At 61.0% G+C, this 57,671-nt stretch carries 42 protein-coding genes and 1 pseudogene (1 of these 43 running past the window's edge); 17 read left to right on the plus strand and 26 right to left on the minus strand.

Annotation, left to right across the window (positions count from 1 at the left end):
* Window positions 1-350: 350 nt before the first annotated feature.
* On the minus strand, window positions 351-1,445 hold the full coding sequence (locus tag FJ404_06730) for a pyridoxal phosphate-dependent aminotransferase family protein (protein ID MBM3822565.1): 1,095 nt from the start codon (window positions 1,443-1,445) through the stop codon (window positions 351-353).
* 1,034 nt (window positions 1,446-2,479) lie between these two features.
* Between FJ404_06730 and FJ404_06735 the strand changes: the two genes are divergently transcribed.
* Window positions 2,480-5,293 (plus strand): hypothetical protein, encoded by a 2,814-nt coding sequence (locus tag FJ404_06735; GenBank protein MBM3822566.1) that lies wholly within the window; start codon window positions 2,480-2,482, stop codon window positions 5,291-5,293.
* 801 nt (window positions 5,294-6,094) lie between these two features.
* Here the strand turns inward: FJ404_06735 and FJ404_06740 are convergent.
* From FJ404_06740 to FJ404_06760, 5 genes are all read right to left on the minus strand, one after another.
* Window positions 6,095-7,042, minus strand: a complete 948-nt coding sequence (locus FJ404_06740; protein MBM3822567.1) for a hypothetical protein — start codon at window positions 7,040-7,042, stop codon at window positions 6,095-6,097.
* A 218-nt stretch (window positions 7,043-7,260) separates the two neighbouring features.
* Window positions 7,261-8,367, minus strand: a complete 1,107-nt coding sequence (locus tag FJ404_06745; protein ID MBM3822568.1) for a dienelactone hydrolase — start codon at window positions 8,365-8,367, stop codon at window positions 7,261-7,263.
* Window positions 8,364-9,299 (minus strand): DUF1684 domain-containing protein, encoded by a 936-nt coding sequence (locus tag FJ404_06750; GenBank protein MBM3822569.1) that lies wholly within the window; start codon window positions 9,297-9,299, stop codon window positions 8,364-8,366. The genes FJ404_06745 and FJ404_06750 overlap by 4 nt, the downstream gene beginning before the upstream one ends.
* Window positions 9,275-10,549: a methyltransferase domain-containing protein gene (locus FJ404_06755; protein ID MBM3822570.1), complete on the minus strand. Its 1,275-nt coding sequence runs from the start codon at window positions 10,547-10,549 to the stop codon at window positions 9,275-9,277. Before FJ404_06755 ends, FJ404_06750 begins: the two co-directional genes overlap by 25 nt.
* A 550-nt stretch (window positions 10,550-11,099) precedes the next feature.
* The gene (locus FJ404_06760; protein MBM3822571.1) at window positions 11,100-15,056 is read right to left on the minus strand and encodes an RNA-binding protein; all 3,957 of its coding nucleotides are present in this window, start codon (window positions 15,054-15,056) and stop codon (window positions 11,100-11,102) included.
* Between the two features lie 60 nt (window positions 15,057-15,116).
* On the opposite strand from FJ404_06760, the gene FJ404_06765 reads away from it, so the two are divergent.
* The gene (locus FJ404_06765; GenBank protein MBM3822572.1) at window positions 15,117-17,024 is read left to right on the plus strand and encodes a hypothetical protein; all 1,908 of its coding nucleotides are present in this window, start codon (window positions 15,117-15,119) and stop codon (window positions 17,022-17,024) included.
* Window positions 17,025-17,293: 269 nt separating this feature from the next.
* On the opposite strand, the gene FJ404_06770 is transcribed toward FJ404_06765, so the two are convergent.
* The 3 genes from FJ404_06770 to FJ404_06780 form a co-directional block, all read right to left on the minus strand.
* On the minus strand, window positions 17,294-17,773 hold the full coding sequence (locus FJ404_06770; protein MBM3822573.1) for a hypothetical protein: 480 nt from the start codon (window positions 17,771-17,773) through the stop codon (window positions 17,294-17,296).
* Window positions 17,774-17,803: 30 nt separating this feature from the next.
* Window positions 17,804-18,019: a hypothetical protein gene (locus FJ404_06775; GenBank protein MBM3822574.1), complete on the minus strand. Its 216-nt coding sequence runs from the start codon at window positions 18,017-18,019 to the stop codon at window positions 17,804-17,806.
* Window positions 18,020-18,540: 521 nt separating this feature from the next.
* On the minus strand, window positions 18,541-20,619 hold the full coding sequence (locus tag FJ404_06780; GenBank protein ID MBM3822575.1) for a hypothetical protein: 2,079 nt from the start codon (window positions 20,617-20,619) through the stop codon (window positions 18,541-18,543).
* Between the two features lie 85 nt (window positions 20,620-20,704).
* Between FJ404_06780 and FJ404_06785 the strand changes: the two genes are divergently transcribed.
* Window positions 20,705-20,890 (plus strand): hypothetical protein, encoded by a 186-nt coding sequence (locus FJ404_06785; GenBank protein ID MBM3822576.1) that lies wholly within the window; start codon window positions 20,705-20,707, stop codon window positions 20,888-20,890.
* Between the two features lie 235 nt (window positions 20,891-21,125).
* Here the strand turns inward: FJ404_06785 and FJ404_06790 are convergent, their stop codons facing one another.
* The 3 genes from FJ404_06790 to FJ404_06800 are packed head-to-tail and all read right to left on the minus strand — an operon-like array spanning window position 21,126 to window position 24,538.
* Entirely contained in the window at window positions 21,126-22,121 is a 996-nt protein-coding gene (locus tag FJ404_06790) for a DUF3616 domain-containing protein (GenBank protein ID MBM3822577.1), read from the minus strand.
* Window positions 22,112-23,752 carry an NAD+ synthase gene (locus FJ404_06795; GenBank protein ID MBM3822578.1) on the minus strand — a complete coding sequence of 547 codons (1,641 nt, stop codon included), beginning with the start codon at window positions 23,750-23,752 and terminating at the stop codon, window positions 22,112-22,114. Before FJ404_06795 ends, FJ404_06790 begins: the two co-directional genes overlap by 10 nt.
* Window positions 23,753-23,779: 27 nt before the next feature.
* Window positions 23,780-24,538: a DUF192 domain-containing protein gene (locus FJ404_06800; GenBank protein MBM3822579.1), complete on the minus strand. Its 759-nt coding sequence runs from the start codon at window positions 24,536-24,538 to the stop codon at window positions 23,780-23,782.
* Between the two features lie 443 nt (window positions 24,539-24,981).
* Here FJ404_06800 and FJ404_06805 point away from each other — a divergent pair.
* A pseudogene (locus FJ404_06805) lies at window positions 24,982-25,943 on the plus strand (murein L,D-transpeptidase).
* Window positions 25,862-26,488, plus strand: coding sequence for a YaeQ family protein (locus FJ404_06810; GenBank protein ID MBM3822580.1), 627 nt, complete (start codon window positions 25,862-25,864; stop codon window positions 26,486-26,488). The pseudogene FJ404_06805 and the gene FJ404_06810 overlap by 82 nt, the downstream one beginning before the upstream one ends.
* Here the strand turns inward: FJ404_06810 and FJ404_06815 are convergent.
* A complete protein-coding gene (locus FJ404_06815; GenBank protein ID MBM3822581.1) occupies window positions 26,442-26,642 on the minus strand; it encodes a hypothetical protein in 201 nt (66 codons plus the stop codon). The two genes, FJ404_06810 and FJ404_06815, sit on opposite strands and share 47 nt — an antisense overlap.
* Window positions 26,643-26,715: 73 nt before the next feature.
* Between FJ404_06815 and gcvP the strand changes: the two genes are divergently transcribed.
* Complete coding sequence (gcvP, locus tag FJ404_06820; protein ID MBM3822582.1) at window positions 26,716-29,607, plus strand: aminomethyl-transferring glycine dehydrogenase; 2,892 nt, start codon at window positions 26,716-26,718, stop codon at window positions 29,605-29,607.
* Here gcvP and FJ404_06825 read toward each other — a convergent pair whose 3' ends face one another.
* A complete protein-coding gene (locus FJ404_06825; protein ID MBM3822583.1) occupies window positions 29,608-30,342 on the minus strand; it encodes a DUF1559 domain-containing protein in 735 nt (244 codons plus the stop codon). It abuts the gene before it with no gap.
* Window positions 30,343-30,544: 202 nt separating this feature from the next.
* Between FJ404_06825 and ppsA the strand changes: the two genes are divergently transcribed.
* The gene (ppsA, locus tag FJ404_06830; GenBank protein MBM3822584.1) at window positions 30,545-32,773 is read left to right on the plus strand and encodes a phosphoenolpyruvate synthase; all 2,229 of its coding nucleotides are present in this window, start codon (window positions 30,545-30,547) and stop codon (window positions 32,771-32,773) included.
* Here the strand turns inward: ppsA and FJ404_06835 are convergent.
* On the minus strand, window positions 32,718-34,349 hold the full coding sequence (locus FJ404_06835) for a permease DsdX (GenBank protein ID MBM3822585.1): 1,632 nt from the start codon (window positions 34,347-34,349) through the stop codon (window positions 32,718-32,720). The two genes, ppsA and FJ404_06835, sit on opposite strands and share 56 nt — an antisense overlap.
* Here FJ404_06835 and FJ404_06840 point away from each other — a divergent pair.
* The 3 genes from FJ404_06840 to FJ404_06850 all read left to right on the plus strand — a co-directional run bounded on the left by FJ404_06840 (window position 34,135) and on the right by FJ404_06850 (window position 36,826).
* The gene (locus tag FJ404_06840; GenBank protein MBM3822586.1) at window positions 34,135-34,884 is read left to right on the plus strand and encodes a DUF1080 domain-containing protein; all 750 of its coding nucleotides are present in this window, start codon (window positions 34,135-34,137) and stop codon (window positions 34,882-34,884) included. The genes FJ404_06835 and FJ404_06840 overlap by 215 nt on opposite strands.
* Window positions 34,857-35,687 (plus strand): DUF1080 domain-containing protein, encoded by an 831-nt coding sequence (locus FJ404_06845; protein MBM3822587.1) that lies wholly within the window; start codon window positions 34,857-34,859, stop codon window positions 35,685-35,687. The genes FJ404_06840 and FJ404_06845 overlap by 28 nt, the downstream gene beginning before the upstream one ends.
* 89 nt (window positions 35,688-35,776) lie before the next feature.
* Window positions 35,777-36,826 (plus strand): carbohydrate kinase family protein, encoded by a 1,050-nt coding sequence (locus FJ404_06850; GenBank protein MBM3822588.1) that lies wholly within the window; start codon window positions 35,777-35,779, stop codon window positions 36,824-36,826.
* Window positions 36,827-36,862: 36 nt separating this feature from the next.
* Here FJ404_06850 and FJ404_06855 read toward each other — a convergent pair whose 3' ends face one another.
* A complete protein-coding gene (locus FJ404_06855; GenBank protein MBM3822589.1) occupies window positions 36,863-37,201 on the minus strand; it encodes a hypothetical protein in 339 nt (112 codons plus the stop codon).
* Between FJ404_06855 and FJ404_06860 the strand changes: the two genes are divergently transcribed.
* Genes FJ404_06860 through FJ404_06870 form a run of 3 tightly spaced genes read left to right on the plus strand, consistent with a single transcriptional unit; the run spans window position 37,200 to window position 41,134 of the window.
* Window positions 37,200-37,793 (plus strand): molybdenum cofactor guanylyltransferase, encoded by a 594-nt coding sequence (locus FJ404_06860; protein MBM3822590.1) that lies wholly within the window; start codon window positions 37,200-37,202, stop codon window positions 37,791-37,793. The two genes, FJ404_06855 and FJ404_06860, sit on opposite strands and share 2 nt — an antisense overlap.
* Window positions 37,794-37,797: 4 nt before the next feature.
* Window positions 37,798-38,445 (plus strand): serine esterase, encoded by a 648-nt coding sequence (locus FJ404_06865; GenBank protein ID MBM3822591.1) that lies wholly within the window; start codon window positions 37,798-37,800, stop codon window positions 38,443-38,445.
* Between the two features lie 46 nt (window positions 38,446-38,491).
* Entirely contained in the window at window positions 38,492-41,134 is a 2,643-nt protein-coding gene (locus FJ404_06870; protein MBM3822592.1) for a DUF11 domain-containing protein, read from the plus strand.
* Between the two features lie 167 nt (window positions 41,135-41,301).
* Here the strand turns inward: FJ404_06870 and FJ404_06875 are convergent, their stop codons facing one another.
* The 10 genes from FJ404_06875 to FJ404_06920 all read right to left on the minus strand — a co-directional run bounded on the left by FJ404_06875 (window position 41,302) and on the right by FJ404_06920 (window position 55,153).
* Window positions 41,302-42,867 carry a hypothetical protein gene (locus FJ404_06875; GenBank protein MBM3822593.1) on the minus strand — a complete coding sequence of 522 codons (1,566 nt, stop codon included), beginning with the start codon at window positions 42,865-42,867 and terminating at the stop codon, window positions 41,302-41,304.
* Window positions 42,867-44,246: an ABC transporter permease gene (locus FJ404_06880; protein ID MBM3822594.1), complete on the minus strand. Its 1,380-nt coding sequence runs from the start codon at window positions 44,244-44,246 to the stop codon at window positions 42,867-42,869. Before FJ404_06880 ends, FJ404_06875 begins: the two co-directional genes overlap by 1 nt.
* A 14-nt stretch (window positions 44,247-44,260) precedes the next feature.
* Window positions 44,261-45,448: an ABC transporter ATP-binding protein gene (locus FJ404_06885; protein ID MBM3822595.1), complete on the minus strand. Its 1,188-nt coding sequence runs from the start codon at window positions 45,446-45,448 to the stop codon at window positions 44,261-44,263.
* A gap of 18 nt (window positions 45,449-45,466) precedes the next feature.
* Window positions 45,467-47,515, minus strand: a complete 2,049-nt coding sequence (cadA, locus tag FJ404_06890) for a cadmium-translocating P-type ATPase (GenBank protein MBM3822596.1) — start codon at window positions 47,513-47,515, stop codon at window positions 45,467-45,469.
* A 9-nt stretch (window positions 47,516-47,524) separates the two neighbouring features.
* Entirely contained in the window at window positions 47,525-48,733 is a 1,209-nt protein-coding gene (locus tag FJ404_06895; GenBank protein MBM3822597.1) for a protease modulator HflK, read from the minus strand.
* Window positions 48,730-49,641 (minus strand): protease modulator HflC, encoded by a 912-nt coding sequence (hflC, locus tag FJ404_06900; GenBank protein ID MBM3822598.1) that lies wholly within the window; start codon window positions 49,639-49,641, stop codon window positions 48,730-48,732. The genes FJ404_06895 and hflC overlap by 4 nt, the downstream gene beginning before the upstream one ends.
* 44 nt (window positions 49,642-49,685) lie before the next feature.
* Complete coding sequence (locus tag FJ404_06905; GenBank protein MBM3822599.1) at window positions 49,686-51,557, minus strand: protease modulator HflK; 1,872 nt, start codon at window positions 51,555-51,557, stop codon at window positions 49,686-49,688.
* A gap of 15 nt (window positions 51,558-51,572) precedes the next feature.
* Window positions 51,573-52,532, minus strand: coding sequence for a hypothetical protein (locus FJ404_06910; GenBank protein ID MBM3822600.1), 960 nt, complete (start codon window positions 52,530-52,532; stop codon window positions 51,573-51,575).
* A gap of 497 nt (window positions 52,533-53,029) precedes the next feature.
* Entirely contained in the window at window positions 53,030-53,404 is a 375-nt protein-coding gene (locus FJ404_06915; protein MBM3822601.1) for a hypothetical protein, read from the minus strand.
* Between the two features lie 879 nt (window positions 53,405-54,283).
* Window positions 54,284-55,153 carry a DeoR/GlpR transcriptional regulator gene (locus FJ404_06920; protein ID MBM3822602.1) on the minus strand — a complete coding sequence of 290 codons (870 nt, stop codon included), beginning with the start codon at window positions 55,151-55,153 and terminating at the stop codon, window positions 54,284-54,286.
* 83 nt (window positions 55,154-55,236) lie between these two features.
* Between FJ404_06920 and FJ404_06925 the strand changes: the two genes are divergently transcribed.
* From FJ404_06925 to FJ404_06940, 4 genes are all read left to right on the plus strand, one after another.
* On the plus strand, window positions 55,237-55,914 hold the full coding sequence (locus FJ404_06925; GenBank protein ID MBM3822603.1) for a phosphate propanoyltransferase: 678 nt from the start codon (window positions 55,237-55,239) through the stop codon (window positions 55,912-55,914).
* A gap of 53 nt (window positions 55,915-55,967) precedes the next feature.
* Window positions 55,968-56,258 (plus strand): BMC domain-containing protein, encoded by a 291-nt coding sequence (locus FJ404_06930; protein ID MBM3822604.1) that lies wholly within the window; start codon window positions 55,968-55,970, stop codon window positions 56,256-56,258.
* Between the two features lie 23 nt (window positions 56,259-56,281).
* Entirely contained in the window at window positions 56,282-56,560 is a 279-nt protein-coding gene (locus FJ404_06935) for a BMC domain-containing protein (GenBank protein MBM3822605.1), read from the plus strand.
* An 82-nt stretch (window positions 56,561-56,642) separates the two neighbouring features.
* Window positions 56,643-57,671: the 5' portion of an acetate kinase gene (locus tag FJ404_06940; protein ID MBM3822606.1), read on the plus strand. 162 nt of this gene lie beyond the right edge of the window; the window shows 1,029 of its 1,191 coding nt (coding positions 1-1,029); the start codon lies at window positions 56,643-56,645; the stop codon falls past the right edge of the window.

Here is a 57,671-nt window from a genome sequence, read left to right on the forward strand (position 1 = left end):
CACACAATGGTAATACCCGTTTTCCCGATCCTCCGGAACCTTCATCCTCGCCTGTCTCATGGGCAATCCATACTGAGTCAACAAATTGAAATCAAGCTTTTTCTATCAGAATGTCTGTCCCTATGTTTGGTAGGGGGGATTTTGAATTTTCGCTCCCGCGATTTTTTTCAAAAAACCCGCCAGTTGCGAAAGTCGGGTTAAGAGCCGCTTCTACCGCGTCAAGTCGTTGCCGATGGCGAAATGAGCCCCCCTCGGATCCTTGGGCCTGGGACTTCGTTCTTCGCTCGCGCGTTGACCCTGGCCAAAATCCCTTCTGAACAAGCGACGACTCTCTTGGGATCTTGGCAGAGTCAGCGTCCGGTTCCCGGTTGAAGGCATTCCGCGAGACGTTGGAACTCCGCGGCTTGATGTTCGGAGTTGATCGCGAAGCGAAAGTAGCCTGCGGAAGGACCGACCGGATAGCGGATGAAGGAGGGAAAGATGCCCGCGCGCAGGAGGCGGCGTGTCATGTCCTGAACATGGGAGGGCGAATCCGGAGTCCAACGTGTGACGGGAGTATGGGGAGAGTTGGAGAGAAACGCGTGGGGTTTGAGCGCGTCGTGGAAGCTTCTCATGTTCATCTGCAACCGGGCGAGGCGTCCGGGTTCATCCTCGAAGACCTGGATCGATTCCAACACGCCGGCCGGGGCGGCAAGCGGCAGGGGTGTGGAGCCCGCGTAGGCGGGTGAAGAGTCTCGGAGCGCTTGAATCACCTCGGGCGCGCCGGCGACCGCGCCGCCAGCCACACCCAGTGCTTTGGCCAAACTCAAAGTCAGGACGATTCGCGGATCTCGAAGCTGAAAATGCGAGAGGACTCCTCGTCCTTGGGGTCCGACCGCACCGATCCCGTGCGCGTCATCCACGATCAACCAGCCGTTTCGAGGTAGGTCGGCCAAGGCTTTATCGACGCGGGAGAAACCGGCGGTGGTGCCGTGGGTGCCTTCGAGTAGAACGACGGGCTTGGCTCGGCGCGGGAGGGAACGAATGGTTTTGGCCAGACTCTTTGAATCCATCTCTGAGGCTCGAAGAACGGGGAGGCCTGAGATGGCGGCGGCGTCGATGAGGCACGGATGAGTATCGTGATCGAGAACGGCGTGAGTGGCCTTCGTTCTCAGGGCTTGGATGGCGAACAGCGGCGCCAAATAACCGGAGTTGGCAAGAGCCACGGCCGGGAAGTGGAGAAAACGAGCCAGAGCTTTCTCCGTGGCGCGGTAGAGGGGATGTTCGCCGGTGGTGCGGCGGGAGGCGCCGGGTTGAGTGAGGCCGAGTTTCAGCGCGTTGCGCATGGAGGCCAGCACGCGTGGATGGCCGCTTAGTCCGAGGTAGTTGCAGCCACCAAAATAGACGAGGCTCCGCTTCCCGCGTCGGACGTGAGTGGAGTCGATGAAATCGAGGGGTGGAATCACGATGGGCTAGGTTGAGTCGCCGCCGATGGAGAGTGTTTCGGAGGGTAGATCGCTTTGGGCGCGGCGTCCAGACGCCGCAGATCGGTTGTGCGGGGGGGGGTGAGCATGCTTGAGGCTCGGATCCGCGGATGACATCGATTTCACGGATAGATCCGGGAATTCTCCCGTGGGTGCCGCTTCCAGGATTATCGAAGAAAACTTCCCAAGCCCACTCCCCAGAGGTGCATCCAGCCCGGATATTTCATACTGAGCTTGAACCCGCGAAAGTACGCCGCGTGAGGGCACGCGGCCTACAATCGCGCCTGCCTCTATGATTGTAGGCCCGGTGTGCTCACCGGGCGTCCCGAGCATGCAACATGCGGGCTGGAGGTTGTCGGTGACCGTGTTGTCTTGGTAACGCAGACAGCCTTGTCTGCTGTTTCGCAGGCTGCCCAGCCTGCGGGGCGACGAAGGGAACCCAGCGCGTGGAGTGCATGGAAGGGCGTCGTTCTTCACCCGCCGGGCCGACGGGCCGTCGGCGATACGGCAGGCTGGGCAGCCTGCGCCACACGACAGACAACTTCGGCATGCGCGGCCTCCCCAGCCCTGCAATCCAAGGTCATCCTGTTTTGATCTGTGAATCGGAAGTGAAGAAGCCTGTCGTCTGTTGTTCTCTTGGGTTTGACGTGTTTCTTGGTTCGATGGAATTGGCTTTTCCAGATCAGATTTGAAGTGTCGCTCATGGAGCGAATAGATTCTGTAATCATGGAGATTTGTCGCCAACCCGATCGCCCCTCGAATTCCTCCGGTCACCCCTCGGCCAAGACAAGCCGCCCAATCTCATTGCTGATTGTTGCGAAATACTGCTTGCCTCCGCCAATTTGATGCGCTTAGTGTCCGAACAAGCCTTATGGTGAAGCGTGCTCATCTCCCAATTGAGCAGTGTCGTCTTTTTTGCGGCAAATCAGTCGCAAAGAAGCGTCCTTTGTGCGCGGTTGGCTCCGTGCCGCAGCGTTCACCCGAGGTAAGTTGTAATCCTCACCCCAAACAAACCTATGCGTAAATCAGTTAAATCCTTGCTGATGCTAGGTGTTTTTGCCGGAGGTGCAGTGGCTTTGCAAGCCGCCCCTCCGTCATCACCACAGGGCATCGTCACGGCGAATACCTACCCGGGCAACGTCCGCCCAGCCATTATTGCGGGCGAAAAACCAGCCTCCGATGGGACACACTACCCTGGCATCGCCGAACTCCCCTACAACGGATATCCTGGGCCTTACTCTGGAGATCCTGCGACTCCCCCTCCGGGTGACGTCCGCAACAACTACACGATGCATCTCCGCTTCTATTACCACGCTCCCAAGGCGGGTAAATTGCAGTTCGCGATCGCATCCGACGACCCGGGCAACCTGTTCGTGGCCACCGACGCCAATCCCGCCAATAAAGTCCAGGTCGCCGTCGAGCCTCAGTGGAACGCGGTCCGCTCCTTCGGTGGTGGCGACCCCGCAGCTCCGACACGCCGCACCGTGACGGACGACGGCAAAGAACCTTCTCCTCGGCCCGGCAATATGTCGCAATTCTTCACGGTGACGGCCGGCCAGGTCCTCTACGTTGAAGCGGTTGCCAATGAAGGCGGTGGTGGCGACAACCTCGCCGTTGCAGCCCGTTACAGCACCGATCCTGAATTCGCCGACGGCGACCAGCCGATTAGCGCAAACATCTCCTCGGTAGATCGCGCTGACGTCACAAAGGCCGCCATCACGGGTCTCGGATCCACTCCGGTGGGCTTCTCCGTCAACGTGATCAATGGCAGTGGAAACAACGGCACCAAGCTCGACAAGGCTTCCGTCAAAGTAGAGCTGGATGGTGCGGCTGTCGCGACCACCGTTGAGGATACCGCTGACGGCAGCAGGATCGTTTACAGCCATGCCACGGTCTTCGCCTCAGGTTCCAAGCATACGGTCAAGGTAAGCGCGAAAGACACAGGCGGTGCCAGCCTCCAATCGACCGCAGATTTCACCGTATCCAAGTATGGCTTGCTGAGCAAAGACCTCAAGGTGCCTGATAGCGCGGTCAAGAAAAATGAGCCCGGCTTCTTGTATCGCACGTTTCAAAACTCCGCCGATACGCGCAATACGAATGCCAAGAGCGAAGAGGCTATTGCCGGAACGTTGAAAAACGCTGACGGCCCACTCCCGAATCAAGCCGACCCCAACGCGCAAGGCAACGCCAAGGGCCCGGGCAAGAAGCTCGGTTCCGCCGACAATGCTTTGATCGAGTTCGAAATTGAAACGGTCATTAACTTGGATCAAGGCGGCGGCAGCAACGGCGCGTTCACTCCCGATGAGCAAATGCCAGGCATCCCCGGCATCGAAGGCAGCACCGACGGTATTGTCGCTGAAATCATCACTTTCATCGAATTCCCTCGCGGGCTGATCACGATGGGTGTCAATTCCGACGACGGCTTCAAGACCACCGCCGGCCTCAATCCGGCTGACTCGGCTACGGCCGTCCTCCTCGGTGAATTCAATGGCGGTCGTGGCGCGTCCGACACGATCTTCCAGTTCGTGGTGGAAGAAGCGGGCATCTACCAGATTCGCACGACCTGGGAAGAAGGCGGTGGTGGCGCGAACATCGAATGGTTCACCGTCAATGCCGGTACGAAGGTATTGGTCAACGGCGAAGGCGGTCTGAAAGCCTATCGCCGCGCCGACATCGTCGTTCCGGCGGCCTTGGTTGCCCGCTCCCCGGCGCCGAACGCCACTGGCCAGGAGCCTCGCCCCGACATCGTTGTTGCTTGGAATGACCCAGGTGGCGCGATTGATCAAGCCTCGATCAAAATGAAGGTTGATGGCAAAGACGCTTCGGTCACGGTGGCCAAGGCAGGCAATACCGTCACCGCGACTCACAAACCTTCCGCCGACTTCGGCTTCAGCAAAACCGTGAAGGTTGATCTGTCCTTCAAGAACGGCGGGCGTGACGTCACTACGTCCTGGAGTTTCTTCGTGAAGATCGACATGTCGGCGCCCGGCACGTTGTTCATCGAAACCGAAGATTTCGACTTCGATGGCGGCCAGACCATCACCGACCAGCCGATTGGTATGACCGGCAAATATCCCGGCGGTTCTTTCCGCGACAAGGGTGACGGACTCGACAACGCTCCTGGCAACAAGAGCTTCGGTGTCGATTACTTCGAAACTAGCGCCGGCAATGCCCAAGCCATCTATCGTCCTGGAACCGGTGTTGAAGCCGGCAAAGAAGACAGCCAGGTGACCGGTGGCGTCAGCCGCGGTTCTTTCGACGTGGAGAAGACCTTCGCGGTCGGCTGGAACGACGGTGGCGACTGGATGAACTACACTCGGACCTTCCCGAGCCCGGCCAAGAACTACAAGATCTATGGCCGTATCTCCTCGGGCGGTGCAGCGATCAACGCTGAACTGGCCCAGATCACCGCTGGCCAGGGCACGAAAGATCAGACCAAGAAAATCTTGGGTATCTTCCGTCCTGGTCGCGCGACCTCGGGCTGGGACGGCGCGGGAGCGTTTGAAACCTTCCCGCTCACTGCAGCCGACGGTTCCGGTACGCCGGTCATCGTCGAGCTTGGTGGCAAGACGACCCTCCGTTTCACCACCATCGACGGCAACAACGACCAGGACTTCCTGATCTTCCAACCCACGACGGAATCTCCGGGAGGCGGAGTACCGACGCTCGCGGGCAAGGCCGAAGGTGGCAAGCTCGTGATTACCTTCACCGGCACACTGCAATCTTCCGACAATGTGGAAGGCCCCTACGCAGATGTAGCAGGCGCAACAAGCCCTCGCACGGTTGATCCGACCGGCGCCGGCAAGTTCTATCGCGCCAAAGGCAACTAAGCCCTTCGCTCGAACGTTTCAGAGGAGGCCGGACGAAAGTCCGGCCTCCTTTTTTTTCGAGGGATGGACATGGATTGCCAGCAATTCTGGGGGTTCGACATATCGATCCGTGAGTATTTTCATGAATCAAAGCGAGTGGAATCAATCGGGCGATCAGGAGTGCCGTGCATCGCGAAGTGGTCTGTCGTGTGGCGCAGGCTGCCCAGCCTGCCGTATCGCGGACGGCCCGTCGGCCCGGCGGGTGAAGAACGAGGCCCTTCCATGTTCTCCACCCGCCTGGTTTCCTTCGTCGCCCCGCAGGCTGGGCAGCCTGCGATACAGCAGACAGGGCTGTCGCGGTGTATTTTATTTTCAGACGCGGTTCGCCAGGGCGAATGGGTCACGGAATGGGAGATGCGCTCGGCGACGGAATCCCGCCTTCAATCCCAAAGGGATTGTGTCCTCCAGCCCAAGGTTGCGAGGCACGAGCTACCTTGGGTTGTCGTTTGGAAATGGATTCAACCGCAACGCGGTTGTGGCTTGACCCCGCCAAACGGAAATAGGATTTGGTCACAACCCCGTTGGGGTTGGTTTCCATTGACGAAACGTGACCCAAGGTAGCTCGTTCCTCGCAACCTTGGGCTTTGGGATGGAATCCCGTTGGGATTCTTGAGGTGCTCGACATGTCTGTCCCTGAGTATTTTGTGTCTGTCCCTGAGTATTTTCGGTCCCTGAGTGTTTTCGGTCCTTGAGTGTTTTTGTGTGTCGTCGTGTCTTTCTCATCCAGGCTTTGGCAAATCTTCACCAGGTGCAACGGCCGATTTAGGGGTGTCGCCGGAGGATCATTTCCATTTTGCGTAATGCCTCGGGGCTGGCGGGTTTGTTGGCTCCTTGAATCAACATCACGAACTGATCGGCCAGGATCTCCTCGGGATGGATGATGTAGCGGGTGTTGCGCCCTATCTGCTCGAAATAGCCGGAGACCTGTTCAGGGCTCAACCGCACAGGCTGATCTTCGAGCATCTTCGCTTTCCACTGGCCGCCCGATTCGTCCATCACCCATAATTTGAAATCAAGATACTCGAAAAACCCCCAACCCCTGGCCCTGGAGTAGGTCTCCGTCCTGGCGATGAGTGAAGGCATGACCTTCACAGTAGTGCCCTGATGCTCCACCGCGATCCAATGCTCGATGACCGGCGCGTCAGGGTTCGTCATCTGGCGCGAACGGTAAGAGGGAGGCGGTTCCAGGGGCGCCGATTTTTTGAATCCAATCGCCCCATAGAGTTCGTCACGCATTTTCGGATTGGCCCGGCTCAGCACATGGAACAACTCGTGCAAGAGCAAACGTTCGAGCGCGCCGCGCGGGATGTTCAGCTTGGCGACCGGGAGAATCACCGACTCCCCGCGAGTGTAGGCGGCATGCGCTTCCTCCAAACCACTGCTCTTCACAAGGTGAATCTGCTTGGGAAAAGGAAGTTTCCACCGCGAGAGCGATCGCGCAATTTCCGCGGTGCTTTCGCGCATTCGATCCACCTCCGCGGTCGACCATTCCAAAGCTTGCGCCTCGATGAACGACAGCAATCGCGCCTCGTCCACGGGAGCATCCGAGTCGAGCCTGGCCGCCCGATCGAACGGACTCAATTGTCGGATGAACTCATCCCGTGTCCCGAGGATCTGAAGGCCCTTTTCACGGTCGGCCAGGACCCACCGAGAATCGCCCTGGATGATCCAATCCGAGGCGAGAACTTCGAGGGCGCCGACCAGTATCAAGAGCCATGCGACGCATGACTTTCCTCCCAGGCGTAAGACGCCGGCAGTTTGCCGGCCCAAAGTCGGCGCCAAGGACATGATGCTCCTTCTCGGTCGCAGCGAAGCACTTCGCGGCATGCATCGACACCATGCGCCAATCCGGTCTGCCCGTCGCTCCAATTCTCCACGAATTTTCGCCCGAGGCACGGAGTCCTTTGGGGCCAGCCCCAACGCCTTGTCTATTGTGGCAGAGCAACGTCCCGCACGTGGCGGTCCATCCACTCGAACATGCTCGTCCACATCACGGGGAGATAGACGTGGCCGGTCTTTTCATGAACCTCGCTGCGGAAGGAATTGGAGTTTCCGTAAAGGCTGTAGACACGAGCCACCCGTTTCTCGATTTCCCGAATGCCCTCGACCGGCGAGCCGGCGTCGGAATCCCCGTTCATGCAGAGCAACGGACGGGGTGCCGCGCAGGCCACCACAGCTTCGCTGTCAAAGTGGGCGAGCATACCCGGAACGAAGTAGTAGATGCCGTGATACTTCAGTCCCCCGGCCGCCGTGAGTTCCTGATAACGCGTCAAGCATGCCACTGCGACCCCGGCTTTCAATCTCTCGTCCAAGGCCATCAGCCACCAGGTGCGCGTTGCGCCCATGCTGATGCCGGTGACCCCGACGCGGCGGGCATCCACCTCGGGGCGGGAAACCAGATAATCGAGAGCCATCAACTCATCTCGCAGCATCATGCCCCACAAACTGCGGCCCCACCACAGTTGAAACTTCGAAGCGCTCATCTCACCCGGTCCACCCTTTTCCGCCTCGCCGCCCGGCCCCTGTCCATTGCGTTCGCCGAAACCATACGCGTCGATGCAGAGCACCGCGTATCCGCGCCGCGCCAGTGCTGGTGCAGGTGGCTCCGGCGTGTGATCGGCTCGAAAGATCTCCTCCTTGCCAATGGGGTATTCGCCTCCGTGCCAATGGCAATAAAGGATGGCGGGAACGGGTCCGGCTGCTTTCTCGGGCAGGACCAAATAGCCCGGGATTGTTGCGCCTGCCCCGTTGTCGAACTCGAATTTCTCGACGATATAGCCCGGGCGAACTTCCCTGGATATCGTCTTGACCTGCGGCTTCGCCGGGCGCGGCGGCAGGTTGCCCAGCAGTTTCCAGAGGGTTGCGCGAATCCCGGCCCGGCGAGTCTCCCAAGCCTCGACACTGGCGGGGATCTCCAGTTCGGGCACCGGGGGCGCGGCTTTCATCCATCTGTCCGCCGCCGCGGGGCGGGAATCTTGAGCGAAGGTATGCATGGCAAAACCAAGGGTCCACAGGAATGCGAGGCGGGTCGTCATGGAATGGTGTGAGAGGTGGATCGATGCCTTTTTTCTCCCGCGGGGATGGCGAAAGGAAGATCATTCTGAGCCGGTGGAATCTGGCACGTGGCGAAGGGCGTGAAGGCGCAGGGCGGATTATACGCGAAATTGAAATCGAGAACGACTTGCCCGTTCGTTCCTGGCAGCGCTGCATGCAGGTAGCGTCCGCCCGCATAGGTGGCGCCGCCGTTTGTGGCATCGCGAAACAGAATGAACAAGTCCCCCTCCTCGCGATCTTCCAGCGCGTCCAGTTCATAGTCGCGATTCTGCCAGCGGAAGCGAATTTTCCCCGGAGATCGTTCCAGCGTGGTTCCACCGGTCACCACGGCCATGGGCAGCATTTTGGGCAGTCGATGAGGAACGAAGATCCCTTCGACACGGAACTCGGGTTGATACTCAAAGTATTCCAATCCTTGAAACGCCCGGCGATTTGGATGGGTGGATTGGCGAACCCGCAAGGCCAGGCGTTCCCCTCGCGAAAGCACCGTCAGGCGCAATTCTCCGATGGCAACCACGGATGGTTTTCCTTCCTTGTCCGTGCGCAGCCAAGCCTCCGAGACGGAAGATCCATCGACGCTGGCAGCGACTCCCGGAAATGCCACGAAACGCACTTTCTCTCGAGTTCGGAAGAACGTGCCGATTCGACCCGGTGTCGCCTGACCCGCCAGCTTGATGAGCTGATCTGAATCCGAGCCGGCGGGGTTGTCGCCCTCTTGGAGCCAGTGCAATCCAACCAGGGTGATCCAGCCGTTGGTGCCCGCGACCGACTCCATCCGCTTCTGTTTCCAAACCGACCAGGCTGGGGGAGCCGCGCCCGCGTTGAGCAAGAGAACCGAGGCCGTCGCGATGAGCACACCCATACCGGCGGTTCGGCGAATCGTTTTCGCTAAAGTTTGCGCCAAAGAAAACATCGTTCACGGCCCTCACGCCCCTCGAAGGAGCGCGGCACCCAGTGACGGATCAGTTCAAAGTCCGGCGAGAAGCGCGCCAGCACTTCCTTCACAGTTGCCGCGTGGGGAGGACCCGCCTCATCCTCCGGTTGCAAGTAATGGATGGCCAGAAAATGACCTCCCGGTTCGAGCCAGGCTCGGACGGATTGCGCATAGGCAGTTCGCCGGGCGGGTGGGATCGCGCAGAAGAGCGTGTGCTCGAATAGCCAGTCGAATTTCGCCGGGGGCGGCGTGGAGAGGAAGTCTGCTTGCACGAATTCCAACCGTTCGCTTCGGTGCGTTCGAGATGCTTCCCTCACGGCGCTGGGAGCCAAATCAAATCCCGTGGCATGAAAACCCGCCTCCGCCCAGGCCCGTGCATCATGTCCTCGCCCGCACCCCGGCACGGCAACCCGTTGATCCGGGCGGAACGATGTCGCGTGGTCCTTCAGAAAATCGATCAGGCCGGGAGCCGGAGCGCCCTTGTCCCACCGGGTGTCCCCCGCTTGATAGAGTGATTCCCAATCGGTTTCCTTTTCCCAATGGGTTCCGGCGGCTGCCATTCTCGCCGCGGAGCAGCCTTCCAGCGACTCAACCGCCCATTCGGGAGAATGCGCCAGCAATTCCGCGAGCGTCTCGCCTCCCGTGGCCACGGCCACGCAACGCGCTCCGATATGATGGGCGCATTCAATATCGGCCCGGGTATCGCCAACGACAACGATTTCTCGACCCTCGAGGTTTGACCCGAATCTCCGGCGCAGCTTGTCGAGGGCAAGCACGGCAAGTTCGTTGCGAATCGGGTGTTCATCGCCGAAAACACCCAGTTCAAACTGCCCGTTCAGTCCATGCGCCTCGAGCTTGAGCGCGGCCCCCGCACGAATGTTGCCCGTCAGCAATCCAACGAGAGGTGGCTCGGGCAGGGTGCGCAAGCCGTCCAGCGCCTGAGCGATTCCCGGGCATGGCTGGCCCGCGCATCGGCGAAGCTCATCCCGCAAAAACTCAAGATAGGCGTCGAGAAATCGCTGGACCTCGGAGGAACCAGAGGGAAGCCCGTGTTTTTGAAAAAATTCGTGAACCAGCGAAGTATCCGTCCGTCCATGAAACTTCATGCCGTCGGTCCCGCGGGGAATGCCATAGACGAGCTCCGAGGTTTGCGCAAAGGCGCGCGTCCCCGCCCCTCCGGTGCGGATCAATGTTCCGTCGATGTCGAACAGAACTGCTTTCGTCGTCACGGGCACAGTCTGAAGCAAGCTCCGCGGCTTGTCGATGATCCGGCCTGGGACCAACCCAGCGGCTGTGCATCCTGAAGTTGTCTGTCGTGTGGCGCAGGCATCCCAGCCTGCCGTATCGCCGACGGCCCGTCGGCCCGGCGGGTGAAGAACGAGGCCCTTCCATGCTCTCCACGCGCCTGGTTTCCTTCGTCGCCCCGCAGGCTGGGCAGCCTGCGATACAGCAGACAGGGCTGTCTGCGTTACCACGACAACCCGGTCGCCGACAACTTCTGGATGCCCCGTCAGGGCCGCGGCGTTTACGCCGCCAAACGGAAATAGGATTTGGTCACAACCCCGTTGGGGTTGGTTTCCATTGGCGAATCGTGACCCAAGGTAGCTCGTTCCTCGCAACCTTGGGCTTTGGGACGGAATCCCGTTGGGATTCTTGAGGTGCTCGACATGTCGATCCCTTGAGTATTTTCACGAATCAAAGCGAGTGGACACCAATCGGGCGATCAGGAGCGCCGCGCATCCCGAAGCCGTGTCAGTCTGATTCACGAAGTCCAGGAAATCATGGCGTTCTCTCTTTTTGAGCCACGATGACTTGCCGTGCTCCCGCTTGAACCCGGACGGAGTGCATGGATCCGTCGGGCCAAGTCACTTCGATCCCGGCGGGTTCCAACCCTTTGGGCACCCCGAAGCTGAGGGCTGGACTCGACTGCGAAAGATACCCCGTACCCGCCTGCACTTCCGCCGTTTGCGTCGAGCCGTTGTTCAGCGTCATCCTGACTCGGGCTCCGATTGCGGTCGGGTTCCCGCGCCGCCCTTGGAGAATGACACGCAATGGACGGTGTTCGGAGTGTCCCGTGTGATTCAAGGTTCGGAGTTCTCCGTCGTTGAGGGCTATGAGCAGGTCCGGCCAGCCATCTTGATTCCAGTCCGTAGCGGACATGCCCTTGGCATCTTCCGGGATCACCAGTCCGCTCATCGCTGGAGGGACGGGGGTGAAGCGGCCGCCGCCCACGCCGCGCAGCACGATGCCCAGTCCTCCGGCCCTGCGGCCCGTCTCCGGCCTCGAAGAAAAGGAATTCTGGACCAGGCAAAGGTCCGTAATTCCATCGGCATCCAAATCGGTGGCAACGATGCCATAGGCCGGCGCGCTTTGCGCCAGGCGCGGAAAGGGAACGAATTTGAATCGTGCCTTGCCGTCGTTGATGAGTGCTCCCGATTCAGCGGTATTGACCTCCCATTTCCGCGCGGAGCGCAGCCGCTCGGGAGAAAAAAGCTCCGTGAGAGGGGCGTTGGCAAAACTTTGAAACGTAGGCGTCCTTTCCTGCAGGAAGGGGAACACCGCTGCCAGCGTGAAACGGTCGCGACGGGGAAAAAGCTGTCCCGACTCCCACTCGGCTTCGAGAATCTGCGGGATGGCTTCTTCTCCGAATTGGCCGAACAACAGGACGGCTGGCGACACGTTCGAAACCGGATAGGGCGTGTTCAAGCCTGCATTCGACACGCCAAAGTCAATGTCGCCGTCGCCGTCGAAATCGCGGGCCGCAATGCCATTCCACCATCCGAGCCGGGATTCCAAGCCCGCCTCCCGGGTGCGGTCCACGAGCCGTCCCCGATCGTTCTGGTAACATTGAACCGGACCCCATTCTTGCGCGATCATCAGATCGAGCCATCCATCCGCGTCGGTGTCGGACCAGACGGCGCCGGAAACCAAGCCGGTGTCCCGCAGGCCTGGGGCGGCGATTTCTGTCACGTCCGTGAAACGTCCCTGGTTATTCTGCCAAAGATGGCTTCGCGGAGTGGCGGGATACTTGCCCGGCACGCATCGGCCTCCGATGAAAAGATCGAGGTCGCCGTCACGATCGAAATCGGACGCGACGACGGCGCTGCCGGAATCACGTTCAACAGGCAGGACGCCCTCTTCAGCCTTTTTGAATCCGCCCCGGCCATCATTCCAATAGAGCCGATCCTGCAACACGGCATCACCCGGTTCGCACTCGACACCTCCCGACACCACGAACAGATCGAGGTCGCCGTCCGCGTCTGCGTCGAAGAACAGGGCGCCCATGTCCTCGCACTCGCGATCCTGTTCGAAACAATCCATGGATTGGCGCTCCCATCGTCCCTCCCGGCTGAGCAACCAAAGCGACCCGGCCTGTTGTGCCGCGCCGCCGAGATAGAAGTCTTCGTCACCGTCGCCATCCACGTCTCCCACCGCGATGCCAGGACCCAGTTGAGAAAGCTTCCAAGGAAGCAACGGTTCGCGGGCGAAATCCTCGAAGATTCTTTCACGGTGCCGGGCTCCCTCGGCCTGGCGGCTGGGTTGAAACCAAGGCGTTGTCGTGGGTGGGGATCCACTCGGAGTCAATCCCTCCGACTGGGTGAGCGAATACGATCGGTCCGCCGCCAGGCCCGCGAATGACTCGACCGAACCATCCGGCCATTGGACCTTCAGTTGTTCGACGGTGGACTCCGAACCGAGGCCGAAGTGAAGCAGGGGTTCGCTCGCGGACATGAAGCCGCTGCTTTGTCCAAGGCAGCGCACTTGACGTCCTGACTTCGTGACCACGCTGACCGTCGTGCCAATCCCGGCGGTGTTGCCCCCCAAAGCGCGAAGGCGAAGGACGATCCGGTGATTCCGAGTCTCATGGTTTTGGTAAACGGAAAGAGGCTCGCCAAAGTTCATCACCACGAGGTCCAGATCGCCGTCGCGGTCGAAATCCCCGGTGGCGGCTCCGAAGCTGGCGGTGAATTGATTCAAGCCCCACGGCGCGCCCGCGGGTTCAAAACGCAGATCACCCAAATTGCGGTAGGCCAGGTTTTCCTGCTTGAGCACCGGCATGGCACGCCATCCGGGGCTGTCCCGCTCCTTCATGCGACCCGCCAGGTCGTTGTGGAGGAAATCGCGCGACATGCCGTTGGCGACGAACAAATCGACCCAGCCGTCATTGTCGAAATCGGCCCACTTGGGCGACCACGTCCAATCGGTCGCGTCCAACCCGGTGAGTTGAGCGGTCTCGATCACATGCTCGAGACCGGTGCCCAGGTAAAGGGTGTTGCGGGCATACTGCTTGGGATGGGAAGCGAAAAAGAACCACCGTTCCTTTTCAGGATTATCGCCCGTGATGATGCGCCTTGCCCTTGTCCTGGCCGCCATGTCCGTGGCCATGAAATCGATGTGTCCATCGTTGTCGATATCCGCCGAATCAACTCCCATCGACGACCAGGGCGTGTGCGGCAAGACCGCTGCGGCCGTGTCGGTGAAGCTTCCGTCCTGGTTGTTGCGATAAAGGCGGTCTGGCCCGCGATAATCGTTGCTCACGTAAAGGTCCGGCCAGCCATCCTCGTTGTAATCCCACCATGCCGCCGCCAAGCCGATATCCTGGCCTCGAATTCCAGCCTGATCGGTCCGATTGGTGAATCGGCCCTTTCCTTCGTTGCGAAAAAGGAGATCGGCTTGTCCGGCGATCACGAGTTCAACGCGTCCCTGTCCCTTGTCCCAAACTTGAAACGATTCCCGAAAGGGAGGCGTGACTTCGACTTGGCCAGCACGGGATCGAAGAATGCCGCGGCGCTGGGCTTCTGCCGTGGACCGCGGGAGCCGGAATCCGGCACCGGTCGGAAGACGGTGCGTGACCAGGTAGGCGTCCAAATCACCATCCCGGTCATAATCGGCGAAGGCCATGCTCACGCTGGCGCCATGAAAATCGAGTCCATGGGTTCGCGCGGACTCCACGAACGATCCATTGCCTTGATTCACGAACAGCAAATTGGGTCCGTTCAAGACGCACACCTGCAGGTCCAAATCGCCATCCCCGTCAATATCCACAAACGTCGTTCCGCCGCACCAGCGGCCGGAAGCGCTCACCCCTGCCCGATCGGTCACGTCCTCGAACCGCCAGTTTCCGCGATTTCGGTAAAGCCGGTTCCCTTGATCGTAATGGGTGATGAAGAGATCCGGCCATCCGTCGAGATCGTAGTCACCCACCGCCACGCCCGCGCCCGCGCCTTGATCCTGGAGCAGTGCCAACGGCGCGTGATCCGGAAAACGATGAACGAGATCAATGCCGGTGTGGGAAGCGGGCATGGTTTCGAACAGGGAATTCGAACCGGAAGCCTTCCTTGATGGGAGGGGGGAGGAAACGATCGCGGTCTGAGCCGCACGCGATGAATCCGCCGCGCCCGCCTCCGGTCCGACGCCGGACACGAGCAGGACCATGGCTGCCGCCCCGGGAAATGAGAACGCGCTCCTGATGTGGATCCGTGGACGTGCTTGTTGAGTGAGGGCTGGTGCATCCAGAGGTTGTCGGTGACCGGGTTGTCGTGGTAACGCAGACAGCCCTGCCTGCTGTTTCGAAGGCTGCCCAGCCTGCGGGGCGACGAAGGGAACCAGGCGCGTGGAGAGCATGGAAGGGCCTCGTTCTCCACCCGCCGGGCCGACGGGCCGTCGGCGATACGGCAGGCTGGGCAGCCTGCGCCACACGACAGACAACTTCGGGATGCACGGGGTGAGGGCCATGACCGCATCTGTTTATTGACACACTGGGATCCGCTTGAATATTAAAGGCCGCGAATCCCAATGAAAAACCTTTTTGCCGCCTCTCTGGGCCTTGCTTTGGCTTTTCTGCCAGGCAAAGCGTATTCACAGGAGTTTGACATCACGACCTTCGATCCCACTTCGGCGGGACGATGGTCGGAACTTGGTCGAACGACACTGATGGTTCCGAAGGTCCCCAACGGATCCATCAAACTCGATAACGCGGTGACCTCCGGCGAGTACGGCGGTTTCACCGGGGTCCCCGTCACGCCCGGCGTCAATGCCTGGATCCTGGATTTTCCCGGTGACCGTGTCTGGACCAACCCTGCCGATTCCAGCTTCACGTTTTACCTCGCCCACGACGATGATTTCTTCTACGTCGGAATCCAGGCCAAAGATGACGTGATCAACAGCGACAATCCCAATACAGCGTTTTGGAACGACGACGCCATTGAGATCGTGGTGGACGCGTTGAACGACCGGTTCGACAATAACACCGACAGCTCCAAGGATCCCGTCGGAGGACATAATTACGTCAATTACCAGGGCCGATTTTCGGCCTGGAACGAAGCCACCAACGAGAAGGCCAGTGAAACTTGGGCCAGCGCGGTGCCGTGGAAATACGGGCCGAACGACGATGTCTTCGGCGTCGGCAAGGCCGTGACCGGTGGTTGGGACATGGAGGTGCGTTTCAAGAAGCGCATGTTCGAGGATGCCACCGCCAAGAACAAACTGGTGAACGGCTACACCATGGGCTTCAACATCGGCATGGACGATGACGACAAGCAAGGTCAAGGGACCAATGGCGACAAGTCGCGCTCCCAGGATTTGGAACTGCAATACTTTTGGGCCAACCGCCAGCGTGTCAAAGGCTACAACGCGGAATATCTGGCCTCGCTCACGCCGGAAGATAAAGCCGCCCAAGTCTGGCGGGCCGATGCCGAGAATTTTCCTCTCACGATCGACAGCGCCGGGCGCCTGTCGCACGGCGGAACGGGTGAAATCATCTTTGGATTCGACGCTGACAAGCGGTCCAGCGGCAAGGTTCTCTTTATTTGCTCCAACTCGGATTCGCCGATCAACGCGGATGGAGCGTTGATCGCGTTGTTGCGCGCCAAAGGCTACACGGTCACGCTGTACGAGTCGGGCGGCCAACCGGACGCCTTGCGCCAGGCCGCGGCCGGCCAGGACGTCGTTTTGATTTCCGAAAGCATTGGTTCGGGCACCGTCCTTGAGCCCATTGGGGATCCCCCCGTGCAGAAGTTTATCCTACGCGACACCGACATTCCCGTCATTTCCTACGAGGCGTTCATGTGGGATAACGCGGAGTGGGTGGAGCACCCGGACGGGTTTGCGAACGAATTCTCCTTCTTCGGCAACACGGGCCGCACCGAGGATACCCAGCCGGCCGAACTGAAGGACCCGGCGGATTCCGTTCACATTCGCAGCGCCAGCCATCCCATTGCCGGCGGTCTGACGGGCAAGGTCAAGGTGTTCAACACCCCCTACAGCCTCAATTACGGACGGCCCTCGGCGGATGCCGACGTCGTGGCCAGCAGCCTGGCCAACGGAACCTATCCGACCCTCTTCGTTTATGAGAAGGGTGACAAACTCGTGGACGGCAGCGTGGCACCCAACAAGCGCATCGGATTGTTTTTGGGACAGGCAGCCAGCTTGACTGCGAACTGGGGCCCTGAATTGCGTTATCTCACGGAAGCAGGAAAAACCCTGATCTTGAATTCCGTCGATTACGCCGTTGGGAAGAAGGAGCAGCCCAAGCCGACGCTCTCCCTTGCTCGCGATGGGAAGGACGTGGTGCTGACCTATGCGGGAGGCACCCTGCAAAGCGCAGGAGCCGTGGACGGCCCCTGGACCAATGAAACCGGCCCGAGCCCGTTGAAGGTTTCAGCAGCCGCGGGCGCGAAGTTCTACCGCGTCCGGGGCAACTGATCCGGGACGCGAACTCTCTGACCGTACAACGACTCAAGCGCGGACGTTTTCGTCCGCGCTTTTTCGTGCTCTATCGGACATCTCAACTGCTGTGGTGAGCAAAAGAACTCCGCCGGGCCGAAGTGCGGAACGGTGAGTAACTTGAGCATCAAGTTAGTCGGGAGGATTATGGGTGACATTTTCTCCAGGTCAAAATCCCGGCGCGGGAAAATCGGAATTCATTGTTGCGCAATTCCTTATCCCGCGAGCGAAGCCGGCTTGAATCGAGATTACCGGCCCAGCTCGACGCGATCGACCACGGTCTTTTGCAGTCGCGTCAGGTCGCGGTCCACGGGTGTCACCGCCGCCGCGTCCAGGGTCTTCATGCGGCAGGTGTTGGGCTCGATCCATTTCCAGAGTTCGGCGTGGCCGTCGGCAAAGGAGAGGACTCCGCCGCAATTGTGGCGGGAAGCGGGCGCGTTTTGCCAGTAAGGCGTAGTGTCGAAGCAGCGGACCGCAAAAAAGCCGTCGTCGATTGTGTACGGGTTCTCGTCAATGAAGACCAGGGCGCGGGAAGGTCCGGGGGCCTGAATGTCGCTGAATTTTTTGTGAGCTTTCACTCGATCCTGTTGCACCCAGTCGGCGTTGCCGTTCATGTGCCCGCTCATCGAGTAGCTGCGGACGCGCTTCACCTTGCGCGCGCCGGTCGGCGGCCAGGGTTGATCCGCTGGACAAATGTAGATGTCCAGGGAGGTGTTGTATTTGTACAAGGCCCCGTTGGTGATGATGGTGATGTTGGTCTAATCGGGCGCGCCGGAGATGGTAAAGCGTGCGTCGATCCATGAATTGGGACTGCCGAGCTCGTTGGGGATCAGTTTTCCATTGTTGTCACCCTCGTACATAATCCAACAAAGCTGAAGCTGCTTGAGGTTGCTCAGGCACTTGATGCCTTGGGCCTTGGTCTTCGCCTTGCTCAAGGCCGGCGAAAGGGTTTCAGCAGATTCATAACATTCCACTCGTCATCGTTGTCCGAATTCCCGCAGCGCTTGCGAGCGCGTCAAAAGCCAGCTTGTCGAACGTCATGGCCAGGTTTGGGAACGGTCCAGTTTCAACCCATTTCGTCGAAAGGCGCAAGCTCGCAAACAGCAGTTCTCATTTTGCCTGGAACAAGGTGGGGCGCGCACTCCGCTGCGCGCCGAGACCGGCTGTTTCCAAGAGCGGCGCGCAGCGGAGTGCTGCGCCCTACCCGTCAAATGAGAATTGCAAGCTCGCACAATGTACCTTTCCGACGCCCAGTGCATCCATAGGTTGTCGGTGATGCGCGCCCCACCGCCGGACCGCGCCGTTCACGGTGCTTCAGACCACGCCAACCCGATCGCGCCGAGTCTCGCCAACCGCGCAGCCTGCCAACGGTGCATTCGGCCCCTTGCGCCAAACCAGCCGCCTCGAACGCGCCATGCCCGCTTTCATCCACACCTTGATGCGGCGTAAACGCCGCGCTCCGACAACTTGCGGATACACCGTCCGGCGCGCACTCTCAGCGAAGGTGGTTTCGAACCCAGGCCGCCAGCATCGGATCGCTCGACTTCTGTTTCTGGAGATTGAGGGAGCGTCCTGCTCCCGCGGCGGTAAAGGCATCCTCGATCCAACCTGTATTCATTCCATCGCCCAGTCCGTGGACCAGCAATGGGCGAGGTGCAGCCAAGGCCGCCGCGCCTGCGAAGCCGCCAAACCGGTTCAATCCCGGCGCGAAATACTCCGGAGCCAGCAACGCCCGGTCGTCGGATGGGTTCAGTCCCGAGGCTTCAGCCATCGTGGCATCGGCGGCGGGCGCCGCAAGCAGGGTCCACCAACCCGCCGTCCCCAATCCACAGAGCACCGCCTGATGGCCTGAGGAGATTTGCCGCGCGGTCCGGCACGCGGTGACGAGGTCTTGAACTCGCTCCTGCATGTCCGTGCGGTTATAGACCGTGAAGTAATTCTTGAACGCATTACGCTTGGAGACCGCCCCAGCATCCCAGTTCTCGCCCGTTTGAAACACATCCACCAGCAGCACAGTTAATCCCTCGTTGAGAAAGGCCGAAGCAGCACCGCGCGGGAGGCCCAAGGTGTCGCGGAAAGCCCGGCGTCCATCGGGGTGAACCAAAACGACGGTGGTCTTGGTGCGAGGTTGCGCGGGCGCCAGCAAGGTGGCGGCGAGTCGATCCCCCGCCCCGGCCCGTCCAAACACCAGTTCCGTTTCACTGAATCCGCCCTGTTCGCGCCGGGTTCCCAATTCCACCAGGACTTTCACGTCGGAAGCGTCCAATTGAAGCGCGTGGCGCCAGTGGGGTTGCAAGACCGATTTCATTTTCGCGGAGCCCGCCGGGTCATGAGGACGCAGGGCCGCCAAGCTTCCTTTGGCGTAATTGACCCAGGAAGATGCGAGACCGGCTTCGTTCAGGGCATCGGACGGTGGTTTTCCACCACCCCAGACGAGCAGATCGGCATCGCGTTCTTTTCGAAACGGAGGTTCTGAAATGGGATCCGGACTCGGAGTGCTTTGAAGCCAGTGGTTGAACCAGCCATAGACCGTTTCCCGGGTTGTCCGGTTGTAATTGTGGGGAAAGTCGAAGCGGGCGTGGGCGAACGAATCGCGGGCGCCAAGCAGTCTGTAGATCGACTCGATGGCGGGCCCCTCGACCCAGGGCATGGCCTTGGTCCAGTCACCGGTTGCGGCGACGATGACTTGAGGGCGTGGAGCGGGAAGGGCGGCGATCTCCATGTTCGAATGTTTGACGCGCAGTCCTGGAGCGTTCTCGCAAAGGCAGCCGCCTTGCATGGAGTGAGACACCATCACGATGGGGGCCTGGGCGGCGAGGCGGTCATCGATGGCTCCCAGCATGAAAGTCTGGGTTCCCCCTCCCGATTCCCCGGTGCAGGCGAGTCGCTTGACATCGGAATCGGGCAAGGCGGCGAGGAAGTCGAGGGCTCTCACGCTGTTCCAGGTTTGCAATCCCATGAGACTGACGCTCCAAAGCTGGTTCGTCGGGTCTGAAGCGTAAGTATGCGGCACTTGTTGGGTGTCGTTGTAACCCGTCATGTCGTAGGAGAACGCGATCATACCCTGGCGGGCGAAGGAGATGCACCGTCCGGCGATGCTCCCGGTCTCCTCGTCCGCCATGCGCCCGTTCCTCCAATGGCCATGTGGATTCAAAATGGCTGGAAATGGACCCGCGCCCTTGCCCCGGGGGCGGTAGAGATTGCCCGCGAGGTAAAATCCCGGCCACGTCTTGATGGCGACTTTTTCGACGGTGTAGCCATCGCGTTCCACGCAGTCCGAGATGCGGAATTGGACCTGGCCACGTTCCGGCATGGGCCAAAGGCCGCAACTCACGAGAATGTTCTCGCGCAAGTCGGAGGCCATTTGGGTCCAGGCCGCCTTGTTGGCCACGGCTGGAAACACGCGGGGTGCGTTGAGATCCTTGACCGCCGCTGCCCTGAGATCCTTGGGAGGAAGCGTCTGTGCCTCTGCAGGAAGAATCCAGCAAGGCAAACAGACCGAAATCAGCGCGAGCAAGGTCGAGTGCGAAAGAACATTGGGCGAACGGGAGGGAGGGCAGAAACGAGGAGTCATAGGCGTGAAGCTGGGGTGGACAAGCTTTTGGCATGACTTCCCGAACGCTGCAAGCTTGCTGATCGGATGCACCCCGTGCATCCCGATGTTGTTGGTGATGCGCGCCGCAGTGCCGGGGCGCGGCGTTCACGCCGCCTCAGGGCCTGTCGTCAAAGGGGCAGGACAGTTTCAACGGGCAGGGGTGCCGCCAGGGCGAAGGCATTCACCCAGGGCGGGCCATGGATCGGGAGGAGATCGCCGCGGTCGATGGGCGCGAGCGGAAGCGCCGTGAGCGGCGCGCCCCGACACCTTGCGGTTGCACCGGGATCAAGGCGTGAATCCTGGCCCACGGGAGATGGAAAAGGACCGAGTGCTCATGCCTTCTCGAGATGCGAAAGTACGACTCTGATGGCGAGGTTGAAGGTCGACAAGACTTGCCCTCATCCGCGGAGAAGAGATCGGCTACCTTGAACTTCAGGTGTGAACACGGATCTGGAGGGCCTTCGTGCCTACCTCCGTTTTCACGATCAGGGGATCGGCACGTGGACCGCGCGGAACTGGCGCTCCGACTTCGGGAGGTTTTCACAACGCTTGCCTTGCACTCGCTGACCCCCGTCGTCGCTCAGGACGATGAGCGAACGGGAATTCGAACCTTGGACGACGATGGCCTCCGGATTGAGGCCTTGGAACCGGTTTTCCTTCCGATGCTGCGGAGCATCCGCGCCTCCTTTCCAAGTGTAAAGCCGGGTGGATCCGGGTCCGGCGCTTGGCCCGGCCAAGATCCAATAGGTGGTTCCGTCAAAGGCCATGTCTCGCAAGCCCAAGCCCCCTAATGGCAGTCGCACGGGATCGGCAAAGCGGGGCGGTTGTCCTTGGACGACCTGCTCGGGATTGAGCAAGGGCACCAGCAAAGCGAGACCCCCGGGAATCGGATTGCGCAGGCCGATCCAGACACCACCGCCAACGCGCGGGCAGAGCGACTCGATATTGAGTCCGCCCTCCGCCTTGGGAGGCAGCCGTCCGGCTTCGCCTAGGCGGGCGAAGGCCAAGGGGGGGAGGCGGTCGAGGTCGGTAAGAAGATTCCGATAAGGTTCGCCGTGAATTTCCAGGTGAGGCTTCCCTTTGCGACTCCGAATGGCGGTGGCGAAGAACACGTGCCTTCCGGGTCGAAGTTCGCCGTCCTTGTTCCGCCCGTGCGAGCCGATCCAAAAGATGAGATTGCCCACGCGCGCTGCGCCTTCGAGGTCCGATTCCACGGACTTCTTCTCGGCTTTCAATTCCTTGTCGAAATTCCAGGTGTCGATCGGTTGGCCGCCCTGGGTGGAGTGGTACAGTCGAAGCCGGTTATCCTCGTCATCGGCGACGACGAAATGTTCATCATCCAGCATGACGGCGGCTGAGCTGCCACAACATCCCAGGAACGGTTCGCCGGCATGGAGGCGAAGGAGGATCAGCAGGCATCCCACGGCCGCGACCGATCCGAGGGCCCGTGCGATTCGGACCGTGTCGTGGATCATTGCCATTCGCGGTATCGTTGGGCGATGGGGATGCGCCGGCCCATGCCAAAGGCTTTTGTGGTGACCTTGAGTCCCGGCGCCGCCTGGCGGCGTTTATACTCGCTCATGTCGATCAGACGAACAACTTGGCGCACGGCTTCAATCGAGTGGCCCTGTGCGGCAATGAACTGCGACGAGCGTCCTTCCACCACGTAGGCTTCAAGAATGGCGTCCAGTGTTTCGTACGGCGGGAGGCTGTCTTGATCGGTCTGATTGGGGCGCAACTCGGCGCTGGGGGGCTTGGTCACGGAGGCTTCGGGAATGATCACGCGCTCTCGATTGATCCAACGCGCCAGGCGATACACCAGTGTTTTGGGTACGTCGCTGATCACCGCGAGCCCCCCGCACATGTCCCCGTAGAGCGTGCAATAACCCACCGCCATCTCGCTCTTGTTCCCGGTCGTCAAAAGCAACGAGCCGAACTTGTTGGACAGCGCCATCAAAGTGACCCCGCGCAGGCGCGCTTGAATATTTTCCTCGGTGGTATCTTCCGGCCGATCTCCGAACACGTCCCTTAACTGCCCCTTCACGGACTCGAAGGGAGGCTGAATCGGAATCACCTCATAACGAATTCCAAGCCGCTGGGCGAGTTCCCTCGCGTCGTCCAGGCTCCCTTGCGAGGAATAACGCGAGGGTAGTGACACTCCCAGAACCTGTTCCGGTCCCAGTGCCTCGGCGGCCAGAGACGCCACGAGCGCGCTGTCGATGCCGCCACTCAGTCCCAGAACCACCGACTTGAAGCCGCACTTGCGCACGTAATCGCGGAGGCCCAGCACCAGGGCCCGGCACACCGCCTCTTCGTCCGACATCGACGAGGTCCCGGATCCTTCCCCGGCTTCGGTGGATGCGACGATCAGGTCTTCCTCGAATGCGCGGCCTGCGGCGAGGATACGCCCTTGGCCGTTGAGCAGCAGGCTTTGCCCGTCGAAGACAAGTTCGTCATTGCCGCCCACCAGATTGCAGTAGGCGAGCGGGCAGGCCATCTTAACGGCTAATTCGGACAGCATGCGCCGGCGGGTTCGTTCCTTGCCAAGGTGCCAGGGTGAAGCCGAGAGATTGACCAGGATATCGATGCCCTGCGCTCGGAGGTCGAAGGCGGGGTTGGCGCAGTAACGGCGTTCGGGCCAGAAATCCTCGTCGTTCCAGAGATCCTCACAGATCGTGACGCCGAGGCGACGCCCTGCGGCGAGCAACACCGGGTTGGTTTCGGCGGGTTCGAAATAGCGGTCCTCGTCGAACACATCGTAGGTCGGCAGCAGGGTTTTGTGTCGAACCTCCTGAATCCGGCCTTGATGGAGGAGGGCGGCCGCGTTGGCGACAGACCGGCCTGGACGGCGTTCGCTTCGGGCGGCGAATCCCACCAGGGCAGGGGGACCTTGAAGTTGGCCGGCCAAGTTTTTGAGGCAGCCGAGGTTTGCTTCAACAAACGACTCGCGAAGCAGGAGGTCGCGGGGTGGATACCCGGCCAGGGTCAACTCGGGCAGGACCACCAATTCCGCGCCCTCAGCCGCGGCTCGCCGATAAGCGTCGAGGGTTTTCTCGGTGTTGCCAGGGAAGTCTCCGACGGTGGTGTTTATCTGCGCCAGGGCGATCTTCATGCGAGACTTCTCCTCGGCACCGGCAAATTAAGGATTGCGGAAAAACGTCTCCCGAAGACTGCCTCGTTCCGTGCGAATGACCACGTTCGTCGTGATGCCATTGCGGGCGAACCAGCCTCGAGGCACCTCCAACACGTACTGGATCTGGTCCGATCCCGCCTGGATGGATGACTCGTTCAACGGCTTCATGTCATGGATCTCAAGGATCATTCCCTCCGGGTCGACGTAGGCGCCGTCCAGGGGGACATAGGTATTCTTCATCCAAAATGCCGCCCGAGTTCGCTCGGGAAAAACGAACAGCATGCCTTCGCCGTCCGCCATGTTGGTGCGGAACATCATGCCCGCCGCCCATTGCTTCGGAGTCAGGGCGAGCTCCGCGGTGACTTCCTTGGGCCCCATCCATAACTTGAGCGTGGGTAACTTGGGCTGGGCCTTGCCTGGGAGAGGGATGCCGTCGGCTGTGGTCTGAACGTTGGTGGCGGCCGAGGCCATCGGGCCGCTGGTGGAAGCTGGGTTGGCGGAATTGGGAGCGGAGCTGGGACCGCATCCGGCCAGCAGGATGGGAAGCAACCCGAGGAGCAATGGCCGCAATCGAAATGTCACCACCGCATCGTGGGAGATGCCCGGGCGCGTTTCAAGGTTCAACCTTGAGGCAAGTATTGTGCCGTGTATCCCGATGTTGTTGGTAGGGCGGGCCTGTCCCAGCCCGCCGCCCACGGGATGCGAAACATCATGCTCCGGCGGCGCGCCGGGACGGACGCGCCCTACCTGCATCACCGGCAACATCGGGATGCACCGAGTAATCTGCTTCGAGCGCTTGCCGGATTTCCTGGAGGAGGCATGATGATCGGACTTGCCGATGCGTTCTCAACGTTCGTCAACAAGGTCCAAGCTCATGTTCCTCACCGGGACGGTGGTGCTGCTTGCCCTGATCGCATGGATGATCACCATGCAGGATCCGGCGTGGATTGCGGGAGAGGGATCGATTGAGCCAGGAATCCCCCGCGTTCCGCCAACACGACTCACCTCCTCCAACGCGCCTCCCCCAGGCCCGAGTGCGGGTCCGATCGCTTCCCCACAGACGAATGCGGCGGCAACTTCCCAAGTGCAGGTGGGACTTCATCCCATTGATCCATCTCGGAGTCCTTCTCCTCCGGCACGGACCCCGCTGGAGAAGACCTCCGAGGTTCTGCCTTCATTCCAAGCCGACCCGCGATTTGTTTTGACGAATGCGGCCATCCCCGGAACGTCCGCCGCCACTCTCGGGAACCTTTCCGCCTCTTCCAACCTGTCATGGCGTCCGTCGGTGTCGTCTTTGCTGTCCACCGGCTTTCCTCGACCGGCGGCCAGCCCGTTCGAAATCCAGGTGGCGTTGGCCCGCCTCGGGTTTTCGCCCGGGTCCATCGATGGAGTGTGGGGGGGCCAGACCCGCGCCGCGCTGATCGCGTGGCAATCCCGGGAAGGAATTCCCCCGACCGGGCAGATGGATGCGGCCACGCGCGCTCGTTTGACGTTGAGCCATGCCGTGGAGGAACTCTACACGATTTCGTCCAACGACCTTGCGGATCTGCAACCCACAAGCCCCACTTGGCTGGGGAAATCTCAGCAAACTTCGCTGGGTTATGAAACGATCCTGGAATCGCTGGCCGAACGCCGGCTTGCGAGTCCCGCCCTGCTGCAGCGGATGAATCCAGGAACCGACTGGGCTCAGTTGACTTTGGGCGGCGTTGTGGCTTTGCCAAGCGTCGCGATTCCCGCGGCAACCCTTCCCGCAGTCTCGATCCGCATTCGACTTGGATCGAGATCGCTGGCGGCCTTTGACGCTTCGGAGCGTTTGATCGCCCACTATCCGTGCAGCATCGCCCGAAAGGTGGAGAAGCGTCCGCTGGGCCGCCTGTACGTGCTCAACATCGCGGTTCCTCCTAACTACACCTTCGACCCGGAAAACTTTCCCGAGTCGGCGGAGGCGCGCGCCTTGGGACGGAAGCTGACCCTCCCGCCCGGCCCCAACAATCCCGTCGGCACGGCCTGGATTGGATTGGACCGTCCCGGCTACGGCATTCATGGCACGCCCCGGCCGGAGGAAGTGGGTCGAACGGAAAGTCACGGATGCTTCCGGCTGGCGAATTGGAATGCCGAGCATCTGGCAAGGCTGGTGCGGTCGGGAATTCCGGTGGAGGTGGAGCCTTGAGTTCGAAGTTTGCGTTTCGGCTTTTGAGTGAGGATTCCCGCCGCCCGCTCCCCTCGAAGATCATCATCGGCGAGCACGAGACCGAGACCGCCGTTCACGTCGTCTTGAAGGCCCTGGCCTATCTTTTTTTCTACAGGGATCGAATTCAGGTTGAAACTGACTTGCACCTGGATTCGGTTCCATTCGTGCCGGATCTGGCGCAATTGGACTACACGATGCGACCCGCTTTGTGGGTCGAATGTGGCGAATGCAGTGTGGCCAAGTTGAACAAACTGGCGACGAAACTGCCCGAAGCCGAGATCTGGGTTGTGAGGCCATCGAGAGCCGACGGAGATCAGTTGCTTCTCGCCATGAAACGAGCGGAGTTGCGGCAGGGCCGTTACCACGTGCTGGCCCTGGAGACGGAAGGTTTCAACGAAATCCTCGGCCTGCTCCAACCCCGCAACGAGGTGCGTTGGTATCGCCTGCAAATGGACCCGCCGGTCATGCAGTTTGATTTCAACGGGCTTTGGTTTGAACTGCCGTTCGACATCCTCGAATGGTGAATTCACGCGACCCCAGGCCCCAATGGCTTCTCCCGTGTATCCCGATGTTGTTGGTAGGGCGGGCCTGTCCCAGCCCGCCGCCCACTGGATGCAAAACATCACGCTCCGGCGGCGCGCCGGGACGGACGCGCCCTACCGGCATCACCGGCAACATCGGGAGGCACCGTGGCTTCTCTCCAGTCAGAGAAGCCGCTTGCAAAAGTGGATTCGATTTTTAGTTTCCACGCATGCCGCAAGCATTAACTCCGCAGCCCCACCCGCCGCAACCTCTCTCGAGCGCGGAATTTGTGTTCCGCCACATCGGACCACGGCCCGACGAAATCCATGCCATGCTGGGAACTCTGGGGCTGGCGTCCTTGGACGCCTTGACCCGGGCCACGGTTCCCGCGGATATCCGGCTCGATCGTCCGCTGCACTTGCCTGCCCCTTGCACCGAAGCCGAGGCGCTGAGGCGGCTGCGGGCACTGGCGGATTCGAATCGAGTCCATCGCTCCTTTATGGGCATGGGCTATTCCGAATGTCTCACCCCTTCCGTGATCCAGAGAAACATTTTGGAGAATCCGGGGTGGTACACCCAATACACGCCCTATCAAGCCGAGATTTCGCAAGGGCGGCTGGAAGGGTTGCTCAACTTCCAAACCCTGGTGGCCGAGCTCACCGGGTTGGATGTCGCCAACGCTTCCATGCTCGACGAGTCCACCGCGGCCGCCGAAGCCATGATGATGTTCCACCGGCTGAAGCAGGGCGAGGGCCGAAACTGTTTCCTGATCGCCGACGACTGTCATCCGCAGACCATCGAAGTGGTGCAGACCCGCGCCCGCGCGCTGGGCATTGAAACCCGCGTCGAGGCCACCGGCGCCATGCCCTTCGGTCCGGACGTTTTCGGGGTCCTCTTGCAATACCCCAACACGTACGGCGCGATTCACGATTATGCCCCGCTGGCTCAACATGCTCACTTGAGCGGCGCCTTGGTGGCCGTCGCGGCCGACCTGCTTGCCCTCGCGATCCTCAAGCCTCCGGGCGAATTCGGAGCGGATGCCGCCATCGGCAGCGCCCAACGATTCGGCGTTCCGCTGAGTTTTGGCGGGCCCCATGCCGCGTTCTTTGCCACGCGAGACACGTTCAAGCGCCAGTTGCCCGGACGCTTGGTGGGTGTTTCCAAAGACTCCCGGGGCAAACCCGCGCTGCGTCTCTCGCTGGGCACCCGCGAACAGCATATCCGCCGCGAGAAGGCCACGAGCAACATCTGCACGGCCCAAGCCTTGCTCGCCAACATGGCCTCCGCCTACGCGGTGTATCACGGTCCGGAAGGCTTGCGCGGCATCGCCCTTGAATTGCGCTCGCTGGCGCAAGCCCTCGCCGAGGGCGCTCGTCAACTCGGCCTGCGAGTCGAAGGTTGTCCACGATTCGACACCGTGAGGATCGAGCATCCGGATGCGGCGGCGGTGCTGCGACGCGCGGCTGACGCCCAATGCAATCTCCGGCTCATCCACACTGGCTCGCTTGGAATCAGTTTGGGCGAAGGGACGACCCCGTCCGATCTGGAAACGTTGCTGGGTGTCCTCCACGGAGAGTCCCGGCTTCCTTTTCAAATTCAGGAACTCGTCAAGAGAGCGCGGTCGGAGAATCCCTGGCCCGAGTCCCTGGTCCGGCAGTCCCCGTTCCTCACGCACCCTGTTTTTCATCGGCACCGTTCGGAGACCGAGATGCTTCGCTATTTGAAACGCCTTGAGGCCCGTGATTTGTCGATGACCACTTCGATGATCCCACTGGGTTCATGCACGATGAAGCTGAACGCCACGACCGAAATGATGCCGGTCACATGGCCGGGCTTCTCCCAGCTTCATCCCTTTGCTCCCGCGGACCAGACCCGGGGTTACCGAGAGCTTTTTGAAAATCTGAGCGCCTGGCTGTCCGAGATTACCGGGTTTCCCGCCATTTCTTTGCAACCCAACGCCGGATCGCAAGGCGAATATGCCGGACTGCTGGCGGTTCGGGAATGGCATCGAAACCGGGGGGAACCGCATCGCACCGTGTGTTTGATTCCGCTCTCGGCCCACGGGACAAACCCGGCAAGCGCGGTCATGGCCGGTTTTCGCGTGGTGCCGGTGGCTTGTGACGTGCAGGGCAACATCGACCTGCTCGACCTTCGCGCCAAGGCGGGCCAGCACGCCGCACAACTCGGTGCGATCATGGTGACGTATCCCTCCACCCATGGAGTTTTCGAAACCACCATGCGCGAGCTCTGTGAGATCGTCCACCAGCACGGTGGCCAGGTTTATCTCGATGGGGCCAACCTGAACGCCCAGGTGGGGTTGTGCCGGCCGGCGGACATGGGCGCCGACGTTTGCCATCTGAATTTGCACAAGACCTTTTGTATTCCGCACGGTGGGGGCGGACCCGGCATGGGGCCGATCGGAGTGGCCCGTCATCTGGCTCCTTTCTTGCCCGGCCACACCGTGGTGGCCCCGGACGAGATGGCGCGGGGCGGCGCGGTCTCGGCGGCTCCTTGGGGCAGCGCCAGTCTGTTGCCGATCTCCTGGTCTTACATCGCCATGATGGGTGCGGAGGGGCTTCGGCAAGCCACCCAGGTTGCCATCCTCAACGCCAACTACATCGCCCATCGCCTCAAGGATCATTTCCCGGTGCTGTATGCCGGGCCGGGAGGCTGGGTGGCTCACGAGTGCATTCTCGATCTGCGTCCCTTCAAGAGCGTGACGGTCGAGGACGTCGCCAAGCGGTTGATGGATTACGGCTTTCATGCGCCAACCATCTCCTGGCCTGTCGCCGGGACCATGATGATTGAGCCGACGGAAAGTGAGCCGAGAGAGGAACTTGACCGTTTCTGCGATTCCCTCATCGCGATTCGCGCGGAAATTGAGGAGATCGAAACCGGGAAGTCGGATCCCGCTGATAATGTGTTGAAGAACGCCCCCCACACCGCGGACATGATCGCCGCGGAAACGTGGAATCATCCGTATTCGCGCATGCGAGCCGCGTATCCGAAGCCTTGGCTGCTCGAATTCAAATACTGGCCGCCCGTGGGGCGGGTGGACAACGTCTTTGGCGATCGCAACCTCGTTTGCACCTGCGCCGGCATGGAAGCCTACGGCGCCTGATTACTCTCCGTCCCAGCCCCTCCGGCTGTGGAAGGCCCACCAGTCATATTCTTTCGGATTGCGTTTCTCGTAGGCCGCATGGTTGTCGGCATAAACGAGATTGAGCCCGCCGCGATGGGCGGAACGATGGGCGTTCCAATAGGGCATTTCCCAGAAAAGCACCGCCGTGCTTGAATTGCTGATTTGATTCGAGGGCCGCCCGCTGATCGGCATTCGTTCCTCGTAGCTCCCGTTGGCCTTCAGATAAATGTGGTTCCAGACATAAGTGACGTGATCGTTGCCTTTGAGCAGGTTCGCAAACAGTGGAACCTCAGGTTCCTTGGTCTTGATGCCGGAGGGGCAAGTGTAAAGATTCTTGCCGGGATTGGTGGTTTTCGCCGTGGAGGTCGTGTTCGTGGGTTTGTTGGCGTTTTTGCCCACATAAGGCTCCAGCAACTCGGGCATCCAGACCGGGTCGGTGCGCTTCGCGAAACCTTCTCCCCACGCCCGACCCCAGTTCTTGGGAAGCGGGAGCTTCTCGGCGTAATCGGGCGAATACATGGCGATCGCCAGACCCAACTGCTTCATGTTGTTCAAGCAGTAGGTTTGTTCGCCGCGCATCTTGGCCCGGCTCAACGCCGGCAGAATCATACCGGCCAAGATCGCGATGATGGCGATGACCACCAAAAGCTCAATCAGGGTAAAAGCAAGCCTCGCAGGACGAAGTCCGCTCGAGAAAGAAAGGCAATTTCTCATGGTGCAAAAAGGAGGGGTGAAAGACATGGCTAAGGTAACCACCCTCCATCGCAAAACAAGTCCGTCCGACCACTTTTCACACCCGGCCGGCCGCGCTCACGCATCGTGAAGCGTCTTCAAAAAAGGGCCTGAGTTCAACAACACGAGGGAAGCCCGGCGGATCGATCCAGAAGAGGGTTCCACCAGCGACAATCGAAGTCTTATGCCCTCGCCATCCTCATCATCTCCTCCGCGAAACCCGACGCACGCGGCCTCTCCCTCGTCACGTCGCAAGCTTGGCCGCGTCACGAAATCGAAAACCGCATCCGAAGCACGTGGGCGCTTCATCAAATGGTTTCGCGAGATCGGAATCGAGGACGTTCCGTTGGTGGGCGGCAAGAACGCGTCCCTGGGCGAAATGTTCCGCGAACTGACCGGCAAGGGAGTGAAGGTTCCAGACGGCTTCGCCGTGACCGCGGAGGGGTTTCGTTACTTTCTCCGCCAGTCCGAACTGGACACGAAGATCCGGGAAATCCTCAAAGGCCTCGACACCCGCGACATGGAAAACCTTCGCCAGCGGGGCGCACGCGTTCGCCACGCCTTACTCGCCGCCTCGCTTCCCCCCGACCTCGAAGCGGAGATCACGTCCGCCTACGACCGTTGGCATGCCTCCTCGTCGCAACCGGCGGACGTGGCGGTGCGCAGCAGTGCCACCGCGGAGGATCTGCCCGACGCCAGCGTGGCCGGACAACATGAGACCTATCTCAACGTCTGCGGGCATCGCGCTCTCCTGGATTGTTGCAAGCGCAGCTTTGCCTCGCTCTTTACCGATCGGGCCATCTCTTATCGCACGGACAAGGGATTCGATCATTTCCAGGTCGCCTTATCCATCGGGGTGCAGCGCATGGTGCGTTCCGATCTGGCTTCGAGTGGAGTGATCTTCACTCTCGACACTGAGACCGGCTTTCGCGACGTCGTACTCATCAACGCCGCCTATGGCCTCGGAGAGAATGTGGTTCAAGGCTCGGTGAATGCCGACGAGTATTGCGTCTTCAAGCCGACCCTCAGGACCGGGCATCGGCCCATCCTGCAAAAGATACTGGGCACCAAGGAATTCAAGCTGATTTACGAAATCGGCGGAGGGAAAATGGTGAAGAATGTGCCGGTGCCACCCGGCGACCGGGCGAAATTCGCGATCGAAGAGGACGAGATCCTTCAACTTGCGCGTTGGGCGTGTCTCATCGAGGACCACTATTCTGCCAAGCGCGGTCGTCCCACGCCGATGGACATCGAGTGGGCCAAGGACGGCCACACCGGCGAGTTGTTCATTGTGCAAGCACGGCCTGAGACCGTGCAATCGCGCAAGGCACCGGAGAGCATCGAGACCTATTGGCTGAAGCAACGAGGTCCCGTGCTCGTGACCGGGCGCAGCGTGGGCGAGAAAATCGCGTGGGGTCCAGTGCGGGTCATTCCCAGCGCGCAGTTCATTGGTCAATTCAAGACCGGCGAAGTCCTGGTGACGGACAAGACGGATCCGGATTGGGAGCCGATCATGAAGAAGGCCGCCGCCATTGTGACCAACCGGGGCGGGCGAACTTGCCACGCGGCCATTGTCAGCCGCGAACTCGGCGTGCCCGCCATCGTGGGCAGCGAACACGGGACGGAAGTGCTCAAGGATGGCATGATGGTCACGGTGAGTTGCGCCGAAGGCGAGACGGGTTTCGTCTATGGCGGGAAGCTGGGTTTCGAAGTGAGCCGAACGTCCCTCCGGCATCTCCCCCGTCCCCGAACCCAAATCATGATGAACGTGGCCAATCCCGCGGAGGCCTTCTCGCTCTCGTTCATTCCAAACGATGGCGTCGGCCTCGCCCGCGAGGAATTCATCATCGCCAACTCCATCAAGGTGCATCCGCTCGCCCTCGTCAACTTTGACACCCTCGAAGCGGGCCCCGTCAAAGATCAGATTCGGCAACTGACTCGCGCCTATGCGGACAAGCCGCAGTACTTTGTGGATCAACTCGCCCAAGGGGTGGCGATGATCGCCGCCGCGTTTTACCCCAAGGATGTGATTCTGCGGTTGAGCGACTTCAAGACCCATGAATACGCCAATCTCGTGGGCGGACTTGCATTCGAGCCCGTCGAGGAGAATCCGATGATCGGTTTCCGCGGCGCGAGCCGTTACGATCATCCGCGTTATCAGGCCGGGTTTGCGCTGGAATGCCGCGCGGTGAAGAAGGTCCGCGAGCAAATGGGCCTCACCAATCTCAAGCTGATGGTGCCCTTCTGCCGCACGGTCGAGGAAGGACGCCGCGGCTGGTCTGCGACACGGAAGGCGCACGCTAGGATGACTCCTTTTTTCCGGTCCATCCCGTGCCCTCTTCGCCGACCCAAAAGAATCAGCCCACCCACTGCGCCAGGGCGAGAACGCACAGCAGGGCGGCGACCGAGATGATGGTTTCCAGGACGGTCCAGCTCTTCAAGGTCTGGCTCACGCTCAGACCGAGGTACTCTTTCACAAACCAGAAACCGCCATCGTTCAGGTGGGACAGAATCAATGACCCCGCCCCCATCGAAATCACGAGCAACTCCTTGTTCAAACCCGGTGCCGCTTGCACCACCGGCGCAAGGATCGCCGCCGCCAGCGTGATGGCCACGGTGGCCGATCCCACGGCGATGCGAATGGCCGCCGCCACGATCCAGCCGAGCAGTAGTGGCGAAATCGCCGCCTGCTGCGCCAAGTCGGCCACCACTTTCGAGGCGCCGCTGGCGTCCAGTACCTTGCTCAATCCACCTCCCGCTCCCACCACCAGGAAGATGCTCGCCGCCGGTCCCACACTCCCCTCCAAGATGGCCAGGATCCGCTCCTTCGAAAAACCGCACCGCCGCCCCAGGAGCTCCATCGCCACCAACACCGAAGCGGTCATGGCTACCAGCGGGCTCGACACAAAATCGAGCGTTGCTCGCCAGGGATGTCCTTTCGCCAGGAAGACCGTCCCCAAGGTTCCCAGCAGCATCAATCCGATGGGCATCAGGATCATTCCCGCCGCGGAGGCAAAACTTGGCGGGTGCGCCACGGGTTCCTGAGGCTGTGCCTCGGTGCCGGCCACCGCCGAGACTTCAGTGTCCAAACCCAGTCGCGGCGCAATCCACTTCAAGTAAACGGGACCGGCCAGGGCCGCGGCTGGAAGGCCGACCAGAACGGAATAGAAAATGGTGCGCCCAATGTCCGCTCCAAACCGGTCAATGGCCACCATGGGTCCGGGATGGGGGGGGACCAACCCGTGCGAGGCCGACAACCCGGCGACCACCGGCAGTCCGAGCCAGCCCAACTGCCGCCGGGTCTCGGCGGACAGCGACTTCAGAATCGGAATCAACAGCACCAAGCCCACGCCGAAAAACACGGGGAGCCCGACGATGAAAGCCACGAGGGTCAGAGACCAGGGAAGGTAGTTTTTTCCCAGGACGCCGATGAGCCGGTTCGCCACGATTTCCGCACCTCCCGACTCAGCCAGCAGTTTGCCGAGCATGGTTCCCAACCCCACCACCACCGCGATGAATCCCAGCGTGGCGCCCACCCCTTCCTGAAAGGATTTCGCGATATTGGCCATCGGCATGCCGGAGCCGAGTCCCACCACCACCGCCGCGAGAATGATGCCGAGGAAAGCGTGGAGTTTCCATCGTCCGACCAAGGCGACCAATCCGACCACGGCCACCACGACCCAGAGGAGGATTTGCAGTTGAGGTTCGGCAGGCATGGGGAACTCGGCAAGGTTGGAGTGGTTAGAAGAGGCTGATTGTGGTAACCCATCGCCCATGAAAACCGATCGAGAGGATTCCTGGTTTCCCGGCGCGAGCATCGCCCTGGCGGCGCTGCTGCTCTTGCTGGCCCCGGGCTGTGCCCACTCCCCTCCCGGAGCCCAGAAGCCGTCCAACGGCTCGAGTCTCGCGGGCTGGCGCGGGCCGCACGGGGCTTGGCGCACCTCGGGCGGAGTCAAACTCGATCCCATCGACGCCAAACTTTTTGCCATCCGGCCCGGCGAGGGCCTGCTGGTCAACGGGGACCGGGGGCGCACCGTGAATCTGGTCAGCGACCTGGAGCATGGCGACGTGGAAGCGCATATCGAGTTTTGCGTCCCGAAGCAATCGAACTCCGGAGTTTATTTTCAGGGGCGTTATGAAATTCAAGTGCTCGACAGCTGGGGCGTGAAGGCGGCGAAATCCTCGGACTGCGGCGGGATTTATGAGCGGTGGGCGAATGGCAAGGGGTACGAGGGCCACGCGCCGCGTGTCAACGCAAGCCGGGCGCCGGGGGCATGGCAATCGTTCGACGTCGTCTTTCGCGCACCGCGGTTCGACGCCCAAGGCAGGAAGATCGAGAACGCGCGCTTCGTCCAAGTGCTTCACAACGGCATCCTCGTTCATCGCAACGTCGAACTGAGCGGTCCGACCCGGTCCGCAACTTTCGAGCATGACGAGAAACCACGGGGGCCCCTGATGCTTCAAGGCGACCACGGACCCGTCGCCTATCGCAACCTCTGGCTGCGTCCCGTGCGCCTCCCTTGAAGACCGGACGCTGGCACGGAGCGTGTCTGGCCCTGGTGTTGGCGGGATGCGCCCTGCCTTCCGTCCGGCCCGATCGACCGCTCTTCAACGGGCGCGACTTGTCGGGGTTCTACACCTGGCTGGTGGACACGCGCCAGGAGGATCCTCGTCGCGTTTTCACCGTGATGGACCGCGCCATTCGGATTTCCGGCGACGGGCTGGGTTATCTGGCGACACGCGAGGAGTATGAGAATTACCGGCTGCGCCTGGAATTCAAATGGGGACGGACGAACACGGCGTGGGGTGGCCGGACTGGCAAAGCAAGAGATTCGGGCGTGTTTCTGCATGCCACGGGTTCCGATGGCAACAGCTTTGATGGCCAAGGCGCCTTCATGGCCGCCATCGAATGCAATGTCTTCCAGGGTGCCACCGGCGACTTTCTCCTCATCCGGGGCCACGATCACGAACCCATTCACCCGCGACTTCGATATCGCGCGAGCCATCAGGCCGACGCGGAGGGCTGGCGAGGATATGATCCGCGGGGAGAACCACGGAGCTTGGAACGCTGGGGCCGGGTGAACTGGCTCGCGAAGGATCCGCGCTGGCGGGGCGAGTTCGATTTTCGAGGGAGGGCGGACGTGGAGTTTCCCGCGGGTCAATGGAACGAACTGGAGTGCCGATGCGAGGGAGACCGGATCGAGATTTGGTTGAACGGGGTCAAGGTCAACGAAGCTCGGGAAGTCTGGCCGCGACGAGGCAAGATTCTGCTGCAATGCGAGGGTTCCGAGGTGTTTTATCGCAACATCCGGCTCGAAAATCGGTAGAGACAATTCCGGCACCAAGCCTTAACGTCTCCAGGAGCGCCACGGGGAAATGCTCCCGGGGCGGCAATGATCGAAACGACAACGCAGGTATGAGAACGAGCAACGCGGCGGCCCGGAGAGGCGTTCTGGGCGGGGGGAATTGGATTATCGACCAGGTCAAGCTCATCGACGTTTATCCCCAGCCCGAGCAATTGGCCAATATCCAGGGCGAAGCCCAAGGCACCGGAGGCGCCCCTTACAACGTGCTCATCGATTTGGCCAAGATGGGTTGCGGTTTTCCGCTCTACGCCGCGGGGCTGGTCGGCAAGGACACCCTCGGAGCGCAAATCCTGGCTGATTGCCAGGCACACAAGGTCGATACCCGGCACCTCGCCACGACCACCAAAGCCCCCACTTCCTACACCGATGTGATGACGGAGATCGGCCATGGCCGCCGCACGTTCTTCCACAATCGTGGTGCCAACGCGCTTTGGACCGGTGTCGACCTGGATTTTGACAAGATCAAGGCGCGCATTTTCCATCTCGGTTACATCCTGCTGCTCGACGCCCTGGACGCGGAAGACAAGAAGTTTGGAACCAAGGCGGCCGGGCTTCTTTCCGCCGCCCAAGCGGCGGGCATGAAAACCAGTGTCGACGTGGTGAGCGAGGACAGCGACCGTTTCGGGCGCCTGGTCACGCCCGCGTTGAAGTTCGTCGATTACTGCGTGCTCAACGAGCTCGAGGCCGGCAAAACGGCGGGTTTCCGCATTCGCACCTCCGACGGGGGCGTGGACACCGTGGCCCTGCGACATGCCGCCGGCGCACTCCTTCAGTGTGGAGTGCGCGAGGTCGTCATCATCCACTTTCCCGAAGGTGCGTTTGCCCGGACACGGGATGGACGCGATTATTGGCAATCCTCCCTGCAATTGCCGGGCAAGTATATCGCGGGCACGGCTGGAGCGGGTGACGCATTTTGTGCCGGGGCGTTGCTCGGATTGCACGAGGGTTGGGACATCGGCCAGTGCCTGTTGACCGGCGTGTGCGCGGCGTCTGCGTCCCTGTCCCATCCGACTTGCACCGGCGGGATGAAGCCGCTCAAAGCGGTGCAGGCACTGGTCAAAAAGTACAAGCCGCGGCGACCTTTGGATGGCGCGGAATAGGCGGCTGGCGCGATGCCTGACCACGTTGTCCAATGATCAACCTTTGCTGCTGGCCTTCCACTCGGCAATGAAGTCCTCCACGTCTTCTTTGGCTTCGGCCAGGCCGCATTGCGTCTGGTCGCGGTGGAGGCGAATCGCCTCGATCTTTCGGCGCGGATCTCGGGCCAGTGTCTGAACTTCCGTGGAGACGCGCGAAGGCACCTCGATGCCCTGATGGGCCATGAGCAAATCCAGTCGGCGCCTCAGCCGCCGCAACTCGGGCCTTGGATCACGCGGCGAGGGCAAGCAGGAATGAACCGCCACAATGAGAAGGGCGATCACCGCGTAGTCGAGCAGCCGCAGCTGCAACAAGGCGAAGAGGGGCAAGTTTTCCATGGCTGCGCTCGAACCTAGCAAACCCCAAGCGACTCTCCAAGCGCTCGATGGCGAGATCGCTGTCTGCATCCTGGCGGGCGGACTCAGCACGCGCATGGGCCGGCCCAAATCAAGTTTGCAATGGCGCGGCCGGACCTTTCTCAGTCACCTAAAACACGCCGCCGCTGAAGCCGGATGGCCCTGCCGAATCATCGCGCACGATCAAGTGCCACGGTGCGGCCCCCTCGGGGGCATCGCCACCGGCCTCCTCACCTCAAGGCAAACGTGGGTGGTTTTCCTGGCCTGCGACATGCCATTGATCCACGCCGCCCTGTTGCAACGCATGGTCCGCAGAATAGGACCGGGATCCAAACCGCGCGTGGTTCGGCACCAGGGCACGGTGGGATTTCCCATCGTGCTGCCCGCGAAAATGGGGCGGCGCGTCCTGGAGTTGATTCAAGAAGGAGTTCGGTCTGTTCAGGAACTTTCCCGGAGAACCGGAGCCGTGGAAGTGCCCCTGCCCAAAGCCTGGATGTTTCGCCTCGCCAACATCAACACCCCCGAGGACCTGAAACGTCTCGCCGGGAGTGGCAATTCGGCGGGGACGGATTAGAGTGATGGCCATGCTTGAAACCGAGTTCATCAAGGCCCGATCCGGCGACGATCACCGCCTCATGATCGTGCTGCACGGATTGGGTGACAGCATGGAGGGATATCGCTGGCTGCCGGACGCGCTGCGGTTTCCCTGGATGCATTATCTGCTCGTGAACGCCCCCGATGCCTACTTCGGCGGCTATTCCTGGTACGATTTCGCCGGAAATCCGGGTCCGGGCATTGAACGCAGCCGCCAGGCGCTTTTCGAGTTGCTGGACGCGCAACGCCGGGCGGGGCATCTTCCCAGCCATATCTTTTTGTTCGGATTTTCCCAAGGATGTCTGATGTGCCTCGAGGTCGCTGCACGCTACCCGCATCGGCTGGCTGGGTTCGTCGGCATCAGTGGCTATGCGCATGAGCCCGGCAAACTCATCGCGGAGATGTCTCCCATCGCCCGGGAACAATCCTTCCTCTTCACTCACGGCACGCAGGATCCATTGGTGCCCTGTCGCGCGGTGCGTGAGCAAGTCCACCAATTGCAGAACGCGGGTTTCCGGATTGCTTGGAAAGAGTTCGACAAGGTCCACACCATCGCCGGGGATGAAGAAATCGAAGTGATTCGCGATTTCGTCCAACACCGCGCCGCGGTGGGCGTGCGGGGCGGCGCGTAATTGCTGCGATTTCGACGCCGCCACCTTCCGTTCCACTCCCTCCCCCATGTCCTGTATTCGCCGACCCAGATTACACCCTCGTTCGATTCCGTTTTTTCGCCCGTGGGTTGTGCTTCTCTTGAGTGTGCTGGTTCTCACACGGGCCGATGGCGCTCCGATTCTTTCTTCGCTGGAGCCGCGCTCGGGTCCGCCCGGCGCCACCGTGACCATCCAAGGCACCGACTTGTCCCAAGTTTACGCCGTGACCTTCGGGGGCGTGCCGGCGGATTTTTCCGTGCTCTCCGCGACGCGCTTGATCGCCATCGTGCCCAAGCACGTGTTGAGCGGGCCGGTGATTGTGGAATCCAGGACGGGAAACGCCTCAAGCCCGACCCATTTCCTGGCGCCGCCCCGAGTTCTCAGGGTGCGCCCGGCTCGCGCCGCCCCTGGCACCACCATCCTCATTGAAGGGGCCAATTTCGGCAATGCCACCCATGTGTATTTGGGCACGACTCCCATCGATTTCCAGCGGACTTCCTCCAGCCAGATCTTTGCTGTGCTTCCCAACGCGACGACCAATGCCCAACTGGCCGTGGTCAGCAGTGTGGGGTTCGGCCTCAGCCCGTCGCCTTATGCGATCACGGGTCCAGCCCCCATCGTGGACGCCTTTGAACCCGCGCTGGGACCGCCGGGTTCAGGTTTTCACGTTTTTGGCGCCAATCTGGAAAATGTGTCGCAGGTTTTTCTGGGAAGCGTGGCCGCGTCCTTCTTAAGAACCGCGATCGACCAACTGGAGGTGACCGTGCCGGCGACGGCGTTGACCGGACCCCTTGTTCTGCGGGGCAGCCTCGGCAGTGTCACCAGCAGTGTGCCCTATGTCGTCACTCGTGCTCCCGTCATTCGGCAATTCGCCCCGACGCTGGGACGGCCGGGGACCGCGGTCCTGATCGAAGGCATCAATTTCGAGGACCTCTTGGGCGCGAGTGTGAACGGCAAGAGCGTCTCCGGCATCGCCAGCGCCGCTCCGGGCCAAATCCAGATCACCATTCCTGAAGGCGCGACCTCCGGACCGTTGCGTGTCACCAACCGGTTTGGAACCGGCACCAGCACCAACTCATTCACCCTTGCCACGGGGCCCTTGATTCTCGACTTCGATCCGCCCTTCGGCGCGGCGGGATCCCCGGTTCGGATCGAAGGCATCAATTTTTCAGGGCTAACGGGGCCGGCCGCGGTTCGCTTTGGGAGCCGACCGGCCGCGAGCTACGCGGTCACTGCCGATACGCAAATTCAGGCCGTGGTCCCGGAGGGATTCGCCGAAGGTCTGATCGTGGTCAGCAACCGGTCTGGAGCGAGCACGAGCAGCGTGCCGTTCCTGGTCACGGGGCGAGCTCCTTTCGTGACCTCCATCGAACCGGCCTCGGGACCGCCGGGAACGGTGGTGAAGATCACCGGCATTAATTTGGATGCGGCAACGGCGGTTCGATTCAATGGCCAAATCGCGGCGGGTGTCGAGATCACCGCACCCACTCAACTCTTTGCGATGGCCCCGGCCGGAGTCACCACGGGACCCCTCATCGTCTCCAGTCCGCGCGGGTCGAGTTCCAACCGATGGGTGTTTTCAGGTCTTCCCCGCATGGGACCTCTGGTGAAACGGATTGCGATAGCCGGCGAGGAGGTTCTGGTGCGCGGCACCAATTTCTCGGGTGCCACCTCGCTTCGACTGGGCGAGCTGGAGCTGGTGTTTACCCTCTCATCGACGAACGAATTGCGTTTCGTGCTGCCGGCCACCGCGCTGCGCGGATCGCTCACCCTTGAGACCGATGCCGGCATTCATACTCTGCCTGAATCCCTCGGCGTGGCGCCCACCGTGGCAGGATTCGATCCGCTTTTCGGACCGGCGGGCTCCCTGGTGACGCTGACAGGCTCGGGCTTTGGCGAGGTCTCAGCCGTGCTGCTCGGGGAGGTCGCCGCGGACTTCGCGGCGCGCGCCCCCGACCGTCTGGAGATGCGCGTGCCTGCCGGCGCCACGAACGGCGTTTTGACCGTGCGCACTCCCGACGGCACCGCTCGAAGCACGAATGTGTTCATCGTCACCGGCACCTCGGATTTGCGGACTCGAGTGGAGTTTCCCGGAGCGCCGGTCGCGCCCGGAAACATGTTCGAGTGGTGGATCACCGTGACGAACGCCGGCCCGCTCGCCGCCTCGCGGGTGGGTTTGACCAATACCTTCCCGACGAGCGTCCAAATCGACTCGGTGGCGTCGGCCTGGCCTGTGGTGAAGCTGGCCAATCGAGTGGAAGTCGCTCTGGGAGTGATGACGAACGGTCAAAGCGCGACCGTGAGACTGCGGGGAACGGCGCCGAGGTCGGGTTACTTCACCAACACGGCACGGGCGTTCGGCTTTGAGTTGGATCCATTCCCGATCAACAACGTGAGCCATGCGCGCGCGGTGGTGCTGAGCGAAACTGATCGAACGCTGATGCTGCACCGAGGGGTGGGGACAGCCAGCCGGGTGGTGGTGACGTGGCCTCAGTCCGGCCTCCCGCTTCAACTGGAAACGACGGCGGACCTTGTCTCTCCGATTCTTTGGCTCCCGGTGACCACCGGCATCATTCCCAGTGAAGGACGCTTCGTATTCACCAACACCACGGCCGGGAGAGAACGCTATTTCCGCCTCACGCTGCCGCCGGACTCAGCAAACATTCCCTAGGACCGGACGGGTGGAAGGTTCGGATGCGCTTCGTTGTTCGGACGTTGCCGCGGCTGGTCTGCGACCCCGCCGCGCTCCGACGACGGGCGCGGGTGATGCAACCCCGATGGGATTCGATTGGAGCGCGACTGGGCTGAAAGCCAGTCGCAGTAGCCTCGCTGGGAGCCTCACTCCGGAATCGGGGTCGAGATGATCTTCAGGGGAGCTTTGCCACCTGCGGGCGCGTTGGTTGCGGCATTGGTGGCCGACCCCTTGTAAGGAACGTGCTGGGTGGGCCTCCCCTGCGCCATGGCCGCGTCTTCGGGTTTGACCGCCGAGGTGTTCTCGCCGGCCGCCAGCCCCAGTTTGGTGCGGAGTTGCTTGGCGAGTTCAGGCCCGACGCCGCTGTCCGGAGCGAGCAATCGATCGATCACATCGCGGCGAAGCAAATCCATCGGCGGCAAACCGACGCGGCCTACGGAAGACGAGGTGCTTTGCTGGAACCGGATGTAAGCCTTCTGGGCCAGCCGATCATATCCGGCCGCCTGATCGTCCTCGCCGATCGCCAGATTGTAAAATGCGGTTTCCCACAAGCCCTGCAGCACGGCCTTGGTGCGGTCGTGGGAAATATCACCCATCTGCTCGGTGACCTGCGCGACGGCAAATTCGTCCATCGTGAGATTCGCGTCCACGGCGCCGGGGTATTCCTCCTTCAGTTTCTTGAACCAGCTCGCAGCCGAGGCCTGGCGGTTGTGGGTGTAGAGAAAATAGACGGCGTCCTTGATAAAATTCTTGTGGCCGGTTTTGAAGTTGTCCCGCATCTCCGCATCATCGGCAATCATCTTCTCATAGGCGGCGTTGGCGTTGGGGATAATGTCCAAATTGGGGCCAAACTCGAAGCGTTTGTAGACTTTGTTCTCGATGATGCGGCCGCGATGAAAAGCCATTTGCATGGATTGGAAGATGGAGCGCCGGACGGTGGTGCGGTCTTTGGGGGTTCCATGTTCCAATCCGCGAAAGGCCCAGTAGATGGCATGGGTCTCAGGGAGACGCCATTCGAGGGGGCCGTAGGTGTCATCGATCTTCTTCATGATGGCGGGCTCGAGCTTCAATTTTTCCCTGAGATGAGCCACGCGCTTTTTCTGCTCCTCGGTTGTCGGGTTGAGCAATTCGTCGTAGTTGGGGCGTCCGCTGCCCAGGGCTTCCATCATGATCTTGTACCATGATTCCTTGTACAGGAAATGGGCGTCGTCGAGGTTCTGCCCCATCTTGTGCTGGAAGAACCAGGAGAGTTCGCGGTAGAGGATGGTTTGCTCCGGATTAAATTTGATGGCTTGATCACGCAGCAGTTCGATGCCGCGCTGCACCCACCGCCAGCGGTCGTTGGGATCGTCGAACTTGACGGAGATGTTATAGGCCATGTTCCAGGCTTGGTGATACCACACGGTGGCAATATGCGGTTGCAGCTTGGTAATCCAGTCCGCCAGTTGCACCATTTCGAAGTAGCGCCCCTTTTCCTGCATCTCCGAGGCGCGAATCCAAAGCGCGTTGGCGATGAGGCCCCGGAAACCGCCGAGGGCGACGGTGGTGAAGGCAAGGACCGGCGGCAAATTTTCGGGAGGTGAAAGCCGGGTCAGCTTCATGCGAACCCGCTCTTGCGCGAGATTGCGATGCGCCATCCCGGACAGCACCATGCACGCCAAGGCGAGGACGGCGAGGACGGGCTTGTACAGGCGTTCGCGCGCGGTCTTCATCAGTTGCTCCCCGGAGGCAAGGCGATTTCGCGGCGAGTCAGCGTGACCACGCCGAACAGGGCAAACACTCCCCCGAGCACGACCCACACTTGCAGCATCGCGCGGCCAAGCTGGTTCCACGAGATGCTGCGCCCCGTGCTCAAGGAGTCAATGGGTGAAAACTCCTCCACCAGCCCGATCAATTGCAAAGCGCCGCGAAAGACCGGAAGGATAATATAATCGACGGGGGCTTTCTCATCCGCGACGCCGGTTTCGTGATTGACCTCCCACACGGTGCCTTCCTGCAAAGCCTGGGCCATGGTGCCACTGGAAAAAACGATGACCATCAATCCCACGGAAAAGAATGCCGCCACGGGGAACGCGAGCAGACTGGCCGCGGCCAAACCCACAAACGCCAACAGCCCCAGCCAGAGCAGAATCACGCCCAAGCCGCGGGCAAAATTAAGGCCGAAACCGGCCTCGGGATAGAGCACTTCCATGCCATCCTCGAGTTGAAACAGCAAACTGGTCTCGTTTGGGTTATAAAATTCCACCGTCAAGACACCCTGGTCGTCGAACAAATCGGGAGGGATTTCAAACTGGTGATAGGCGTCCGGGGCCAGGCTCATCTGGTAGCGCCACAGCTTCGGTGTGTCGGGAACACCGGCCTGCCAGAGCGCCACAAACGTGCCGGAAGGGCTTTTCTCCGTCGCCGTGAACTTGGTGCGAATGAACAAGGGTTTGCCAGCCGATTGAAACCGGGCCAGCCCCAATGGAATCCTCCAACGACGGCCGGTGCCCGGACGAACAATTTGGAATTCCTGTTTCACCTGCTCACGGACCTGTTGCAACACAAACGTCCGATCCATGGCCGCGACGTTTTGCTGCTTGATGCGCTCGTTGAAAACCTGCTGCACCACGGGTTCCACGTCCATGGCGGGCTCTTTGACAGACCCCCGCGCCACGAGCACCTCTTCGCGCAAGAGGCGCTGATCCTCCGCGCTCAGCTTCGAGACTCGATATTGCAGGATGAGGAAAATGGCGGCACCGGAGATCACCAGCAGGAAGGTGTTGAGGGCCATGATCCCCAGCCATTTCCCAATCCAAATCTCCCACCGCGCCACCGGTTTGACCGTGACCATCTGCAACTGGCAATCCTCAATATCTCGGGCCAGCGTACCGCAGGCCAGCCACAACGTTGCAATGCCCAGAAGTCCGACCACCGCGCTCAGCGAGTAGGTGATCAATAATTGGGAAATATCCTGCGGCCGGCCGGCCGCCTTCAAGAACATCGGCATCACACCGACCGCCATCACCAGCAAGGCGGAGAGCATCCAAACCAGCTTGTACCGGACGGCAGCTTTGATGGTCAGCCGGGCGATGGCGAGGATTCGGCGCATGGACGTTCCAAGGGTTACTCCTTCCGCTCGTCGGAGCCCAAAAGCCCGCTGAGTTTCCGATTGGCCTCGTTGAGATCCACCGGCTTGGCCTGGGGCGACTGCTCGGGCTTGGCTTCCCCTTGGGCCAACTGATCGAGCCGGCGATCATCCACCGCGGGGGCTACGGGCTCTGCCTGAGCCGGGGCCGCCGGTTCAGCCAACGAAAGCCGCTCCAGGATCTTGTCCGAACTCGCCGGGGTATCCGCCCCACCGCGGAGATAAGCCGCCACCTGGCCTCCCGAGGTGGCTCCCGAAGTGGCGGTCTCACTCTGGCGCGCCCGCTGGACGACACCGAGGAAATAGCTTTCCAAATTCTGCGTCGGTGTGTCGATCCGGACGCGATCCGATCCGGCCTCCGACCGCAGAATCTCCAGCACTCGGCCCATGGTTTCGCGGGAAAGGACCGGCGCGGTAATCCGCACTTCGTCCGGCGCGGCCAGCAACTCCTTGAGCGTGCCCATAGCTTGGATCTTGCCGCCGTAGTAAATCACCACGCGGTCGCAGACATCCTCCACGTCCGAAAGCAAGTGGCTGCTCAGGATCACGGTCTTGCCGCGGCGGGCGAGCGCAAGAATCAAATCTTTGACTTCGCGGCAGCCAATCGGATCCAGCCCGGCCGTGGGTTCATCCAGCAACACCAAATCCGGATCGTTGATCAAAGCCTGCGCCAGTCCGATGCGCCGCTGCATGCCCTTCGAAAACTCGCCGACCAGGCGCGTGCGCGCCGCACTCAGCCCGACCATCTCGAGCAACTGCTCCGCGCGCCGTTTCTTCTCGGCTCCGGGCAAGTCGAAAAGACTGCCGAAAAAATCGAGCGTCTCGGTGGAATCGAGATATTTGTAAAGGTAGGACTCCTCTGGCAAATACCCGATGCGGGACTTGGTGACGACATGCCGCGGTGATTTCCCAAACACCTCGATCGTTCCCCGCGTGGGATAGAGCAGCCCCAGCAGCATTTTGACGGTGGTGGACTTGCCCGAACCGTTGGGTCCCAGCAAGCCGAACACCTCCCCTCGCCGCACCTCGAAATCCACGCTGTCGACCGCGCGCGCCTTCCGCCGGCCCCAAAAGTCTTTGAACTCCTTGGTCAAGCCGCGCACGGCGATGACGACGTCGCCGGACACGGAGGTGGACGGGGGCGAGGGAGGAGCCGCGAGGGGCATGGGCGGGGCGGTGGCCTTTTAAGCGGGGCGCGGGGCCATGCTCGGCACGGAGCCCTGGGCCGGGTCGGGAGCGACCGGAGGTGGCGGGGCCGAAGGCGCGAGCGCGGGCTCTAATTCTTCCCCCTGGCGCACAAGTCGGAAGCTGTTGAAGACCACAATCAAGGACCCGAGAACATGCATGATCGCCGCCACCACCGGGTTGATGTATTTCAGCGCCGCGAGCACGAGGCCGCCGATGACAAAGGCCACTCCGAACAAAAAGTTCTGGTTGATGACGGCGCGCGTGCTGCGTGAAAGACGCACGAGGAAAGGCAGGCGGCGCAGGTCGTTGTTCATGAGCGCAATGGTGGCCGAATGAATGGCCACCTCGCTCCCGGCCGCGCCCATGGCAATGCCCAAGTCTCCAGCGGCCAGGGCCGGAGCGTCGTTGACGCCATCCCCCACCACCGCGACCCGATACCCCTTCGCTTTGATTTGCCTTACGAAATCCACCTTGTTCTGGGGAAGGCATTCGCCGATGACCTCCTCGCAGCCGATTTCCCTGGCCACGCGAATCGCCACGGGCTGACGGTCTCCGGAAATCATCGCGATCCGGCGCACGCCCGCTTCCTTCAAATCCACGAGCGACTCCCGCGCTTCCGCGCGGGTTTCATCCCGCAATCCGATCCAGCCGATGCAACGCCCCCCGCGAGCGACATAGACCAAACTGAAACCCTCGGTTTCGTTCACATCGACGGAAGACGAGAAATCGTCGGGGACGCCGTTGTCCTTGAGCCATTGCGCGCGTCCGACCAGGATTTTCGCGCCTTCGAGCTCCGCTTGCACACCGCGTCCGGCGGTTTCGGTGAACTGGGCCGGTTCGAGCAGGGGCACGCCCGCCTCGGCGGCCAGTTGCGACAGGGCCTTGGCCGTCGGATGATTGCTGTATTTCTCGGCCGAGGCGGCGATGCGCAACAGCTCTGCGGGCTTGACTCCTCCGAGCGGAGCCAGCCGGCTCACCGCGAGAATGCCCTTCGTCAGGGTGCCCGTTTTGTCGAAGACGAAGGCGGTGATGCGCGCCGCCAGTTCAAGATCCCCGATGTTCTTGATCAAGATGCCAAGACGCGCCGCCGACGAGAGCGCGGCCACCATCGCCGTCGGCGTGGCCAGAATGAAGGCGCAAGGACAGGAAACAATGAACACGGAAATCACGCGGCTCAGATCCGTGGTAAAGGCCCAGACCAACGCGCCGATCACCAGCACGAGCGGCGTGTAAAAGCCCATGTACTGATCGACCAATCGCATGATCGGCAGCTTGGTGCGCTCGGCGTCCAAAATGAGCTTGCGCACCCGCCCGATGGTGGTGTCCTGGCCGGCCCGGCTGACCCGAACCTCGAGAACGCCGGTCAGATTCTGCGTCCCGGCAAAGACATCGTCGCCCGCCTTCTTGTCCACCGGAAGAGACTCGCCGGTAATGTTGGCTTGATTGAAGGAACCCTGGCCTTTGACAATGACGCCGTCCGCCGCGACATTGTCGCCCGGGCGGATGCGGATGATGTCACCGACGGCGAGCTCCTGCATGGGGACCTCCTCCTCTTGATTGCCCTTGAGCCGGCGCGCCTTGGTGGGAGTCAGCTTGATGATGCTCTCGATGGAGGCCCGGGCGCCCTCGGCGGTGCGCGTCTCGATAATCTCCCCGATCAGCATGAAAAACGCGACTACTCCCGCCTCCTGATAATGGCCGGAGGCAAAAGACGCGAGCACGGCGATGCCGACCAGCTCGGTCGTGCTCAAGACGCCGCGTTGCAAGTCTTTGATCGCGGTCCAAACGATGGGATAACCGAGAATCACCGCGCCGATCATGGCGCTCACCCCGGCCACATTGGCGCCGCTCGGGAACACCCACTCGACGAGGAACGAATTGAGAATGAAGATCAGCCCGGCAATCGTTTGCTTCAACCGCACGGGAGTGTGCGAGAGATGATGCCCGGAGTCTGAACAACCCTCTCCGTGCTCATGATCATGAGGGTGATCGTGACGATGATCGGGAGGCGAATCCTGACGGCTCAATAAGGAGGAGACTTGCATAGCACGGCATCACGGTTGTTCTTTGGCCACGGGCTTTTGAGGTTCCCGGCTCAAGAGCAGACGCAGTTCGCGGGTCCGGCCGTCCCCGCGCACCGGCAGAAAATGTTTCTCCTGAGCGTTGGTGAACACCTGGGTTCGCGCTTCCAACAGCCAGCGCTGGCGGAAGAGGTCGGGATTGCTCCGGTAATAGGGAAGCTGGTCGGAAAAATACTTGGCTTCGGCGGAAACAGTTTGAACCAACTGATTGCTGGCGTTGAGACCGGCGTTGCGAATCACGGCGGCATCGCCCCCGGCGCGGTTGAGCGCGCTCCGCGCATATCCCTCGGCGTCGCGGATCTTGGCATCGCCTTCCTGCTGCGCGGTCAAAACCTCCTCGAACTTGGGCAGCACCTCCAGCGGAGCGCTGGTTTGCACATCCACGGTCTCGATCGAGATGCCCAAGCTTAGGGTGCTGATCGAATCGCGCAGCTTGCCCACCACCGCCTCTTGAAAACGAGCCTTCTCATGATAAAGAGCGGCCTCTGCCGAGAACCGGGCGGAAGCGTGAAACATGGCGTTGTTGACAGCGTGGGCGAGCACGTTCGACGCCTGCGCAAAGCGAAACGCGTAGGTGAGCGGATCCGAAATGCGGTATTTGAGGTGCGTGCGCACGTGGATGATGTTGCCGTCCCCCGTCAGGGTGTAGCCATCGACACCGGGGGCGAGGGACCATTTGGCGGCGGGACGCTCGTTGCGAGCCTCTTCCTCCGGCGTCACCGCATACCAGCCGTTTGTGGTCGTCAAGGCATGACTTTGGCCCACGGGAATCTTGACGACTTCCTCGATCGGATAAGGAAAAGCCCAATGCCAGCCGGGTTTGAGCAGTTGTTGTTCGGCGCCCACCCCCACGGGCCGCCCGAAGCGAAGTTTGACCGCGAGCTCGTTCGGCTCGACCGTGAACATGCCGGACAGGACAAAGAGGACCACGAGCCCGGCGAGAAGAAAGCGAACGATCTTGAAGCTGCTGCTGAGGGCTTCGGAAAGCGCCTGGGTGCCGGCGTCGTCGACTCCCGTGGCGGTGGCAGGCACCGGAGCCCCGTTCCCCGGCGCGGCTTTGGCGTGATCGTGATGGGAATGATCGTGCCCATGATCATGGTGGTGATCATGGTCAGGATGATCGTGCTCGTGCGAATGAGGTTGACCCTGGGGCGAGCCGGGTCCTTTGGGCTGCTCGCTCATCGTGTTAATCCGGTTTGAGGCCGATCCGCCGCGGGAGAGCTCAACAAGTGGAACGGTGCGCTCTGCGGGTCGAGAATGAGGGTCGTCTTTTCCTTGGTGCTCGTTTCGAGGGCTTTCAGACTCTTCAGAAAAATGTAGAGTTCGGGGTTTTCCGCGAACACGGTGTAAAACCGGGCCGCCTCGCGTTCGGCTTCACCCAAGATCTTGGTGGCCTCGGCCTGCGCCAGCGTCATAAGCCGGTTGGTTTCACTCTCGGCGGTCGCCTTGATGATGGAGGCCTGCATTTCGCCCTGGCTGCGAAACTCGGAGATGCGGCGCTGCCGCTCGGCCTTCATGCGGTTGAACACCGCCGTGGTGATGCTTTCCGGCAGACCCAGCTGGTTAATGGCCAGCAGGTCGATTTGAATGCCATAGTTGTCCCTCGCCTGGCTGCGGATCATCGAAAGCATTTCTTCCTCGATTTTGTCGAACTTGAGGGCGGCGGCGTTGGTGGACACCAGGTCCGAAAAAGCGTAGCGCGAAATGACGCCGTTCTTCACGTTGCGCACTAGCGGATCGAGGGTTTGCTCCGCCTTGGTGACGTCGCCGTTCAACGTATCGAGGAAAAGCTTCGGGTCGGCGATCCGCCAGCCCACATACACCGAGACCAGGAGGTTGAGCGCGTCCGACGTCGTGGTCTGCTCGAACTTCTTTTCAAACGCCTGAATGCGGTTGTCAAACTTGTAAACCTTCTGAATCGGCCAGGGCATTCGAAAGTAAAAGTCGGGCTGGGTGATGCTGCGCGAAAATCGGCCAAAGGTGGTCACGACGGCGACCTCGGTGCTTCGCACTTGGAAAAGAAAAAGCATCAGGCCGAAAATCAGCAAGAGCAGGAGACCGTTGATCAGGGTAATCGGATTGCGTTTCATAGGGACGTGAAAATCAGGATCGAATAGGTCGGGGCGACATCGTGTTAACGGCGAGCAGGCGGCACAGCCACGTCGAGGAGGTCCGGCCGCAGTTTGTCTTCAAAGTTGAACTGAACTACGTCGTGCGTGTTGGTGGCGGCGATGATGTATTTGCGGGCGCCGGCCACGGATCGCGCCACCGTTTCGAGATAAGCTCGCTGGGCGTACGAGGACGGAGCGACTCGGTAGGCGGCGTGTTGATGGGTGAACAGAGCCGCCTCGCCCATGACACTGGCGTTTTTGTTGGCCCGCTCGCTTTGCGCCCGCGTCAAATGATTCGTGGCCTTCGCCCGGGCGGAAGGCACGATGGACGCTGCGTATTCCTGGGCGGAAAGAATGTTGGTTTGAGCCTCCTGCTGCGCGCCGATCACGGCCTCGAATTCCTTGGCCACCTTGATCGGCGGATGAATGTCCTGCAAACCGAGAAACACGATTTCAACGCCCAACCCCGCGTGACTCGATGCGAGCTGGACGCGCTGCTGCAAAACCGCCGCGGCATCCAAACGGCCGCGGCCCATAATGTCTTCAAAATCGACGTTCACCAGGTATCGGACCACTTCGCGCGACGCCAGTCGTTCCAGGATGGTCCGGGGTGCGGCATGCCGGGTCGCCCAATGCACGAGGTTCGTCACTCGAAACTGCACGGGTATGCTGACGGTGAGCAAATTGACCGGCACCCCCTGCTCCCGCTCCGCTCCATCCAAGGCGGGAGACTGTCCGGTCGCCACGATCATGTTGATCTCTTCCTTGTTGTGCGCCTTGGTCCAGAGGAGGGTCCGCTCGTTTTCAAGTTCTGGATCTGGCACCACGCCCACGACGAACTTCTGCACTTCGCGGGTGACATGCCGGTGAATGCGGTCGATCGGCCACGGCCATTTGAAATGAATACCGGCTTCCAGCACCTCGCGACCCGCCACGGGCTTGCCAAACCGCTCCAGCAGCGCCTGTTCCCTCGGCTCGATGATCACGAAGGTGGTGGAAAGAAACAGGAGCCCGAGCTGCAGCAAAATCAGCCAGGCAAAGGCCCTCTCGATAAAACGGTAAAACCAGGTTTCACTGACTTTGAATCCGAACTGGTAATCCAGCGCCTGGGCGGCGGTGGTCACCAGACCCTCCGGCTGGGCCAGCAAGCCGATGAACCGGCTCTCGTACAAAATGCGCGCCGAACGACCCTTCACCCGGGGGCGATAAATTTCGAGCAGGAGATTGAGGATCAGCTCGACTGCGGTAATGCCCAGCAGGACCGCCAGAATCCTTGCCACGTAAAGATCGACCTTCGCAAATCCGAGTTCCGTGGCGCCGATGGCCACCGTGCAGCCGAATGCGAGGTAGGCTCCCAGCAGCACGTGACTGGCGGCGGGACGCAACAACCTCCGTCCTTCGATGCGAGCCAGGCCGGAGGCGTACTTGCCGAGTAGGAACAGGATCAGCGCCACCATGCCAAGCACCGCCATGGCCAGCCGGCCCTGCGGAATGACCGCATGCAATGGGGCGGACTCCAGTTTCTTCCAAAGCCACCAAACTCCCCAGCCTTGGGCGGAAAGGATCAGCACGGTCAAAACCGGCACGAACCACTTTTCGAACTGCTCCCGCGAGCGCCGGGCCGGCAACACCTCGGAGGGATCGCCCGTAAACAGGGCCGATCCGGCGGGGGCTTTGCTCAATTGGTCGTACTCGAGCTTTTCCAGACGTTCGGCTTCTTCGAGCCGCATCTGGAAATAGCTGAGCAGCGCCGCTGCCACCCCGGTGAGCAGGAAGGCTGCGGACGGAAGCAGGGTGTGCGCATGGGTGACGCCCGCCAGGACGCCCGCGGCCCCAGCCGCGACCACCAGCGCCACCAAATTCACCAATCCATTTCGTGTGAGATTGCGGTCCATGCCAAGTAGTGCCCGTTAAGCTAATTCACGTTCTTCAAACAGCCAAAGCGCCAACGCTAGGGCCGCGCCCAAATAACCGGCCACATACAGCGAAACCTTCCCGACATAACTCCACGGAACGGTCTTGCTGGGTTCAAGAGCGTCGGCGAGCCAGAAAACCTGCCAATTCGGGAACAGCGTGTAAAGCACGGACGCCCACCATTCCCCGCTCATCGCCTTTTCGTGCAAAAAGTAATCCGACATCAGGCCCGCCAGAAAAAGCGCGCAACAAAAGGCCAGCGTCGGCATCAAGTCCCACCGGGTTGTGCAGACAATCGCGAGTCCCGCCAGCAACCACAACGCCAGCAGGATCAAAAGGCCCGCCGGGATCAACCGCCAGTCCACTCCGGTTCCAAACGCCTGCACCTTGCCCTCCTTGTCGGAAAAATTGATGACCACGAAGGCCAGCGTCACCATCGCTCCATAGGCAAACACCCCGTTGACCACGAAGGGGCGCCGCAAGAAAAAATTGATCAAACCGCCGATGAGATACGCGGCGGTCACGCATCCAAAATAAATGGCCAACGACCGGCGGTCCGGCTCCCCATAAACATCATAAGCCATGCGGCTGGCGCACAAGGCCGCCAGCAGATTGCCATAGGTCAGCGCCGCGAGCGCACCCGCGACCCCCGCGAATTTCGCGAGCAAGAAAGTCGCCCTCCCGACGGGTTTCGCCAGAACGGCCAGGGCCGTGCCCGTGCGAATTTCCTGCGCCACCGAAACCGAAGCGGCGTAAACCGCGGCAAACAGTCCGGTGACCAGCATGATGGCCAGGGCACTCTGCTTGACCATGATTTGATCCTCGCCAAACCCGAAATAATAAACGCTGGAAATGAAGATGGTGAAAGCCCCCGCCGCCGTCATCAAAATGAGGTAGATGGGCTGGCGAACCAGCTCCATCAACGCGTTGACCGCGATCGTCACAAACTGCCTCATGTCGAAATCAGTCCGTCAACCTGCCGAAACTGCAGCTTCATTGCAATGGGATATCCGGCCACACTGCGGCTCCAACCAATCCGTCGTCTCGGCCGGGAGACGACGGCAGAAGCACTAGCGCGCATATTTCATGCACGGGACGCCCTACAAACACGGAGGCCGTCGCGATGGTAGGCCACGTGCCCTCACGCGGCGTACTGTCGCGGATTCAAGCTCAGTATGAAATATCCGGGCTAGGGCTTTCCAGTCGTTTTTGGGACGCGGCGGAGGTTAGCGGCAGAATCTGAAGGGGGAAAGTGTGCGTCTGGCAGCACAGAAACGTGCCGGCATCGAACCGTCCGGGCTTGGGGCCATGGGCCTAAAGCCCGCCTATTTCATGCGCGGGACGCCCGGTGAGGACACCGGGCCTACAAACACGGAGGCAGTCGCGATGGGAGGCCGCGTGCCCTCACGCGGCGTCCTGTCGCGGATATAAGCTCAGTATGAAATATCCGGGCCTAGAGGCCGCCTCCACCGCCGCCAAACGGCAGTGTGATCTGCGTGGGTTCGGCTCCCAAAATCACGGCCCGCCTTCCTTCATTCACCGCGATCGAGTTGACGAAGGTCCCCAGCACACGCTCACCAAACTGGGCGAGCTTGCGATAGGGCGCGGACGGTACAAACACCACATCGCCAGCTTCCAGCTTGAAATCGGTGGCTTTCCCTTTCGCAATGTCCGCGAAATTCACCACGGCAATGCGCGGCGCGTTCAACGTGCCGCGGACGATGGCCACCTGGGACAGGTAAGCATACTCGGCCGGGCCCCCGGCCGAGGCAATCGCGGTCATCAAAGTAAGATTGGGCCCATAAGGAATCGCCGCCGCGCGGAGCACGGTGCCGAGCACCTACACCTGCTTCGCCGTAGCGGGTTTGATGTAGAGGTAATCATCCGGCGCCAGATAAATATCCTGGCTGAGGTCGCCCTGACGGTAGAGACGATCGAAATCGACGGGCAACCGCTCTCCCTGCCGAAGCAGGAAACTGTTCTTGAGGTCCACCGCCGGTTCGCTGGTGCCCGGGCCTCCCGGTTGAAACGCTCCGTGGAGCCGACACCACCGCCCGTCGGCAACACCTTGAGGGCGACGAGCCGGTCGAGCGCCGGTTGCCGGGCCTTGTAGACGGCCCCCATACCGCCGGCGCCGAGCAGTTCCAGCACTTGCAGTTGGGGAAACAGGCGGGAAATCTCGGCCAGCTTCGGCGGCTCAAACCGGCCGCGGGCCTTCGTCTCCGCCGGCTCGGTTTCCGCACCTTGCGCCATCAGGCAGGCCGGACAAAGGCCCGCCAGGATGCCGGCTGGCAGTGGTTTGCCGCAATTCGGACAGTTCGTGGGTTCATTTGCGTTCGTAGTCATGACTTCTATTCCTTCACCTCCACCCACAGAAGCATTTTTCAGAAGTTGTTACCGGAAATCTTCGGGCGGGAAGTTTATCCCGTCCCAACCGACGAAACGCAACTCATACTCGTCCCGCAGGAATCCCAGGAATCCCAACGGATTCCGTCGCCGTGGGCATCGCCCATTCCGTGGCCCATTGAGAAAAGCACGACGAAGAACGAGGCCTTTCCGTGATGGCTCTGGTGAGGTTTAACCTGAACGGAGCAGTTGCCCTTGCCGAATTCGCTCAAGCCTTTGCGCACCTTCGAGACGCTCAACTGCTCCGCTTAAGTTTAACGGTTGGAAGGGCGTTTGGCAGCCTTCCAAGATCCAGCCCCTGTCAATCCAGCATGTCGAAGCGCTGGGCTTTGCCGGGTTGAGGGGGTGGGGGAGCGGATTCGACCGCAGGAGGAGCCGGGACTCCGGAATCCACGGGAGGGCCGTTGGACGGGCCCGGGGCCAGGACCACTTCCACGCCGCGCGAACGGAGGTCCGAGACCCACCGGCCGGGTGCGGCCGCATCGGTCACCAACACGTCGATTTGGTCCAGCACACACAATTGAGCCAGGGAGCGCTTCCCGAACTTGGTATGGTCCAGGCAAAGAATGACCTTGCGCGCCGCAGTTAACATGGCGCGCTGGATGTCGATGAGCAGCACGTGGGAGTTGGACACCCCTTCGGCGTCGATGCCGCCCGCCCCCATGATGGCGACGTCCGCGTGCATTTTGGAGAAGGCCTCCACCGCGACCGGTCCGTAAAGCACGCCGAGGCGTGGATAGAGCACTCCTCCGGAAACCATGACCTCGAGACGGTTCGAGGTTGCGAAGAGATTGGCCACCGGGAGCGAGTGAGTCAGGATTTGCGGCGTTTTCTCCTCCAAATAGCGGGCCACATGAAAAACCGTCGTGCCGGCATCCAGAATGACGCTTTGATTGGGGAGAATCAGGCTGGCACAGGCTTTGGCGATGGCCTCCTTTTCCGACAACTGCTGGGTGTCTCTCGTGGCAAAGACAAACTCATCCGTCGCCGGATTGACCAATCTCGCCCCGCCATGAGTCCTTTTGACCGAACCTTTGGTTTCCAAAGCATCCAGGTCACGACGCACGGTGGAAATCGAGGCATCCACCAGTTCCGATAACTCGTCCAGGGAGGCGAATTCCATGCGTCCAAGATAGTCTTCGATCCTTTTTTGACGCTCTTCGGGCTGCATCTTTCACAAACGTGAAAGAAAATGGTAGATTTTGCAATCTTTGTTTGACATTTTCCTTTCAAAGCTTAGAAAGGTGACAGTTTATGGCCGTTCTTGATTCGATTCCACATCGATCTGTCGTTGAGCATTGGGTGCGTCAGGCTGTTTACCAGCGCATGGGCAAGCCTTTGCCGCGCACGGCGGCGGCCCCCAACGCTTTGGTGGTGAATGTGAGTGCCCGGCATTGTCATCTGACCCAGGAGGCGGTGGAGGCCTTGTTTGGCAAGGGGCATCAGCTCGGGGTGCATAAGTGGCTGTATCAGGAGGGTCAGTTTGCCGCGAAGGAAACGGTGACGCTGATCGGTCCGCGCAGCCGCATCATTTCGAACCTGCGCATTCTGGGTCCCTGCCGCACGTTGAATCAGGTGGAATTGTCTTACACCGACGGGATCGCGCTCGGTTTCGATTTGCCTTTGCGGATCTCGGGCAACATCAAAGGGACGCTGGGGTGCATGCTCATGGGGCCGGCGGGATTTTTTGAAATGCCTGAAGGCGTGATCCGCGCCTTGCGGCACGTGCATATGGGGCCTGCGGATGCAGCCTATTACGGCGTCAAGGCGGGCGAAGCGATGAAGCTCCGCCTGGGCGGGCCCTGCGGCATTACGTTGGATCAAATGCTCGTGCGCGTGGATCCCAGCTTCAAGCTGGAGGTTCACATCGACACCGATGAAGGCAATGCCTGCAATTTACAGCCCGACACCCCTTGCGAGCTGACGATTTAAGGAACCACGGCGAACACGAATCAACCTTTCAACCCTCAACCACACAACAACAAATGAGCGAAGCACTCGGAATGATCGAAACGAAGGGCTACATCGGCGCGGTAGAAGCCAGTGATGCCATGGTGAAAGCTGCCAATGTGACTTTGGTGCAAACCATCCCCATCGGCGGCGGACTCATCACGGTCCTGGCCAAAGGCGACGTCGGCAGCGTCAAGGCTGCCGTGGATGCCGGAGCCAAGGCGGCGTCCAAGGTGGGCGAGCTCATCAGCTCCCACATTCTCGCGCGTCCACATGAGGATCTGTTGAAGGTCTTCGTGCCCACGGCAACGGCGGTGAAGAAGTAACAAACCTTTCAACCAACTCAATTATGCCACAACAAGCCATTGGAATGATCGAATGCAAAGGCCTGTGCGCGTTGCTGGAAGCCAGCGACGCGGCCTTGAAGGCCGCCAACGTCACCCTGACAGGCTGGGAGAAAGTCGGCAGCGGCTATGTCACCGCGTTCTTCCGCGGAGACGTCGCGGCGGTCAAGGCCGCGACGGACGCCGGGGCCGCGGCGGCTTCCCAGGTCGGCCAAGTCATCAGCGTGCAAGTGATCCCGCGTCCGCACGAAGGGCTGAGCACCTTGGGACGCTGGCTGCAGTAAACCGATCCCGGCCTCCATCTCTCCGCCCCCGTTTGAAAGGGCGGCGAGCTTGGGCGCTGAACGTCTCCACCGCCTCATCGCGTTGAAAATCCTGGTCGCCAATCTCGGTTCCACTTCCTTGAAGTGGCGTTTGTTTCAGTTCTCAGAAGGGACTGAAACCATGCTGCACAAGGGCGGACTCGAGCGAGTGACCGATTATTCGAAGGCGATCGAGCAATGTTTGGCGAGCTTGAAGGAGTCCGGACATATCCGTTCCGAAACCGAGCTGGCCGCGGTTGGATTCAAGACCGTGGTGGCCAAGGATGTTTCGGGATGTGTGCTTCTGGACGAAAGCGTTCTGGCGGCGATGGAAGCCTATTCCGGGTTGGCGCCGGCGCATAATCCGCCCTACATCGCGGGCATTCGTCTCTTTCGCCAGCGCATGCCTCAGGCACCGCTGGTGGGATTGTTCGAGACGGCCTTTTATCAATGGGCGCCCGAGGCGGCCATGCGGTACGCGGTGCCGGATTCCTGGTTCCAACTTGGCATCCGGCGTTGGGGGTTTCACGGGGCAAGCCACAAATTCATCGCCGAACGCAGCGCGGAAATGCTGGGACGGAACGACGTGGCGGCGAGGGTTCGGGCGCTTTACACGGGAGGCAGCGCGGCCTCTTTGAGCGGCTCCGATCTGCGGGTGATTTCCTGCCACCTCGGCGGCAGTTCCTCGATCACCGGCATCCGCAACGGAGTGGCGGTGGGCAACAGCCTTGGCATGAGTCCGCAATCCGGTTTGCCGCACAACAACCGGGTCGGTGATTTGGACGCCGAAGCGCTGCCCTACGCGGTGAAGGCGCTGGGGCTTTCCGTGGAGGAAGCGCAACGGCAGTTGAGCAAGGAAGGCGGACTCCAAGGGCTGAGCGGCGGGATTTCCAACGACGTGCGCGATTTGCAGCAAGCGGCGGCGGGCGGAAACGCCAAGGCGCAACTGGCGATGGACGTGCTCGTGCATGAGGCGCGGCGGTGGATGGGGGGGTATTTTTTCCAGCTCAACGGGGCGGATGCCATCGTCTTCACGGCGGGCATTGGTGAGAACCGCCCCGAATTGCGCGCGGCCCTGTGCGCCAACCTGGAC

The organism is Verrucomicrobiota bacterium (assembly GCA_016871495.1).
GTDB lineage: Bacteria > Verrucomicrobiota > Verrucomicrobiia > Limisphaerales > VHDF01 > VHDF01.

Excerpts from the sequence above, each read along its gene's own strand:
- FJ404_06765 (MBM3822572.1), top strand. The coding sequence starts at position 15,117 with ATGAAAAACCTTTTTGCCGCCTCTCTGGGCCTTGCTTTGGCTTTTCTG.
- FJ404_06825 (MBM3822583.1), bottom strand. The coding sequence starts at position 30,342 with ATGAGAAATTGCCTTTCTTTCTCGAGCGGACTTCGTCCTGCGAGGCTT.
- FJ404_06885 (MBM3822595.1), bottom strand. The coding sequence starts at position 45,448 with ATGCCCCTCGCGGCTCCTCCCTCGCCCCCGTCCACCTCCGTGTCCGGC.
- FJ404_06865 (MBM3822591.1), top strand. The coding sequence starts at position 37,798 with ATGGCCATGCTTGAAACCGAGTTCATCAAGGCCCGATCCGGCGACGAT.
- FJ404_06795 (MBM3822578.1), bottom strand. The coding sequence starts at position 23,752 with ATGAAGATCGCCCTGGCGCAGATAAACACCACCGTCGGAGACTTCCCT.
- FJ404_06760 (MBM3822571.1), bottom strand. The coding sequence starts at position 15,056 with ATGGCCCTCACCCCGTGCATCCCGAAGTTGTCTGTCGTGTGGCGCAGG.
- FJ404_06735 (MBM3822566.1), top strand. The coding sequence starts at position 2,480 with ATGCGTAAATCAGTTAAATCCTTGCTGATGCTAGGTGTTTTTGCCGGA.
- FJ404_06780 (MBM3822575.1), bottom strand. The coding sequence starts at position 20,619 with ATGACTCCTCGTTTCTGCCCTCCCTCCCGTTCGCCCAATGTTCTTTCG.
- FJ404_06870 (MBM3822592.1), top strand. The coding sequence starts at position 38,492 with ATGTCCTGTATTCGCCGACCCAGATTACACCCTCGTTCGATTCCGTTT.
- FJ404_06790 (MBM3822577.1), bottom strand. The coding sequence starts at position 22,121 with ATGGCAATGATCCACGACACGGTCCGAATCGCACGGGCCCTCGGATCG.
- FJ404_06800 (MBM3822579.1), bottom strand. The coding sequence starts at position 24,538 with ATGTTGCCGGTGATGCAGGTAGGGCGCGTCCGTCCCGGCGCGCCGCCG.
- FJ404_06810 (MBM3822580.1), top strand. The coding sequence starts at position 25,862 with ATGCTTCCGGCTGGCGAATTGGAATGCCGAGCATCTGGCAAGGCTGGT.
- FJ404_06840 (MBM3822586.1), top strand. The coding sequence starts at position 34,135 with ATGAAAACCGATCGAGAGGATTCCTGGTTTCCCGGCGCGAGCATCGCC.
- FJ404_06855 (MBM3822589.1), bottom strand. The coding sequence starts at position 37,201 with ATGGAAAACTTGCCCCTCTTCGCCTTGTTGCAGCTGCGGCTGCTCGAC.
- FJ404_06930 (MBM3822604.1), top strand. The coding sequence starts at position 55,968 with ATGAGCGAAGCACTCGGAATGATCGAAACGAAGGGCTACATCGGCGCG.
- FJ404_06875 (MBM3822593.1), bottom strand. The coding sequence starts at position 42,867 with ATGAAGACCGCGCGCGAACGCCTGTACAAGCCCGTCCTCGCCGTCCTC.
- FJ404_06745 (MBM3822568.1), bottom strand. The coding sequence starts at position 8,367 with ATGACGACCCGCCTCGCATTCCTGTGGACCCTTGGTTTTGCCATGCAT.
- FJ404_06860 (MBM3822590.1), top strand. The coding sequence starts at position 37,200 with ATGGCTGCGCTCGAACCTAGCAAACCCCAAGCGACTCTCCAAGCGCTC.
- gcvP (MBM3822582.1), top strand. The coding sequence starts at position 26,716 with ATGCCGCAAGCATTAACTCCGCAGCCCCACCCGCCGCAACCTCTCTCG.
- FJ404_06815 (MBM3822581.1), bottom strand. The coding sequence starts at position 26,642 with ATGTTGCCGGTGATGCCGGTAGGGCGCGTCCGTCCCGGCGCGCCGCCG.
- FJ404_06750 (MBM3822569.1), bottom strand. The coding sequence starts at position 9,299 with ATGTTTTCTTTGGCGCAAACTTTAGCGAAAACGATTCGCCGAACCGCC.
- FJ404_06895 (MBM3822597.1), bottom strand. The coding sequence starts at position 48,733 with ATGAGCGAGCAGCCCAAAGGACCCGGCTCGCCCCAGGGTCAACCTCAT.
- FJ404_06920 (MBM3822602.1), bottom strand. The coding sequence starts at position 55,153 with ATGCAGCCCGAAGAGCGTCAAAAAAGGATCGAAGACTATCTTGGACGC.
- FJ404_06785 (MBM3822576.1), top strand. The coding sequence starts at position 20,705 with ATGTTGTTGGTGATGCGCGCCGCAGTGCCGGGGCGCGGCGTTCACGCC.
- FJ404_06850 (MBM3822588.1), top strand. The coding sequence starts at position 35,777 with ATGAGAACGAGCAACGCGGCGGCCCGGAGAGGCGTTCTGGGCGGGGGG.
- FJ404_06910 (MBM3822600.1), bottom strand. The coding sequence starts at position 52,532 with ATGAGGCAGTTTGTGACGATCGCGGTCAACGCGTTGATGGAGCTGGTT.
- FJ404_06880 (MBM3822594.1), bottom strand. The coding sequence starts at position 44,246 with ATGCGCCGAATCCTCGCCATCGCCCGGCTGACCATCAAAGCTGCCGTC.
- FJ404_06925 (MBM3822603.1), top strand. The coding sequence starts at position 55,237 with ATGGCCGTTCTTGATTCGATTCCACATCGATCTGTCGTTGAGCATTGG.
- cadA (MBM3822596.1), bottom strand. The coding sequence starts at position 47,515 with ATGCAAGTCTCCTCCTTATTGAGCCGTCAGGATTCGCCTCCCGATCAT.
- hflC (MBM3822598.1), bottom strand. The coding sequence starts at position 49,641 with ATGAAACGCAATCCGATTACCCTGATCAACGGTCTCCTGCTCTTGCTG.
- FJ404_06835 (MBM3822585.1), bottom strand. The coding sequence starts at position 34,349 with ATGGCAAAAAGTTTGGCGTCGATGGGATCGAGTTTGACTCCGCCCGAG.
- ppsA (MBM3822584.1), top strand. The coding sequence starts at position 30,545 with ATGCCCTCGCCATCCTCATCATCTCCTCCGCGAAACCCGACGCACGCG.
- FJ404_06935 (MBM3822605.1), top strand. The coding sequence starts at position 56,282 with ATGCCACAACAAGCCATTGGAATGATCGAATGCAAAGGCCTGTGCGCG.
- FJ404_06905 (MBM3822599.1), bottom strand. The coding sequence starts at position 51,557 with ATGGACCGCAATCTCACACGAAATGGATTGGTGAATTTGGTGGCGCTG.